Here is a 49,043-nt window from a genome sequence, read left to right on the forward strand (position 1 = left end):
ACGGGCGTTGGGGGCCTTGTGGAAGTAGAGGTAGCCGCCGAACAGCTCGTCGGAGCCCTCTCCCGACAGCACCATCTTGATGCCCATCGCCTTGATGTAGCGGGCCATCAGATACATGGGCGTGGAGGCGCGGATGGTGGTGACGTCATAGGTCTCGAGGTGATAGATGACGTCCCGCAGGGCATCCAGTCCTTCCTGCACGGTGAAGTGGATCTGGTGGTGGATGGTGCCCAGGTGATCGGCCACCTTGCGGGCGGCGGCGAGATCCGGTGACCCTTCCAGGCCGACGGCGAAGGAGTGCAGCTGGGGCCACCAGGCTTCGCTCTTGCCATCGTCTTCCACCCGGCGGGCGGCATAGAGCTTGGTGATGGCGGAGATGACGGACGAATCCAGACCACCGGAGAGCAGCACGCCATAGGGCACGTCGCACATCAGCTGGCGCTTGACCGCCGCTTCCAGGGCCGCTTTGAGCTCGGCCTTGTCGCTGACGTTGTGCTCGACCGGCGCGTATTCCATCCAGTCCCGTTTGTACCAAGTTTTAAGCTCGCCATCCTTGCTCCACAGGTAGTGTCCCGGCGGGAAGGTCTCGACGCTCTTGCACACGGGCACCAGGGCCTTCATCTCGGAGGCGACATAGAAGTTGCCGTGTTCGTCGCGGCCGGTATAGAGGGGGATGATCCCCATGTGGTCGCGACCAATCAGGTAGGCATCCTGCTCGGCGTCATAGAGGATGAAGGCGAAGATGCCGTTCAGATCGTCCAGAAACGCCGGGCCTTTCTCCTTGTAGAGGGCCAGCAGCACTTCACAGTCGGAGTGGGTCTGGAACTGGAAGTCGACCTTGAGGTTCTTCTCCAGCTCCTTGTGGTTGTAGATCTCGCCGTTGACGGCCAATACGTGCGTGCGCTCGGGGTTGTAGAGAGGCTGTGCGCCATTGCCCGGATCGACGATGGCCAGGCGCTCGTGCACCAGGATGGCCTTGTCGGAGCTGTAGACGCCGGACCAGTCAGGCCCGCGGTGACGCAGTCGCTTGGACATCTCCAGGGCCGATTTGCGCAGGGCAGTGGCGTCGGTCTTGATGTCCAGAATGCCGAAAATAGAACACATTGGCGGTAATCCTCTTGATTTTTATATGAGCCCCCCACGTTTGGGCTCGAAATTCCATTTACATTCCTCGCCAATCACAATGCCTAGCGGAAAACCCTTTTGCAAGCGGGAAAACCGCAGAAAATCATGCCGTAAGCGTCAAGTTGCGCCAGGGGATGGCGGCCGTCCGGCCGTCTGAAGAGAGAGGGTCAGGGTTGACGTGCGCGTCAAGTCGCGGCGGGTTCGAAGATCACATAGAGCTTGCGACAAGGGGTGAGGGTCTCCCACTGCCCGACAAAACCGGCGGGAATGACGAACTGATCCCCAGCTTTGAGGTGCAGCCGGTCGCCCTGCTCGTCGTGGATCACCGCTTCCCCTTCCAGCATCTGGCAGTATTCGTGTTCGGTATAGTGAACGGCCCAGCAGCCCGGCTCGCAAGCCCAGAAGCCCACGTGAAACTGCTGGCTCGGGTCGGAGTAGTGGTTCCATGCCGTCTGGCTCGGCGTTCCGGCCCTGATGCGCTCGGGGGGAGGCATCAGCGGGGTGGGGGAGACAGTGTGCTTGTCCAGCAGGATCCAGTCGTTCAGGCTCTTCATGGTGCGTCCTTGAGTGGCGAAGGAGCATCCTGCTCCCGTTTAGTTTGTTTAACGATGTTGCGCTTACGTTAAACGAAACGGGCCCCCTTTGCCAAGGGGGCCCGTGCAGGCTGAAGGCTACCGGAAGGGCGGCACCCGGGATCAGACGATGTCGATGTCCACCACGGAGTCGAAGATGTGGTTCGGTCGAAACGGCATGCGGTCGATGTCCGCCACCTTGCTCACCCCGGAGAGCACCAGCACCGTCTCGAGACCGGCCTGGAAGCCAGCCAGGATGTCGGTGCGCAGGTTGTCGCCGATGATGATGGTGTCGTCGGAGTGAGCCTCCATCCGGTTGAGGGCCGCGCGAATGATCCAGGCGCTCGGCTTGCCGACGTAGAAGGGCTTCTTGCCGGTCATCCGCTCGATGGGGGCACACAGGGCGCCGCAGGCCGGGTACATCAGGGGGCCGTGGGTATCGGGGTTGGTGGCGATGAAGCGGGCCCCCTGATCCACGAACTTGGCGCCCTGCTGCATCATGGTCCAGTTGTAGTTGCGGGTCTCCCCCACCACCACGAAGTCCGGGTCGATATCGGTGATGGTGAAGCCGGCCTTGTAGAGCTCGTGGGTCAGGGCCCCTTCGCCAATCACATAGGCCTTCTTGCCATCCTGGCGCTTGAGAAAGTCGGCGGTGCCCATGGCGGAGGTGTAGAAGCACTCCTCGGGCACCTCTATTCCGGCGGATCGGAAGCGGTTTTGCAGATCTTTCTGGGTCTGGGCCGGGTAGTTGGTGAGGAACAGGAGCTTGCTGCCCTGTTCCAGCAGGCGGTGGACGAAGCGGTCGGCGCCGGGAATGAGATCGTTGTTGTGCAGGATGACGCCGTCAATGTCACAGATGACGTTTTTCTTCATGAATTCTCCTTGTAGGGCGCAAGAGCGGGGACAGGGCCTCCCTCTGTTCGTCTCTTCAATCGGTTATGGTTTTTGTGCCGCCATTATAAGGCCCTTTGATGACAAGTCTCCTCCGGCGGGCCAGATGGGTGCACAATGAAGGCGAAGGGAGGGCGCCGCCCCGGTGGTGTCCGCACGAAGTCTGATTATGGAGCCGTCATCATGGAGCACTTTATTGCCGGCTTGCCCAAGCTGGAACTGCACCTGCATATCGAGGGGACCCTCGAACCCGAGCTGATGTTCGCCCTCGGCCAGCGCAACGGGGTGGCGCTGCCCTGGCCTGATGTCGACAGCCTGCGCGCCGCCTATGAGTTCGACGGCCTGCAATCCTTCCTCGATCTCTACTACCTCGGCGCCAGCGTGCTCATCCACGAACAGGATTTCTTCGACCTCACCTGGGCCTATCTCGAGCGCTGCGTTGCCGATCACGTGGTGCACGTGGAGATCTTCTTCGACCCCCAGACCCACACCGCCCGCGGCGTGTACTTTGCCACCGTGCTGGGGGGCATCGAGCGGGCGCTGCAGGCTGGCGAAGCAGCCTTTGGCATCAGCTGGCGTCTTATCATGAGCTTCCTGCGCCACCTGAGTGAAGAGGCGGCATTCGCCACCCTGGCAGAGGCCACGCCGCACCTGGCGCGCCTGCACGGGGTCGGCCTCGACTCGGGGGAGCGGGGCAACCCGCCCAGCAAGTTTGCCCGGGTCTTCGCTCGCTGCCGCGAGCTGGGGCTGCCGCTGGTGGCCCATGCCGGCGAGGAGGGGCCGGCTGACTACATCTGGCAGGCGATCCGGGAGCTCGGGGTGCAACGCATCGATCACGGGGTGCGCTGCGTCGAGGATCCCTCGCTGCTGAGCTATCTGGCGGATACCCGGCTGCCCCTCACCGTCTGCCCCCTCTCCAACGTGCGGCTCAGGGTGTTTGACCAGATGGCCCACCACAATGTGCTGAGGTTGCTGGAGCAGGGGCTCTGCGTCACCGTGAACTCCGACGATCCCGCCTATTTCGGGGGATACCTGGGGGCCAACTTTCAGGCCCTGGCCGACGGGCTTGGCGCCAGTCAGGAGCAGCTGTGCCGCCTCAGTCTCAATGCCGTGGAGGCGAGCTGGCTGAGCCTTGCGGACAAGGTGCGCCTGACCCGTGACATTCGCCTCCATGCCGCCCTGCACGGGGTGAGCCTGCATTGAGCAGGCCGTCTTGCACACCTTGAATGCAGGATGCCCGCCATGGCGGGCCACTTTGTGCCATCGTTGGGCGGGTATCAACCCACCCTCACCAGATATTTTTCCCCTTGGCCCTCCTGCTTGACGCGGGTGAGCAGGGCAGGCAGGGCGTCGAAGTTGCCCACCACCAGCGGCGGCGGGGTCAGCTCGCCGCTCGCCATCTGCGCCATCATGGCGACACCGGCCGCCACCAGACGGCTCCACTGTTTGTCCGAGCCAAAGGCGTGCTGGGCGCCGAGGGCAATCTCGTGCAACGAGTGGCAATGGCTAAAGGCGGGCAGCGGGTTGCGCGCGATGCGCCCGAGCACCGTCACCATGTGGCCGTAATAGCCAAGGGCAGGCAGCAAGGCTTCTGCCTGCTGGCTGGAGACCAGATCGATGATCCCCTCGAAGGGTTCACCGCCGTTGGCGGCCTGCAACTGGACCAGCCAGTCGGGATCCCGATAGTCCGCCACCCCCTGCACGCCTAGCTGTTTGAGCCACTGGTGGTGGCGCGGGCTGGCGCTGGCAAAGACGCGGGCACCCTTCTGGAGGGCAAGTTGCACCGCGAAGCGGCCGACACTGCTGCCAGCCCCCGAGATGAGCAGGGCCTCCCCGTGCAGGTGCGGCAGCTTGGCCAGCGCCTGCCAGGCGGTGAGGCCGGGGCAGGGGAGCGCGGCGGCCGCCTCGTCGCTCAGGGCATCGGGCACCGGCATCAGGGCGCGAGCCGGCACCAGGGTGTGGCGGGCAAAGCTGCCGCCATGGCGCAGGTCGGTGTGATAGGCGACCCGGGTGCCGGGGCGCAGGTGGGTGACGTTGGCCCCCAGCGCCACCAGGGTGCCCATGCCATCGACGCCAGGCACATGGCCTGGCTGCCAGTGGGGATGACCCTGTTCGATGAGTTTCCAGTCCACCGGATTGAAGGCGATGATCCGGTTGGCGACGAGAACCTCATCGGGGCCGGGGGTGGGGAGCGCTTGCCGGGTGAGGGTGAGCTGGTCAGGTTCGCCGGGGGCGTGCCAGCACCAGGCATGGGTGTGGGTCATAGTGACTCCTTGAAAGAGAGGTGGCGCAGATTGAGTTATATGGCGTAACAATGTCTTGAGTTGTTGTTGCACTGGCGAGACAACAAGGCGGACCCCACGCTGGTGGGGCCCGCCCGGTAAGGCGTTCGGCGCGAGCCGCCTTATGCCCGCTCTGCCCCATAGACGGGGTAATCGGTCAGCCCTTTCTCGCCGCCGCCAAACAGGGTGGCGGGATCATGGGGAGCGAACGGATGGCCGTGGCGCAGGCGGTTCGGCAAGTCGGGGTTTGCCACGAAGGGGCGACCGAAGCCAATCATGTCGGCCCAGCCTGCCTCAATGGCGGCGCGGGCGCGTTCCCCATCGTACTTGCCGGCGTAGATGAGGGTGTTGGGGAAGGCATCGCGCAGCCCCTGCTTGAAGCTCTCCGCCATCAGGGGGGCGTCGTCCCAGTCCGCTTCGGCGACGTGCAGATAGACCACGCCGAGCTGGCCCAGCAGGTGCGCGGCGGCCAGATAGGTCTCCTGGGGGTTGGCATCCACGGTGCCGTTGAGGGTGGTGAGCGGCGCAAGGCGTACCCCGACCCGGTCGGGACCGATCTCGTCACAGACCGCCTCGGTCACCTCTTTGAGGAAACGCAGCCGGTTTTCGAGCGAACCGCCATAGCCGTCGGTGCGGGTATTGGACTCGGAGTCGAGGAACTGGTTGATGAGGTAGCCGTTGGCGGCGTGCAACTCGATGCCGTCAAAGCCCGCCTCCATGGCGTTGCGGGCGGCCTGGCGAAACTGCCCCACCACGGCGTCGATGTCGGCCTGGGTCATGGCGCGCGGGGTGACGGTCTCCACAAACCCCGGGGCATCGCTGCCGTTGTCGACGAACACCTTCACTCCCTTGGCCTGGATGGCGGAGGAGGAGAGGGGCTGGGCGCCGCCGATGTTGTCAGGATGGGTGACCCGGCCCACGTGCCAGAGCTGGGCGAACATGATGCCCCCCTCGGCGTGGACCGCGTCTGTTACCTGCTTCCAGCCTGCCACTTGCTCGGCGCTGTGGATGCCCGGCGTCCAGGCGTAGCCCTTGCCCAGGGGGTCTATCTGGGTGCCTTCGCTGATGATGAGGCCGGCCCCGGCACGCTGGGCGTAGTAGGTCGCCATCATGGCGTTGGCCACGTCCCCGGGCTGGCTGGCGCGGGAGCGAGTCATGGGGGGCATGACGATGCGGTTGGCAAGGTGCAGCTGGCCGAGGCGAAGGGGGCAGAACAGGGGATCGTGGTGCATGATGGATTCCTCAATCTTTGGGAGTGAGGTGACTCTAAAGGGGATTGTTATTGTGAAAAAGAGGGGGTATTGCAGAAGAGAATTGCCGTTATCGCAGCAATGGCGCGGGAGGGGCCGGGCTCGCGCCAGAAAAAAGAGGGCCAAAGGCCCTCTTTTGCTGCATTGCCACCGATGATCAGGGGGAGAGTGGGGTAACCCGTACTCGCTCGATGCGCCGCTCGCTCACGGCCATGACCTCGAAGCAGAACTGGCCGAGGTGCAACTGCTGACCGACGTCGGGCAGACTGCCGAAGTGGGAGAGCAGCATGCCCGCCAGGGTCACGTACTCGTCGCTCTCGCTCACCAGACCGTCGCAGTTCAGGGCCTGCTCCACCTGATGGATGTTGGTGGTGCCGTGGATGAGCCAATGCTCGCCCTCGCGCACCACATCGGGGGTCTCGTCCTCGTCCGGCAGCTCGCCGACGATGGCCTCCAGCAGATCGTGGTTGGTGACCAGCCCCTGGATGACGCCAAACTCGTCCGCCACCAGAATGAGGCTGCCCCTGGCCTGACGCAGCTCCGCCAGCAGCCGGATCACGTTGATGGTCTGGGGCACGATGGCAGGCTCGTTCTGTCTGGCAAGTGCTGCCAGGGATTGCCCCTCGTTGAGGGCAAACAGCAGATCCCGAGCCTTGACCACCCCGATGATCTCGTCCAGCTCCCCGTCACAGACCGGGAACAGGCTGTGGGGGGCCCGTTGCAGCAGGGCGCGGATCTCGTCCTCGCTGTCGCTCACGTCGATCCACTCCATCTCGGAGCGCGGGGTCATGATGGTGCGAATGGAACGCTCGGCCAGCGACAGCACGCCGCTCACCATGTAACGCTCCTCTTCACCGAAACCGGGGGGCAGGGGCTGAGCCTGCACCTCTTCTTCGTCCTCCTGCGGGTGGGCTGAGCGTTTGTTCCCCCCCATCAGCTTGAAGATGGCGGCGGTGGTGCGCTCGCGCAGGGGCTGGCGCGCCTCATGGCGCAGGGCACTGCGCTGGGCGAGCTGGTTGAAGAACTCGATGAGCACCGAGAAGCCGATGGCCGCGTAGAGGTAGCCCTTCGGAATGTGGAAGCCGAAGCCCTCCGCCACCAGGCTGAAGCCGATCATCAAGAGGAAGCTCAGGCAGAGCACCACCACAGTGGGGTGGGCGTTGACGAAGCGGGTCAGGGGCTTGGAGGCGAGCACCATCACCACCATGGCGATGGTCACGGCCGCCATCATGACGCCGAGGTGATCCACCATGCCGACGGCGGTGATGATGGAGTCCAGGGAGAAGACCGCATCCAGCACCAGGATCTGGGCGATCACCACCCCGAACCCGGCATAGACGCCGGTGCCGCCTTGCTCCTCGGGCTTGGCCTCGAGTCGCTCATGCAGCTCGGAGGTGGCCTTGAACAGCAGGAAGAGGCCGCCCCCCATCAGGATGAGATCCCGACCGGAGAAGGGGTGATCCCAGATGTGCAGCAGAGGAGCCGTGAGGGTGACCAGCCATGACATGATGGTGAGCAGTCCCAGGCGCATCAGCAGGGCCAGGGAGAGACCGATGATGCGCGCCTTGTCCCGCTGGGCGGGGGGCAGTTTTTTCACCAGGATGGCGATGAAGACCAGGTTGTCTATCCCGAGAACGATTTCCAGGATGATCAGGGTAAGCAGACCGACCCAGATTGACGGGTCCAGCAAGAATTCCATGTGATTGACCTCAATGAAGACAGATGCAGTGAATCGTGGTCACGGCGTGGCCGTGGTGACGGAGACGATCGCTTCAGAGGCGTTGGTTGAGCAGGTACAGATAGGCTTTGATGGGAAAAGACGAAGGGCTACTTCGGGGATTGTCCATGATGGGCAATAAAACCTCGGGTCAAAAGTGAGCCCTGATGATAACGACTCGCCGCCATTTGGCAAGGCGCTGTCCCAATTACATGTTGAAAGGCTAACCTTGAAGTAGGTCATCACCCTGAGGGCCTCCATCATGGATACCCAAGCCTTTCAACATCTACTGTCTCTCTTTCCACAGCTCACCATGCGCCAGCGTCGCCTCGCGCAACATGAACTCACTACCCCTCACCCAATCACCTCGCTGGCCGCTCAACTCCCGCTTGTCGATGTTGCCCTCACTGTCATGCCGAGGCTACGCAGTTGGCTCCCTGGGGTTGGAGTCGAGGGCTGCGTCGTTATCGCTGCAAGCAGTGTCTGCGCACCAGTTCCGTTCTCACCAAGACGCCTCTGGCTCGACTTCGCAAGGCACAATGCTGGGAAGACTACGCCCAGGCCCTCATCGACGGTCTGACCGTCCGACAGGCTGCCGTCCGCTGCGGAGTCTGTAAAAACACCGCCTTCTTGTGGCGTCACCGCTTCCTGAAAGCCATGGCGAGTCACCAGGCGGCACGGGAAGGGGGTATCGTCGAGGTTGATGAGACCTTCTTCTTGGAGTCGTTTAAAGGGCAACGTGGTTTGCCCCGCCCGGCCCGCCACCGTGGGGGCAAAGGCCGTACCCGAGGCACAGGGCCGGATTACATCCCGGTGATGGTGGTTCAGGACCGGGCTGGTCACCATGCGGATTTTCAGTTGGAGAAAATGAATGCCGAGACGGTGATAGCTGTTTTGACACCCCTTGTCTCGTCAGATGCGGTGTTGTGTAGCGACGGCGCCGGGGTGTATGCCAGTTTCAGCAAAGCGCAGGGAGTGACCCATCAGGTCGTGCGCAATCGCCAAGGCGAGCGTGTGGTTGACGCGTACCATATCCAGCATGTAAACGGATATCACCGTCGGTTGAAAGAGTGGATGGAGCGGTTCCATGGGGTAGCGACCCACTATCTGAGAAATTATCTGGGTTGGCGAAGGATGTTGGAGCGCTACGGGCGGGAAGTGAATGTACCACGTTGCTTGCATGAGGCGCTGGGGCGCCCCATGCAACACGTAATTGGGACATAGCCTTTGGCAAGGGGGTCTGGACGCGCAGGGGGAGGCGCTCGCCCAACAGGGCAACAGGGACAGGCGGAGCTTGCCAGGCAAGCCCCGCCTTGCGGCTTACAACCAGCGTTTTTCCCGGGTGAAGCAGACCGAGAGCCAAGCGTCTCCCAGGGTGTCGCCGAGGCGGGACCAGAGCTCCTGGCGCAGGGCATCCTGGCGTTCGACGGGCCACTCCTGGCCGGGGGCCACCAGGATGTTGAGCTCGAGATCGAAGCGGCGGCCGCTTTTTGCCAGGTGGCTGTAGCACTCGACCCCATGGCGCAGGCGCAGGGCTTCGACTTCGCTGGCCACCAGCCGGGAGACATCCCCCTTGGGGGCAATCTTCAGCACTTCCCGCAGGTTTCGACCGAGCACCTTGATGGGGATGAGGGTGGCGCACAGAGCCAGCAGGGAGACCAGCATCGGGTCTATGTAGCGGTTGTAGTGGCCGTAACCCAGGGTATCGAGCCCGATGGCGACCAGAAAGCCGATGAGCAGGGTGGCGCTGAGCAGGGTATCCACCAGCCACTCCTTGGAGTCCACCCGCACCAGCTCGGAGTTGACCCGCTCGGCCACGTCGGCCTCGATGAGATAGAGGATGCTGCAGAAGAAGGTGGAGACGACGGCATAGATGAGGGCGTGGCCGAGATCGATCTCCCGTCCGCCCGCCAGCAGGGAGGTGATGCCGCCATAGAGGGCACCGAGGCAGAGCAGCAGAATGATGGCGCCGTTGATGACGTTGGCGATGGGTTCGAAGTGGGCGTAGCCGTATTGGAAACGGGCGTCGGAGGGGCGGGTAACCAGGTAGGCGGTGATGAGCCCAAGGCCCGTCATGCCCATGCTGAACAGGGTGAAGATGCCGTCCAGCATGATGGCGTTGGAACCGACGAACAGACCATAGCCGATCCCGAAAATGGCAAAGGTGATGCAACCAAACAGCGACAGGGTCAGCGCCTGTTTTTCGGTGCGAATAAGCGTACTGATAACATGGCTGTAGTGAGCCATAAAAGTCCTCCTTTCAAATGGTGAAGATTGCGCGCGCAAGCGGTTTTCTAGCTGATATACTGCCCGCTCACATGTGAGCGGACTGGTTCGGACACCCGCAAAGAGGCAGGTCCGAACGGTCGTTGTCGCCGGAATGCCGGCATCAAGCAAAGGATGGGAACAAGGATTCATGATCCCGAGACTCGATTACCAGGACAGTTTGTCACCTACAACCCTGCAGTTTCTTGAGTTGCTGGCGCGATCAGCATTTCGTGGTGATATCGAAAAGTCTTATGCAAGCCGGTTGGCGATGGCGACGGATAACAGCGTCTATCAGGTCGTACCTCAGGCGGTTCTCTATCCGCGCAGCGCGGATGACATAGCGGTGATGCTCAAGCTGGCCCAGGGGCCTGAGTACGCGACCTTGAGTTTCTTCCCTCGCGGCGGCGGTACCGGCACCAATGGCCAATCCTTGGGCGGCGGCATTATCGTCGATCTCTCGCGCCATATGAACCAGATCATGGAAATTAATCTGGAAGAGGGTTGGGTGCGGGCCCAGGCAGGAGTGGTCAAAGACCAGCTCAACGCCTTTTTGAAGCCCCACGGCTACTTCTTCTCGCCGGATCTCTCCACTTCCAACCGGGCCACCTTAGGGGGCATGGTCAACACCGATGCCTCGGGGCAGGGCTCCTTGGTGTACGGCAAGACCTCGGATCATGTGCTCGGCCTCAAGGCCGTGCTGGAAAACGGCGATCTCATGGCGACCGAGCCGGTGACCGGTCAGCGTCTGGCGGACAAGCTGGCCCTCGAGACCCGTGAAGGGGAGATCTATCGCACCCTCTATCGCATCGGCCGCGAGCGGCGCGCCGACATCGAAGCCACCTTCCCCAAGCTCAACCGCTTTCTGACCGGTTACGATCTCAAGCACCTCTATCAGCCCGAGAGCGACACCCTGGACGTCAGCCGGGTGCTGTGCGGTTCGGAAGGTTCCTTGGGTTTTATCACCGAAGCCAGGCTCAACATCACCCCCATCCCGCGCTATCGCACGCTCGTCAACGTCAAGTACGACAGCTTCCCCTCCGCGCTCAGAAACGCCCCCTTTATGGTACAGGCCCACGCCCTGTCGGTGGAAACGGTGGACTCCCGGGTGCTGGGACTGGCCCGCGCCGACATCATCTGGCACTCGGTAAAGGATCTCATCCAGGATGTGCCGGGCAAGGATCTGCAGGGGCTCAACATCGTCGAGTTTGCCGACACCGACGAGAATGAGCACAAGGCCAAGGTGGCGGAGCTGTGCCGGCGCATCGACGGTCTGCTGGCGCGTGGTGAGGCCGGGGTCATTGGCTATCAGGTGTGCGACCACCTGCCGAGCATCGAGACCATCTATGGCATGCGCAAGAAGTCGGTGGGGCTGCTCGGCAACGCCGAGGGGCGCAAGAAGCCGGTGGCCTTCACCGAAGACACCGCCGTGCCGCCGGAATCCCTGGCGGACTTCATCATGGAGTTTCGTACCCTGCTGGACGCTCACGGCCTTGATTACGGCATGTTCGGCCACGTCGATGCCGGGGTGCTGCACGTGCGCCCGGCGCTGGACTTGTGCGATCCCGAGCAGGAGGTGCTGCTGCGGCGCATCTCCGATCAGGTGGTGGCGCTCACCGCCAAATACGGCGGCCTGATGTGGGGGGAGCACGGCAAGGGCTTCCGCTCCGAATACAGCCCCGCCTTTTTCGGCGAGCTGTGGGAGGAGCTGCAACGGGTCAAAGGGGCGTTCGACCCGGCCAATCGCATCAACCCGGGCAAGATCTGCATGCCTTATGGCAGCGGCGCTTCGCTTGTCTCGGTGGACGGGCCCAAGCGCGGCAAGTTCGACCGCCAGATCCCGATTGCCGTGCGCGAGAGCTATACCCGGGCGCTGGATTGCAACGGCAACGGTCTGTGTTTCACCTTCGAGACCGACTCCCCCATGTGTCCCTCGGTCAAGATCAGCCGCGACCGCCGTCACTCTCCCAAGGGGCGGGCCGGCCTGATGCGCGAATGGCTGCGCCAGCTGGCACAGCAGGGCTTCGATCCGCTGAGTGAGGAGGTGGCGCTGCAAAGCGGTGGTCTGCGCTTCAAGCAGATTGTCGACAAGTTTCGCAACACGGTGGCCCGCGCCCGCGGCGAGTATGACTTCTCCCACGAGGTGATGGAGGCGATGGAGGGGTGCCTGGCGTGTAAAGCCTGCACTAGCCAGTGCCCCATCAAGGTGGATGTGCCCACCTTCCGCGCTCGCTTCATGCAGCTCTATCACAGCCGCTATCTGCGTGGACCCAAGGATTACTTCGTCGGCACGGTGGAAAGCTATGCCCCCTTGCTGGCCAAGGCGCCGAAACTGGTCAACTTCTTCCTCGAGAAGGAGTGGGCCCAGAAGGCGACCGAGAAGAGCATCGGCATGGTGGACGTGCCGCTATTGAGCGTGCCGACCCTGGCCGAGGAGCTGCGTGACCATCGCGCCCGCTATTTTGACCTGCCGGGGCTGGAGGCCATGAGCCCCGAGCAGCGTCAAAAAGTGGTGCTCATCGTGCAGGATCCCTTCACCAGCTATTACGATGCCCCCGTGGTGCGTGACCTAGTGAAGCTCGCCAGCAAGCTCGGCCTGCAGCCCTATCTGCTGCCGTTCAAGCCCAACGGCAAGCCCCAGCACGTGAAGGGTTTCCTGCGCGCCTTTGCCCGTACCGCGGCCAGCAGCGCCCAGTTCCTCAACAAGGTGGCGGCGCTCGGCATCCCCATGGTGGGGGTCGATCCCTCCCTGGTGCTCTGCTATCGGGACGAATACGTGAAGGCGCTCGGCCCCGCCCGTGGCGACTTCCAGGTGCTGCTGCCCCAGGAGTGGCTGCTCTCCTTGCCGGCCGAGGCGCTGCCTGTGCGAGAAGCGGACGCCGGCGCCGAGCCCTGGTATCTGTTCGCCCACTGCACCGAGAAGACCGCCAAGCCGTCGACCCACGGTGACTGGAGCACCCTGTTCCGCCGCTTCGGTGCCACCCTGCAACCGGTGTCGGTGGGCTGCTGCGGCATGGCGGGTACCTATGGTCACGACGCCAAACAGGTGGAGAACTCCAAGGGCATCTATGGCCTGAGCTGGGCCGAGCCCTTGGCTCGCCTGCCGCAAGCTCGCTGTCTGGCCACCGGTTACTCTTGCCGCAGCCAGGTGAAGCGGATGGAGGGGGAGAAACTCAAGCACCCGCTGCAGGCCCTGCTGGAACTGCTCTGATGCTGACCCTGCCCAAGCGGTTTCGGGTGCCGCAAGCCTATCGGCACCCGCACTTCCTGCTGCTGCCGGTCAATCCGACCCAGGCGGTGGTGGAGTTCGTCGCCATGCTGCGCGAGCGCGAGCAGCTTCATCAGCTGTTTCGCCCGGACGATGTGTGGCCCTCCGCCAATTTCAGCCTGAGCCAGCACGAGGCCGATCTGGAGTGGCAGCACTCCGAGTTTCTGGCCAAACGCTCCTTTGCCTATGGTCTGTGGAGCCCGGCGCGGGAGCCCGAGTTCTGGGGCGGGGTTTACCTCTATCCCTCGGTGTTGCCGGAGGTGGCGGTGGAGCTCTTCTTCTGGAAGGTGGCCGAGGCGCCGCTCACCGATGCCGAACTGGAGGCCGAACTGCGCGCCTGGCTCGGCAAGGTATGGCAGTGGCCCGCGCCGCGCCTGCCGGGGCGGGATCAGCCATGGGCCGAGTGGCCAGGGGTGACCTATCCCTGGTGAGAGTCAACCTCGATGCAAGATGCCCCGGCGTGGGCATCTTTTTTTTTGCTCCTTTTTCGCCGACACTGCTGGTTTGCCGCTACGGCGCAGCGATAACCCGTTGATCACGCAAGGAGTCCGCTCACCATGAGTCAAGAAAGCAGCCCCATCTGGCGCAAGCCCATGAGCCTCGAAGGGCTCAACGCCAGCTCTCGCAATACCCTGATGGCCCACCTCGACATCGTCTATACCGCCTTTGGTCTCGACTGGCTGGAGGCCACCATGCCGGTGGATCACCGCACCCATCAGCCGCTCGGCATGTTGCACGGCGGCGCCTCCGTGGTGCTGGCGGAGACGCTGGGTTCCTTGGCGGCCAACATGGCGGTCGGGTCTGACAGTTATTGTGTCGGGCTGGAGGTCAATGCCAACCACCTGAGAGCCAAGCGGGAAGGGGTGGTGACGGGGCGCTGCACGCCACTGCATCTGGGGGCGACGACTCAGGTGTGGCAGATAGAAATTCGCGATGAACGTGGTCGTTTATTGTGCACCAGCCGGTTGACCATGGCGGTGCTCAAACACAAGCGGGACAAGGACTCTGGCGAAGCGTGATCTGCAATAACGCACCATGAGTGAAAAATAAGCAAGCCATAGTCGCAAGATCCCTCTATAATTGCCAACGTCTTGAGAGGCTTATCACATTTTTCAAGACAGCAGAACAAAGTGGCGCTATAATCGCCGCCTTTTTGCTATTCCGCGGTGTTAGCCGCCTGCCTTAATCTGGAAGAATCTATGTCTGATACCGAACAACTGCCCCTTTTTAGTGAGCTTGGACTGGCCGCGCCTGTACTGAAAGCGCTGCAGGACGTGGGCTATGAGCGCCCGTCCCCCATCCAGGCCGCAGCAATTCCCCACCTGATGGCGGGCCACGATCTGCTGGGGCAGGCGCAAACCGGTACAGGGAAGACCGCTGCTTTTGCCTTGCCTCTGTTGTCTCGTCTGGAAGCTGGTAACCGCAACACCCAGATCCTGGTGCTGGCACCGACTCGTGAACTGGCCCTGCAGGTGGCTGAAGCGTGCCAACGCTATGCCCACCACATGCCTGATTTCCACGTGCTGCCCATCTACGGTGGCGCCTCCTACGAAACCCAGACCCGCGCCCTGCGCCGCGGTGCTCAGGTTGTCGTGGGTACCCCGGGCCGCGTGATGGACCTGATCCGTCGCAAGAACCTGGACCTCTCCGGCCTGAAAGCCCTGGTGCTGGACGAAGCGGACGAGATGCTGCGCATGGGCTTCATCGACGACGTGGACTGGATCATGGAACAGTGCCCGGCCGGTCGTCAGGTTGCCCTGTTCTCCGCCACCATGCCGGAGCAGATCCGCCGTGTGGCCCAGAAGCACCTGAAGCAGCCCAAAGAGATCAAGATCGCTTCCAAGACCGCGACCGCTACCACCATCCGCCAGCGTTACTGGCAGGTGACCGGTCTGCACAAGCTGGACGCCATGACCCGTCTGCTGGAAGTCGAGCCCTACGAAGCCCTGCTGGTGTTCGTTCGTACCAAGAACGCCGCCGAAGAGCTGGCCGGCAAGCTGGCTGCCCGTGGTCACGCCTGTGAAGCGCTGCACGGTGACATCCCGCAGAAGCTGCGTGAACGTACCGTCGACAAGCTGCGCCAAGGCCAGCTGGACATCCTGATCGCCACCGACGTGGTTGCCCGTGGTCTGGACGTTGAGCGCATCACCCACGTGGTGAACTACGACATCCCCTACGACACCGAATCCTACGTTCACCGTATCGGCCGTACCGGCCGTGCCGGTCGCAAGGGCGAAGCCATCCTGTTCGTGGCACCGCGCGAGCGTCGCATGCTGCGCGCCATCGAGCACGCAACCCGTCAGGCCATCGAGCCGATGAAGATGCCGAGCACCGAGGACATCAACCAGCACCGTCTGGCCAAGTTCAAGGAGCGCATCCGCGAAACCATGATGGGTGAAGAGCTCGAGATCTACGTGAACCTGGTGAACGAGCTGATCGAAGAAGACTCTGCCGATCCGCTGGAGCTGGCTGCCGCACTGGCCAAGCTGGTACAGGGCGACCAACCGCTGCTGCTGGATGACTCCATTCCGGATCCGGTGTTCAACGCCGGCAACGATCGCGGTGGTTTCGAGCGTCGTGACTTCAATGACCGTGGTGGCCGTGATTTCGCCGACCGTGGCGATCGCCCGGCTCGTCGCATGCCGTCCCTGGAGCCGCGTCCGCTCAAAGACAACCCGGACGTGGAGATGGAGCGCTACCGCGTCGACGTGGGTGCCCATCACGGCGTCAAGCCGGGCCAGATCGTGGGTGCCATCGCCAACGAAGCGAACATCGAGAGCCGCTTCATCGGCAACATCGACATCGCCGATGACTTCTCCACCGTCGATCTGCCCAAGGGCATGAGCGCCGAAGTGCTGGAAGTGATCAAGAAGGCCCGTGTCTGCCAGCGTCCGCTGCAGATCAGCCGCTACACCGAAGTGCCGGCCGGCAGCAACACTGCTCCCCGTCCGCCCCGCGGTGATCGCCCGTTCCGTGGCGACCGTCCTTTCAACAAGGATCGCCGTCCACAGGGTGACCGTCCCTTCAACAAGGATCGCCGTGAAGGCGGTTTCGACAAGGGTCGCAAATTCGGTGGCAAGCGCCGCGACAGCTAAACCCTGACTGCACTGATGAGAAGGCCGCTCCATGGAGCGGCCTTTTTTGTGTCTGTTTTTCAGATGCGTAGCAAAGATTGTCACCTTTTTCCGGCCGGGGCGGGCACCCGGTTTTATGAGGAGCCAGTGAAAAGAAAAATGGTGCAATCCATTTGCCTGGGGGTGGCGCCTGGTGTCATTCTTTGGGAAGCGATTGGGTACTTTTGGAAGGCGTAGAGATAGTTGCTGGTTGCAAACGACTGCGACTTTGGTCTGAAGGTGCATTCTGTTGTTTGCATATGAGTCAGCAGAGTGAGATGAATAAATAAACCGTATGACAGGGAGGTGCGTGATGGGCAAGTGGCTTGGCAAGGTGTTGCTGATATCTGGATGGCTCGTGTCGGGTATGGTGTTGGCGGAGGAGCCCTTCTTCAGAATTGCGGGGGCGGGGTGCTGCAATGGCAAGGGGGAGGTGGTGCTGACCCGTGCAGAGTTTGAGGCCTTGCCGCAGACGGAGGTTAAGACAGGGACGCCCTGGACCGAGGGGGAGCACCTCTATCGCGGGGTGTTGCTGCGGGACCTGGTCAGGATCTACGGTCTCAAGAGCCAGGAGGTCAAGGCCCTCGCGGTCAATGAATACTGGGCCGCACTGCCGCTGGAAGACGGGGAGAAGTACCCGGTGCTGGTGGCCGAGAAGCAGGATGGCAAGGCGCTGACTTTGCGCAACAAGGGGCCGCTCTGGGTCATTTATCCCCTCACCGACCATCCCGAACTCAACAAGGAGCTCTATCACAGCCGGATGGTGTGGCAGCTGGCGGCGCTGGAGAGCAAATAAGATGCTGTGCGGCAAGTTCTTGAGCCTGATCCTGATGGTGACCACCTTTTTGGGGGTGACCCTCTGGTCGGTCTGGAACTATGACCGCGCGTTCAATGCGGTGACGCGCTACACCCAGCTCTCCGCTTGGGCACTGGCCCAGCTCGAGCTGGAGATCCACGCCTTCGAGGAGGGCTTGCAGCTCTATCGTGCCGGTGCCGCCAGCCGGGAGGAGATGAACAAGCGCTTTGACATTGCCTGGAACCGGCTCGATGTCTTCCTGCACGGGGAGGAGGCAAAGTCGGTCAGGGCCCGATTCGGTGCGGACAAGGCGGTCGGCAAGATCCTCGCTCTCTTCGAACATTATGAGCAGGATGTGGTGCATGGGGAGCCGGATTCCCCCGCACTCAAGATGTTCACGGCCGCGCTCGATGACGAGATGCGCGGGGTGCGGGACGTGATGGTGAAAAACTTCACCGGGCCCTCTGCCATCGCCCAGCGCGAGCTGCTCAACGAGTCGAAAACCCAGAACTTCTTCATCCTGGGTTTTCTGATGTTGGCGACCATGGTGATGTTGATGGTGCTGTTTCGCGAAGTGCGTCGCCAGCATTTTCTGGCGTGGAACGACCCTCTCACCCGTCTCCCCAACCGGGCGGCGCTCATCAAGCACCTCCAGCAGTGGACCAGCCATCCCGGTCGGCGCAGCAGCATCACCGTCTGCCTCATGGATCTGGGGCATTTCAGGGAGGTCAATGACAGTCTGGGTTACGAAGTGGGGGACGCCTTGCTCAAACGGCTTGCGGCGCGGATCAAGGCCGCCTCTGGCCAGGGGATCTTCGTTGCCCGAACCGGCAGTGACGAGTTCACCCTCATCATCACCGGCACCATGCCCACCTATCTGCGCTTCCCGTTTCTGGAGCAACTGCGCAGCGAGCTGGCGGATCTGGTGTTTGCTGCCGATCCGGCGCACCGGGTCCGGGTCTTCATGGGCACCAGCCAGTACGTGAAACCGGATCATTCACCGGAAGAGATGCTGCTGTTTGCCGATATCGCCCTCGACAGCGCCAAGCGCAAACGGCTGAATCGCAATGTGCTCTTCTCCAGCAGCATGTATCAGCACTATCAGCGCAAACGCCGGCTGTCGACCGAGCTGCGGGAGCTTATCCACTGCCCGCAATGCCCGCAACTGGCCCTTTACTATCAGCCCATCGTGCGCGGCCAGATTGTGGTGAGGCTGGGGGCCGAGGCGCTGATCCGCTGGCATCATCCTGAATATGGCTTTATTGCCCCCCTCGACATCATCTCGCTGGCAGAAGAGAACGGGTTGGGCGAGGCGCTCGGGGGCTGGATCATCCGGCGCATGCAGCTCGATCTGTCCGGCTTCCCGAAGGAGGTGCTAGCACCGCTCGAGATCTCCATCAACCTCTCCAACTCCATGTTCAACATGGGGTTGGCCAGGGAGATTGAAGAGAAGATGGGTGATGGTCCGTTGGGATTGCACCAGTTAATAGTGGAGCTGACCGAAACCATCGCCCTCGATGACATCGCCCTGAGCAAGCAGATCATTCACTCCCTGCGCCAGATTGGGGTGCGGGTGGCCCTCGATGACTTCGGGACCGGCTGGTCCTCGCTCTCTTACCTGCGTGAACTCTATTTCGACAAGCTCAAGATAGACAGATCCTTTATCACCGCGATCGACAGTGACACCCGGCAGGCGCTCTTCGTCGAGACCATCACCACCCTCTCTCATCAGTTGGGGGTGCGTGTCGTGGCAGAAGGGGTGGAAAACAGCGATGAGCTCAAGGCGGTGCTCACCATAGGGGTGGATGAGATCCAGGGTTATTTCTACTCGCGTCCCTTGCCGCTGCCGGAGTTCATGCAGTTCTGTCACCGCTATTTCGCCCACAGCGCCGCCATTCAGGAAGTGGCACTGGGGTAGCCTTGGGGCAATCGAGCTCCTGTAGCCTTGTCTTCGAGTCCCTCTGTTCGATTGTTCCTGGTTGATATTTCATCCCGACACCTTTCTCCCATGGCAGGACCGCCCATTACGCGGTTTTCTTGTGCCTCCTGCCAGAACGAGGGTGCGAGAGGGCAGGCCCGGTGCTACCTTGTGCCACGAACAGTGCCACAGGGCAGAGGAGCCATAGATGGATCGCTTGGGAGTGATGGAGGTGTTCGTGCTGGCGGTGGAGACCGGCTCGTTTTCGGCGGTGGCCCGCCGACTGGGGATGGGGCAACCCACGGTTTCCAGATTGATTGCCCAGCTTGAGGCGCACCTTGGCAGCCGCCTGTTGCTGCGCTCGACCCGGGGGCTGGCGCCTACCGAGGCCGGAGAGGCCTACTATCTGCGGGCGAGAGAGATCCTGGCCCAGGTCAACGAGGCCGATGCCATGGTGCAGCAATGCCGGGCGGGCCTGAGCGGACGCCTGCGGGTGAGCGCTCCCGTCACCTTCGCCCGCCTGCATATCATTCCCCATCTTGCCGGTTTTCTGGCGGCTCACCCGGGACTGGATCTGGAGATCCTGCTGGATGACGGCAATGTGGATCTCATTTCGGCGGGCATCGAGGTGGCTCTGCGGATCGGCAAACAGGCCGACTCGTCGCTGGTCGCCCGCTGTCTCGCCCGAAGCGACATGCGGGTGTTGGCGACGCCGGCCTATCTGGCCGCCAAAGGAGAGCCTGAGACCCCTCAGGCTCTGCAACAGCATGATCTGGTGCTTTACAGTCCACGGCCCGGAGTGGGGCAACAGTGGCGATTTCGCCGCGGCGTCGAAGAGAAGGTGGTTTCCGGAGAAGGCAGGCTGACGGTCTCGGCGGCCGAAGGCATGCGCGCCGCCGTGCTGGCAGGACTGGGGCTCGGTATCGCCTCGGAGTGGATGTTTGCCCCCGAGCTTGCCCGCGGCGAGGTGGTGGCGGTGCTGCCGGAGTGGCAACTGCCCATGCAGGAGCTCTGGACCCTGCTCCCGGCAGGTCGCCAGCCTGGTGCCAAGGCGAGCGCCTTTCTGGCATTCGTGACCGGCCTGCCCGGCGTGGGGCATACGCCAGCGGAATAACTGTTATGGTCCCCACCGCTCTACTGGTGGCGACGCTCCCCGGGTAGGCTGTGCGCATGGGGCCCGTATCCTGGCGGGAGCCCTTCTACCACGAGGAGAAGATCATGAGTACATCGCCTTCTGCCGGAGGGGCCGCAACCCCCGGGCCCTCCCTGCTCTTCGCCATGGCCCTGTCATGCGGCCTGGCAGTTGCCAACATCTACTACAACCAGCCCATGCTGGCGGTGATGGCACAGGACTTTCCCGGGCACTCGGGCATGCCATTGATCGCCATGCTGACCCAGCTCGGCTATGCCATGGGTCTGCTTTTGCTGGTGCCGCTTGGCGATGTGGTCGAGCGCCGCTGGCTCATTCCGGGGCAGTTTGCACTGATCGCGCTGGCTTCCCTGCTGGCGGCCACGGCCACGAGTGCCACCACCTTGATGCTGGCATCCGTTCTGCTCGGCATCGGGGCCACGGCGGCCCAGCAGATAGTTCCGGTGGCGGCGACCCTGGCAGATCCCGCCCGCCGTGGTGCCGTGGTCGGCAGCGTGATGAGCGGCCTGCTGGCCGGGATACTGCTCAGCCGCACCGTCGCCGGCCTGGTCACCGCCTATGGCAGTTGGCGCGCCATGTTCTGGCTGGCCATTCCCCTGGCCCTGTCGGGAGCCCTGCTGATGGCCAGGATGATACCGTCCGGATTGCCGCGCTCTCCCCTCGGTTATGGCCGTCTGCTTCACTCTTTGGTCGGTCTGTGGCGCGAGGAGCCCGCCTTGCGCCGCGCGACCCTGACCCAGGCCTTGCTGTTTGCCTCCTTCAGCGCCTTCTGGACCGTGCTGGCGTTCTACCTGGCCGAACCTGCCTATGGGTTGGGGGCCGACATGGCGGGTCTGTTCGGCGTCATTGGGGTGGCTGGGGTGGTGGCGGCCCCTCTGGCAGGCCGGATGGCGGATCGGTTGGGGGCCAGACCAGTGGTATTGGCCGGTGCCGTGCTGGTGGTGCTTGCCTGGATCTGCTTCGAGCTGTGGCTCTCTCTGGCCGGGCTGGCGTGCGGGGTCATCTTGCTGGATCTCGGAGTGCAGAGCGCACTCATCGCCCATCAGCAGCGCATCTATGGTCTGAGACCTGAGGCCAGGGGGCGCATCAATACCCTCTTCATGACCGGCATGTTCCTGGGGGGAACCCTCGGCTCCAGCCTGGGGATGCTGGTCTGGCAACAGGGACACTGGATCGGGGTGGGAGCAGCCGGCATGGGGTTGGCCCTGGTGGCCTGTCTCTGCGCCCTGGCCAGCAGGCGGGGGCTGCAACCGGCCATCTGAGGCATGTGCAAGACAAGAAAGGCGACCTCGGGGTCGCCTTTTGTCTGTCTGCTCGGGATGGTCTCAGAGCACCATGGCGGCAATCCAGCCGAAGATCACCAGGGGGATGTTGTAGTGGATGAAGGTTGGCACCACGCTGTCCCAGATGTGGTCGTGCTGACCGTCGGCATTGAGGCCCGATGTGGGGCCGAGCGTCGAGTCGGAGGCGGGGGAGCCCGCGTCACCCAGTGCGCCCGCGGTGCCCACCAGGGCGATGGTCGCCATGGGCGAGAAGCCGAGGTGGATGCACAGGGGCACATAGATGGTGGCGATGATGGGCACGGTGGAGAAGGAGGAGCCGATCCCCATGGTGATGAGCAGGCCCACCAGCAGCATCAGGAAGGCCGCCAGTCCTTTGTGACCTGCCATCATGCTGGAGACGGACTGCACCAGACTCTCCACCCCGTGGGTCTCCTTCATGACGGCGGCGAAGCCTGCGGCCGAGATCATGATAAAGCCGATGAGGGACATCATGCGCACACCCTGGGTGAAGGCATCCTGGCTCTCGCGGAATTTGATGACGCCGCCGCAGGTGAAGATGATGAAGCCTGCGAGCGCCCCCAGCACGATGCTGTTGGTCATCAGTTGCAGACCGAGTGCCACGGCGATGGCCAGCAGGGCGACCCAGATGTGGTTGAGATTGAGCTCGACCGTCTCGGGTTCGGCGGCCAGGATCTTCTCCAGATCATACTGACGCGGCTTGCGGTAGCTGAAGAAGACGGCGATGAGCAGGCCGAGGAACATGCCGAATACCGGGATGGCCATCGCCAGGGGCAACTGGCTGAATTCCACCGGTACGCCGTTGTCGACGAGATTCTTGGCCAGGATGTTGTTCAGGAAGATGCCGCCAAAGCCCACCGGCAGCAGCATGTAGGTAGCGGTCAGGCCGAAGGTGATGACGCAGGCCACCTGACGGCGGTCGATCTGCATCTGGGCCATGACATGCAGCAGCGGCGGGATCAGGATGGGAATGAAGGCGATGTGCACCGGGATCAGGTTCTGGGAGGAGATGGAGACCGCGAGCACCGAGGTGAGCAGCAGGCTCTTGACCCAGAGAATGCGGGTGCTGCTGGCATCCTTGCCGAGCTGGTTGATGACCTTGCGGGCCAGCAGATCGGTGATGCCGGAGCGGGAGATGGCTACCGCGAAAGCCCCCAGCATGGCGTAGGAGAGGGCGATTTCTGCACCGCCGCCCAGGCCGCCGGTGAAGGTGCTGAGGGTCTGCTCGAGGGAGAGTCCGCCGAGCAGGCCACCCACGATGGCACCGATGGCGAGGGAGACCACCACATTGATCCGCAGCAGGCTGAGCACCAGCATCAGCGCCACCGCGATAACAACAGGATTCATTTGATTTCCTTATGGATTGTGTTGCTGTCAGTCGTGTGAAAGCCAGCTAGTTTGCGAAAAACAGGCTAAATGTCGAGAAAAAAATCGGCAGATCCCGGCCAAGGGACGCATCTTCTGCTGGCGGTGAACGGGAACCGGGAAAATGGCCCTTATTCCTTGCCCAGACAGGTCCCCTCATGCAGACAGGCTGCCATGGGCAGCCTGTCTGGGCAGGGGCTGGGAGTGTTCAGCCCTCGTCTTCGGTGTCCGTCGTTTCATCCGGGTTGGCCAGAGGCCAGCCTCCCAGGCTCTTCCAGCGATTGACGATGTGGCAGAAGAGCTCTGTGGTGCGCTCGGTGTCGTAGAGGGCCGAGTGGGCCTCTTTGTTGTCAAAGGGGATATTGGCGCTCTGACAGGCCTTGGCCAGCACCGTCTGCCCCAGGGCAAGACCCGAGAGGGCGGCGGTGTCGAAGGTGGCGAAGGGGTGGAACGGATTGCGCTTGAGGCCGGCCCGCTCGGCGGCGGCCATCACGAAGCCGTGGTCGAAGGTGGCGTTGTGAGCCACTATGATGGCGCGACCACAATCCTGCTCCTTCATGCCCTTGCGCACCCCCTTGAAGATCTCGGTGAGTGCTTCCTTCTCGTCCACCGCGCCCCGCAGCGGGTTGAAGGGGTCGATGCCGGTGAACTCCAGCGCCGCTTTCTCCAGATTGGCGCCCTCAAAGGGCTGGACATGAAAATGGAAGATCTGGTCAGGGACGAGCCAGCCCTGCTCATCCATCTTGAGGGTGTGGGCGGCTATTTCCAGCAGGGCATCGGTCTTGGCATTGAATCCGGCGGTTTCAACATCGATGACGACGGGGTAAAAGCCGCGAAAACGGCCCTTGAGGGTGTGAACGGCGTCGGTCATGGTATCTCGGTCGGCGTGAAAGGAGGCGGTATTATGGCAAAAAAGCGTGCCCTTGTCCCTTATCTGCCGCCATGGGACGGCAAGAGGGCCATTTTGAAACACCTGTGCTTATAATGGGCGACGTCAACCATGGAGGGAGAGGACGATGAAGAAGCTGGGATTGGCACACAAGATGATGTTGGTGGTCTGTCTGCCGCTGTTGGCCCTGCTGTTTTTCTCAGGCCGGTACATCTATGAACGTTATCGGGTCGAACAGGAGATGAGCGGCGCCCTGGTCGCGCTGGCGGTGGTGAAGGAGGCGGCGCAGCTGGCCCATGAGCTGCAACGGGAGCGCGGCATGTCGGCCGGCTTCCTCGGCTCTGGCGGCAGCAAGTTTCGCGATGCGCTGCCTGCCCAGCGCAAGGTGGTGGACCGCCTGTTGCAGCGTTTTCATCAGGATCCTGCCTTGCTGGCGCTGACCGAGGTGCAGCAGGGAGTGGCGGGACTCACCGCCATGCGTGAGCGGGTCAGCGCCCTGGGGGTCGAGGTGGCGGAACAGGTCGGCTTCTATACCCGCCTCGTGACCGCCTTGCTGGCGGTAGTGGACAAGATAAGCGTCGACAGCATGGATGCCACCATCGCCCTGCAGACCAATGCTTACGCCGCCTTCCTGCAGAGCAAGGAGCGTGCGGGCCTGGAGCGGGCGACGCTCAGCAACGTCTTTGGCCGTGACAGCTTCACGCCTGCGCTGTTGCAGCAGTTCATCTCCCTGCTGGCGGCCCAGAACACCTATCTCGAACGTTTCCAGGCGGTGGCGAGTCCAGCCCAGCGTCAGTTGCTGAACGACAGCCTCGCCTCACCCGTGGTGGCCAAGGTGGCCGCCATGGAGAAACTGGCCCTGGACAAGGCGGCAAGCGGCGGTTTTGGTGTCGATGCGGAGGCCTGGTTTGCCTTGAGTACCGACAAGATAGGCCTGCTCAAGGAGATAGAAGACAGCCTCTATCAACAGCTCTTCGAGCGGGTTGAACAGATGCGGGTCGGGAGTGCCGGTGACTTCTGGTGGGGGGCGGCTGGCGTGTTGCTGTGCATCGTCCTGACCAGCTTCGTCTGCTGGCGGGTGGTGCGGGATCTGCATCTGGGCTTCATGGCCCTGCACCAGACCTTCAAGCGCCTGGTGCAGGAGAACGACCTGACTGTGCGGGTCGACTGGCGATCCGGGGATGAGCTGGGTGCCCTGGCGCGGGATCTGAACCATTTCCTCGGGCATCTGGAAAGTTTGCTGCTGGCTGTGCGCCACTCCTGTGACGTGCTGATACGCAGCGCCGCCAGCTCGGCCGAGGTCATTGCCGAGGTGAATGCTGGCGTAGTCAGGGGATGCGGGCAGGTGGATCTGGTGGCGACTGCCGCCACCGAGATGGCATCGACTGTCGCGGAGATTGCCCGCAACGCCACCCAGACCTCCCAGGCGACTCAGCAGGCCATCGGCCGGGCGAAGCAGGGTGACAAGGAGGTGGATCAGACCATCCACACCATCCAGCAGGTGGCGGGCACGCTGGTGGATACCCGGCACCTGGTGGACAGCCTGCATCGGGATACCGAGTCGGTGGGGGAGGCCTTGAGCCTCATCAAGCAGATCTCGGACAGAACCAACCTGCTGGCCCTCAATGCCGCCATCGAGGCGGCCCGTGCCGGTGAATCCGGGCGCGGCTTTGCGGTGGTGGCCGACGAGGTGAGAGCGCTTGCCTCCCGTACCCAGCAGGCGGCGGATGACATAGAGCGGATGCTGGGCCGCTTGCGCCAGGGGGCCAACGAGGCGGTGGCTGCCATGCACACGGGGACCGAACAGGCCGGCCTTAGCGTGACGGAGGCCAAACGGGCGGGGAGCGAGCTGACCGACATCGTCAACGAGGTGCGCAAGGTGAGCGACATGACGGCCCAGGTGGCCACCGCCACCGAGGAGCAGCGTTACGTGACCGACGACATCCAGCAAAACGTGATGACCATCCGTGACGTGTATGAGGCCCATCGCCAGCACTCCCATACCCTGCAACAACACAGTGCCGAACTGGATGCCCTGGCCCGGGATCTGGCGGGACGCATCGCCAGCTTCAAGCTGATGGCCCCTTCTTCCCCCCACTGAGCGTTTTGACCTAAAGCTTGTCCTGCCGCTGCCGATAGATAATTCGAGATAGTGTGGAGGACAAGCCGTTGAATGCTTGGGTGTTGGGGTTGATCAGCATATCAGTGAGTATGCAGTTGCAGGCGGGCGTGACCGAATTTGGCGCCGGTCTGGATCAATCCGTCTGGCGTCTGACCTCTGATACCCAGGTGGAGTGCAGGTTGGAGCATCCTATTCCCCGCTGGGGAACCGGGGCCTTTGTCAGCCGGGCCGGGCGCAAGATCAATCTGGATTTCGAGCTCAAGGGGCAGCGACCCCAGGCGCGTACCCAGACAGTGAGCCTCGGGATCATGCCCCCCAGCTGGCGTCCCGGGGTGGCCGGGCGACAGATCAGCCAGTTGCAGTTCTATCAGCAGTTTGACGGCCTGGTGGCGGGGCAGACCGCCTGGACCATGCTGGACGAGCTGGAAGGAGGGCGTATGCCGACTTTCCAGTATCGCGACTGGTATCGTCAGGACAGGCCGGTGCGGATATCGCTCTCGTCGGTCAATTTCAGGGTGAAGTACCAGGCGTTCATGGACTGCCTGAGTGGCTTGCTGCCCTACAGCTTCAACGACATCGCCTTCAGCGTACTCTCCTATGACAAGAACAGCGATCAGTTGTCACCGGCCTCCAAGCGACGGCTGGCGATGATCGGTGACTATGTGAAGGCAGACAAGAGCATCGATGTGGTGGTGATCGACGCCTACAGCGACAGCTATGGCGGCCGCTGGCCAAACCAGAAGCTCTCCGAGAAGCGGGCGGATGCCATCAAGCAGGTGTTTGTGGATCTCGGCATCGAGGAGGGCAAGATCTCGGTGGAAGGGCACGGTGAGAAACAGCACGTGGCCTCCAACGAAACGGAAGCTGGCCGAGCCAAGAACCGCCGGGTGGTGATCAACATGGGACGCAACGGCACTATCTGATCCCGTTGAGTCATCGAGAGGGGCGGCATTTTCGCTGTAGTCAGGAATAAAAAATGCCAGTCGGCGAACCGACTGGCATTTTTTTCGCGGGTATCCGGGATTACTTGGCCAGGGATTCCGGCAGGTTTTCGCGGATCTTGCCGAGCATCTCTTTCAGCACGCGGGGGTTGGCCACCACGATGTTGCCGGAGTTTTCGTAGTTGTGACCACCGACGAAGTCGGTGACGATGGCGCCGGCTTCTTTGGCCAGCAGCTCACCGGCGGCGGTGTCCCAGGGTTTCAGGCCGATTTCCCAGAAACCGTCGACGCGGCCAGCGGCCACATAGGCGAGATCCAGCGAGGCGGAGCCAGCACGACGGATATCGGCACACTCGATGAACATGCTCTGGAACATCTTCAGGTAGGGTTCGATGTGGTGCTTCTGCTTGAACGGGAACCCGGTGGCCAGGATGGTGCCGGAGAGCTCTTTGGCCTTGCCGACACGGATGCGGTAGCCGTTCAGCTGGGCGCCGCTGCCGCGGGTGGCAGTGAACAGCTCGTCACGGATGGGATCGTAGACAACGGCTTGTTCGGTCTTGCCCTTGACGCGCAGAGCGATGGAAACGGCAAAGTGCGGAATGCCCTTGACCAGATTGGTCGTGCCATCCAGTGGGTCGATGATCCATTGGTAGTCCGGATTGGTACCGGCAATCTCGCCAGACTCTTCAGCAACGATGCTGTGTTCCGGGTAAGATTTTTTGATGGTGTGAATGATGGCCGCTTCGGCGTCACGGTCAACGTTGGTCACGAAGTCATTGCTGCCTTTCTGGATAACCTCGATGTTCTCGGGTTGAGAAAAGGCTTTTACTACTACTTGACCGGCGTTGCGCGCAGCGCGCACGGCGATATTCAGCATCGGATGCATAGGTTCACCACTGGATGTTAAAGAACGGGGGATAAAAGGACGCGACATCTTACCAAGATATTCGGGAATAGCAACTGCTATGCCCTCATTCGGTCAGGGTGGTGACTGACAGATCTGACGGCTCCAATAAAGACCTGTAATCAACTAGTCTTATCGCGACAGCCGGATAACAGGCTGTGGTGAGCATAGGGATATGAGCCATGAATCTGTCATTAGTCAGTCAGAAACCGTCGTCGCCGACGACTCTGGGTGTGTTGGCCGCACTGCGTGCCGCCAGCGAAGAGAGCGATTATGTCACCGAGGTCCGGGTGGCGCAGCCCCAGCAGTGGCAACCGTCGAAGGACGAAGCGGCGATCCTGCTGCTGGAAGAAGAGGGGGCTGCCTGGCCTGTTCCGCTCTGGCCAGCAGGAGGCAGTGCACTGGGATTGCCGGTGCTTCCCCTGTTGGTGCATCGACAGTATGAACATACTCCACAGGGGCCGGATGTCCGGGATCCGCATTTTTATTTCGTTTCCAACGGTATTCTGCTGGATGAGGCCGAACTGGCGGATCCTGCCTGCAGCCTGGCGCTGCAAAGCAAGTTTGAATCCTATTTCCCGCTGCTTTCCCGTCTTATCTTGCTGCGCCAGCGCCAACCAGGGGTACTGAGCAGCTAATCATCTCCCCCTCGATGCGGGCTGTTCAAGCGGCACAATATTTGTCATAACTGACCGACATTGTGCCGCTTTGCTATGGCCTGTGCAGCGGCTCACCGTGTGTTCGTCGACGGAGGTGACATGAAGGTTTATGAGTTGAGACGAGCCCCCAATGCCCGTCGGGTCAGAATGTTTCTGGCGGAGAAGGGGATCGAGATGGAATATCAACAGGTCGATCTGGGGGCGGGGGAAAACCTGGCGCCCGCCTTTTTGACCAAGAACCCGGCCGGGCGCATTCCTGTGCTGGAACTCGATGACGGAACCTGTCTGAGTGAAACCCTGGCCATCTGCCGCTATTTTGAAGAGCTCCACCCCGAGCCGAACCTGTTTGGCAGCACCGCGCTGGAGCGCGCCACCATAGAGATGTGGAGTCGCTTCATCGAGTTCAACCTCTGGTTGCCGACCGGTATGGCGTTTCGTCATATCACCGGTTTTTACAAAGACCGGGAGAGGGTCTTCCCCGAATGGGGGGAGGAGTGCAAGCAACAGGCTCAGATCTGGTTTGACAAGCTCGATGCCCGTCTTGCCGAGGTGCCCTATATTGCGGGGGAACGCTTCACCATCGCCGACATTCTTGCCTTCTGTACCATTGATTTTGGCAAGGTGGTTGGCCTGCGTATCACCCCCGAACAGCCCCATTTGCAGGACTGGCATGACCGGGTAAGTGCCCGGTCCAGCGCCCAGGCCTGATCCTTTCCCCTGAACGTTCAAGGAGTCCAAGATGATAGAGTTGTACACTGCCGCCACGCCCAACGGGTTCAAGGTGTCGATCGCCCTCGAAGAGCTGGGGCTGCCCTACAAGGTCATTCCCCTTGATTTCGCGACCATGGAGCAGAAGAAGCCCGAGTTCCTGGCCATCAACCCCAATGGCCGCATCCCGGCCATCGTCGATCGGGACAATGGTGACTTCGCGGTGTTCGAGTCCGGCGCCATCCTTCTCTATCTGGCGGAAAAAACCGGCAAGTTGCTGCCGCAGGATCCCAAGCGTCGCTCCCAGGCCATCCAGTGGCTGATGTTCCAGATGGGGGGCGTCGGTCCCATGATGGGGCAGGCCAACGTCTTCTATCGCTATTTCCCCGAGAAGATCCCGGCCGCCATCGAGCGTTACCAGAAGGAGGGGCGACGCCTGTTCGAGGTGCTCGACGGTCATCTGGCACACCATGAGTATCTTGCGGACGAGTACAGCATCGCCGACATCGCTACCTGGCCCTGGGTGCGCATCCACGACTGGAGTGGTATCTCCATCGAGGGGTTGGTGCATTTGCAGGCATGGATGGCACGCATGGAAGCCAGGCCCGCCTGCCAGAAGGGCATCACCATTCCACCGCGCAATGAGAGCCCCGAGGATCAGGTCAAGCGGGCGCAGCAGATGGTGACTCGCTGACGCCATCATGATGGCCCTGACGGGCCATCTTTTTTATTCCCCTTTGACTCCCCGTTGTTTGACGATCTGCATCGCAGTCGCTTTTTGTCTTTCAAATAAGCCATTTATCAAAAATCAAAAGTCATTCTCCCTGATTGATTGTTATGTTATAACGCCACATCTTTGGTTGATGAACATGAAGCTTGGATGGAAAGGATGACAAAAAAATGCACCGCAGCCGGGTGGTTCGCCCTGGCTCTGATGGCAGGAACGACTGCAGCCGATGGCAAACCGCTTGCCATGGTGGGGCCTTGGGAGATCCACAGTGTCGACCCCGCCAGCAACGGGGTCTTCTTTACTCGCATGCAGGTGGCGGAGACCCTGGTGGATGTCGATGGGAAAGGCAATCTGCAACCCGGGCTTGCCAGTGAGTGGTCGCGTAGCGATGACGGTCTGCAGTGGCGATTCACGTTGCGCCCCGGGGCCCGTTTTCACGATGGCAGCGAGGTGAGCGCCGAGCAGGCCGCTTTTGCCCTGCAACAGGCCTGGCGCAAGCCCGGCGTGATGACCAGCACTCCCATTGCGTCCATCGGATCTGGAGATGGCGTCTTGAAGGTCACCCTGAGCGAACCCTTCGCCTCCCTGCCCGCCGTGCTGGCCCACCCCAGCACTCAGATCCTGGCGAAGGCCGCCTACGATGCCAAGGGGGAGGTAACCCAGGTGATAGGCTCTGGCCCCTACCGCATCACCCGCCTGCAACAACCCCAGCGGATAGAGACTGTGCGTTTCGACGGCTGGCAGGGGGCCAGGCCCGCAATCGAGGAGGTCAGCTACCTGACGGTGGGGCGTGCAGAGAGCCGCACCCTGATGGCCGAGAGCGGTCAGGCCGACATCGCCTGGGGGCTGGATCCGGTCAGCATCCGCCGCTTGCAGCAGGCGTCACGGGTCTCCATCGCCTCGGTCACCCTGCCACGGACCATCCAGCTCAAGCTCAATGGCGCCGATCCCCGTCTGAGCGATCCGGTGGTGCGCCGTGCCTTGAGTCTCGCCATCGATCGTCGTGGTATGGCAGCCGCCCTGCTGCGGGATCCGGAGATGGCGGCAACCCAGCTCTTTCCCCCCACTCTGGGGGAGTGGCACCAGCTCGGGTTGACGCCGCTTGCCTATGACGTCAAGGCGGCCCGGGCGGCCTTCGCGGCGGCAGGCTGGCAGCCGGGGGAGGACGGTGTGCTGCGCAAGGGGGAAGAGCGCTTCGCCCTGACCTTGCGTACCTTCCCTGACCGTCCGGAGCTGCCGCTCCTCGCCACGGCACTGCAGGCGCAGTGGAAGGCGGTGGGGGTGGATCTCAAGGTGGCGGTGGGCAACTCGAGCGAGATCCCGGCGGGCCATCAGGACGGCTCGCTCCAGCTTGGTCTCTACGCCCGCAATTATGCCCTGGTACCGGATCCCTTGGTCACTTTGCTGGGGGATTTGGCCCCTGCCGGTGCGGACTGGGGGGTGATGAACTGGCATTCCCCGGCCATGACGCAAACGCTGACCCGCCTTGCCACGCAAGCCTTGTCGCCCACAGACGCCGCTGCGGCTCGCCGGGAGATAGCCACGACACTGCAACAGGAGTTGCCGCTCCTGCCCATCGCCTGGTACCGCCAGAGCGCGGCGGTCAGTCGGGGGCTGGAGGGGTTTGAACTCGATCCCCAGGAGCGCAGCTATGGCCTGGACAGGTTGACATGGAGCGCACGATGACAGCGACACCCTTGTCTCGCGTCATGGGGATACTGGGTCAGCGTCTGGTGCAGGCGCTGGTGGTTGCCCTGCTGGTGGCCGGACTCTGTTTTCTGATGGTGCAGTCTCTGCCCGGAGACATCGCCTTTCGTATCGCGGCGGGTCGTTATGGCTATGACTATGTCATCGCCGAGACGGCCAACGCGGTGCGCAGCGAGCTGGGGCTGGCCGGCTCGGCCCTTGCCCGTTTTGGCGACTGGCTGTGGGCCTTGCTGCAAGGGGATCTCGGCAGCTCCCTGGTGACGGGCGCACCGGTCGCCACCGACGTGGGTCATCACCTGGGCGCCACCCTGACGCTCGCGAGCGCCTCCGTGGTGCTGGCGCTGGTGGTGGCGCTGCCGCTTGGCAGCCTGAGTGCGCTGCGTCCGGGGGGATGGTGTGATCGCCTGACCCTGGGCTGGAGCGTGCTGATGCGTGCGTTGCCCCCCTTCTTGCTCGGCCTGGTGCTCATGGTGATGCTCTCGGTGGAGCTGGGCTGGGTCAGTGCGGCAGGGCACGGGGAGGGGAGCAACCTGCTGCTGCCCGCCCTGACCCTGGGATTGGGGCTCTCCGGCGTGCTCTCCCGGGTGGTGCGTGAAAGCGTGCTCACCGTGGTGCAGTCCGGTTATTACCGATTTGCCCTCACCAAGGGGCTTTCGCCGGCCCGGGTTTTCTGGCGCCACGGTCTGCGCAACACCGGGGTCAGCATCATCGCCTACACCAGCGTGCAGCTGGTGCTGCTCATCGAGGGGGTCGTGGTGGTCGAGAGCCTGTTTGCCTGGCCCGGGATCGGCCATGCGCTGGTGCACGCCATCTTCTGGCGCGACATCCCCATGGTTCAGGGGACCGTGCTGGTGCTGGCGGTGCTCTTCGTGCTGCTCAATACCCTCACCGACCTGCTTTGTCTTGCCATTGACCCCCGTGGTCCCAAGGAGTCCTGATCATGTCGTTGTCTGTCAAAACGGGGCTGGGCCTGCTCCTGCTGGTGGTGCTGTTTGCCCTGCTGGGCCCCGTGCTCTGGCCCGATCCGGCGGCTCAGGATCTGGCACAGTTTCTGGCTGATCCCTCCTGGCAGGAGCCCCTCGGGCGGGATCAGATGGGGCGCAGCCTGATGGCGCGCCTCGCGGCGGCGACCCGGCTCTCCCTGCTGCTGGGACTGCTGTGCGTCATCACGGCGGCGCTGTTGGGGTCATTGCTGGGCTGGCTCTCGGCCTGGCGCGGCGGCTGGGTCGACGGTCTGCTGCGCAGCCTGGCCGACGGCGTGCTGGCCCTGCCAGGCCTGTTGCTGGTGCTGCTCTTCTCCGCCATGGCCCAGGGTGGCTTTGCCATCCTCTATCTCGGGTTGGCCATGGCCCAGTGGGTGGAGTATTACCGGGTGGTGCGTGCCCGCAGCCGGGGGCTGCTCGCCTCGCCCCAGGTGGAGGCGTCCCGTCTGCTGGGATTCGGCCATGCCCATGTGGTGCGGCGCCATCTCTGGCCCGAGCTCGCCCCCCAGTTGCTCACCATGATGGTCTTCGGCCTAGCGGGTGCCATTCTAACCCTCTCTACCCTGGGCTTTGTCGGAGTGGGCATTCAGCCGCCAACGCCCGAGCTGGGGCTGATGATGACGGAGGCGCTGCCCCACTATCAGGAGGCTCCCCGTCTGTTACTGGCCCCCATTCTTGTCATGGGGCTGATGTTGCTGGCCCTGGTGCTGCTTCATCAGACGCGCGGCCTTGACATGCCATCTTCACAAGGAGCCACCTCATGACGGCCATTCATATCAAGGGGTTGCAGGTCGATGATGGCCAGAAAACCCTGTTGCAGGCGCTGGATTTCACCATTCATCCCGGCACCGCCCTGACCCTGATCGGGGAGAGCGGTTCGGGCAAATCCCTGTTGGCTCATGCCCTGATGGGGACCTTGCCAGCCCCCCTGATAGGCCGGGGCGAGATGGTGTCGGGTGGCCGCCATCACAACCTGGCCGACACGCCTCGTCTGCGCACTCTCTGGGGGCGGGAGCTGGCGATGCTGCCCCAGGAGCCGGTGCTGGCGCTGGATCCCACCATGGGGTTGCTTGCCCAGGTGGAGGAGGGGTGGCTGCCAGGGGGCAAGGAGGCCCGATCGCGGGCCCGCGCCGCCCTCGAGCGGCTTGGACTGGCCGGGCGGGAGGGCGCCTTTGTACACCAGCTCTCGGGAGGCATGGCCCAGCGTGCGGCCTTTGCCGCCGCCACCCTGGGGGAGGCCCGTCTGCTGGTGGCCGACGAGCCCACCAAGGGGCTCGACAGCCGGGCCGCAGCCAGGCTGGGTGCCTTGTTGCTGGGCTACCTGGCCCGTGGACGCCATCTGCTGACCATCACCCATGATCTCTCCCTGGCTCGCGCATTGGGGGGCTGGGTGCTGGTGGTCAAGGGAGGAGAGATCGTGGAGCAGGGGCCCGCCGAGCGTGTGCTGCACACGCCATCCCATGCCTATACCCGGGCCCTGCTGGCGGCGGAGCCCTCCGCCTGGCCCGAGGCGGCTGTCCCTCCCACCGGTGACTGGCTCATCCGCGGGAAGGGGCTTGCCATGGGATATGGGGATCAACCCCTGTTCACGGGGCTCGACCTTGCCCTGGCGCAAGGGGAGCGAATGGCCATCATGGCGCCGAGCGGCGCGGGCAAGAGCACCCTCGGCAACGTGCTGCTGGGTCTGCAACGCCCCCTGCAAGGGGAGGTGCTGCGCCGGGAAGGGATAGCCCCCTGCCGCTGGCAGAAGCTCTATCAGGATCCGGTGCAGGCCTTTGCAAGCCGAGTGCGCCTCGCCACCCAGTTCGATGATGTGCTGCGTCTGCACAGGCTGCCTCGCCATCGGCTTGTCGACTATCTGGCCCGGTTGGGGCTGGATGAACGGCTGCTGACACGCCTGCCAAACCAGGTCTCGGGAGGGGAGCTGCAGCGGCTGTCGCTTATCCGGGCCCTGTTGCTGCGCCCCGTGCTGCTGTTCGCCGATGAGCCCACGTCCCGGCTCGATCCCCTGAGCCAGCAACAGACCATCGCCTGTCTGCTGGAGGAACTGGGAGAGATAGGCTGCGCCCTGCTGCTGGTGACCCATGACGAGGGGCTGGCCGACAAGGTTGCTCCTCGTTGTCTGAGACTGGGGGAGGCGGGTACCCCCATGTTCGAAGGCGCGTCGGCCGAGGTGAGAAGAGTGGGGTAAAGAGGGGACAGGATGAATCCTTCCCCCATGATGAGATGACAGTGACGGGGCCTTGGGCCCCGTCGCATTAGAAAAACTTGGGAAAGCAGATTATAAAGTTTCGTTCGTTTTTTGTGATATGAATCACTAAGATTATCCCAAGCCAGAGAGCGTCCTGCTGCTGGCGGGTGCGGGTCCTCCGCCTTGTTCCTCTTCAACGACCTTTGTCAGACACCTCCTGCAGATCCCTGCCCGGAGGGTGGCGGCTTTTTGATCTTTTTCGGACGACAGTATGTATCGGCACAGCTTCTATCCCCTGTTTTTCCTGACCATTCTGATGGTCGCCGTGGGTCAGATGACCCAGACCCTCTATGTGCCCTCCATTCCCATGATGGCGGGGGACTTCCATGTGGCCTCCGGCCAGCTGCAGGCGGTGATGGCCTGCTACCTCATTCCCTACGGCCTCTCCCAGTTCGTTTATGGCCCCTTGTCGGATCGCATCGGTCGTCGCCCTGTGCTCATCATCGGCATGATGATCTTCCTGGTCGGCACCCTCACCATCCAGCTGATCCCGAGCTTCACCGCCTTGCTGGCGGGCAGCCTGATCCAGGGGCTGGGCACCGGGGCAGGGGGCGCCATGAGCCGGACCGTGATGCGCGACCGTTACAGTGGTGCCGAGCTCAACCGTGCCAACAGCCTGGTAAGCATGGGGGTCATCTTCTCCCCTCTGCTGGCACCTGTGCTGGGCGGCTGGCTCACCGAGCTGTTCAACTGGCGTGCCGGCTACTGGTTCCTGTTCGGTTTTGGTGCCCTGACCACCCTTGCGCTGCTGGCCTGGTTTGGCGAGACGCTGCCAGCATCCGCCCGCCAGCATTCGCTGCGGGTGGGCGCCGCCTATCGTCATGTGCTCGGCAACCCGCGCTTTCAGGGCAACCTGCTCTGTCTGATGGCCACCTTTGCCGGCCTCGCGGTGTTCGAGGCGGCGGCAGGGGTGTTGCTGGGGGACGTGCTCAAGCTGAGTGCCCGCACCGTCAGCGTGCTGTTCGTGCTGCCGCTGCCCGGTTATCTGTTCGGCGCCTGGCTCTCCGCCAGACTGAGTTTTCGCCTGAGCCAGGGCAAGCTGATGCGCCTTGGCATCGCCTTCCTGGCCCTGGGGTCGCTCATCATCCTGGTACCCGGGCTGCTCGGCATGGTGAGCGCTGCCTCCCTGGTGGGCGGGGCTGCGGTCTACTTCATTGGCAGCGGCATTCTCTATCCGACCGCCACCTCCTGTGCCATCGAGCCCTTCCCGGGCCAGGCCGGCACTGCGGGAGCCGTGCTCGGGGGCATGCAGAATCTGGGGGCTGGCGTGGTAACCCTGCTGGCCGCCAGCTTCCCGATGACGGGGCAGGTGACCCTGGGGGCCATCATGACGGTGATGGTGCTGATCGTGGCCTTGAGCTTTGTGTGGCTGCGCCACCACGGCGCGCCCCACGAGCAGATGGCCGTCTGACACGGCCAAGAGCCCGCCCCGTTGGCGGGCTTTTTACTGCCTCCTGCCGGGTGGCGAGACGCCGCAGGGGAGTGGAAGGGGGTTGCCGCGCAGGCAAAGAAAAAGCCCGTCGTGATGACGGGCTTTTTTGGATAGGTACCCCGGAGATGCCGTTGCCGGTTTGGGCCCTTGAACCGTCGGTTCAAGGCGGAGATCTAATCTGGCCGCAGGCTTCTCGGTCGGGCCGAGCATGCTCAATAGCCAGAAGGCAGACCCCCTGTTTGGTATGAATATCGGCTCGGGGACTTGAACCGGCTGACAAACACTCCAGGGAATTTCAAAACTCGGTGCGATTAGGGCTGTTGCGCCTCTTCGCTGGATTCACCGTATTGTCCGTGCTCGATCAAGGCGGCTTCGATGGTGCGTTGCAGCATCTTGATCCGCTTGTCCATGGTCTCAGAGTATTGGTGGTTTTTCTCTTTTTCAAGGCAGAGCTCATGACAGAAATTGAGCGCTGCCATGACGGCCAGCTGTTCGTTGCTGGAGACCTTGGAACGTTGACGAAGCTCGATGAGCTTGTCGGTCAGCTGGTCGGCGGCCTGGCGCAGGGCATCTTGTTGTCCCAGGGGACAGGACACCTTGTAGGGACGTCCCAGAATGACGATTTCTACGGCCTCTATGCTCATGCCTTCCTCAATACGGCGGGGCTGATTTCCGCCTATATCCACGTGGACAACTGGGCGGGACTATATAGCGCAGATGCAGAAGTTTCAAGGCCTTGCTGGCTCTGGCAGGGGGAGAATGCTAGGATCTCGGCCATAAATTCTGCATATTTGCCTGAACTTTGAGCGGATCCTAGATGAGCAAAACAAACCCCCTGAAATACGCCGCCGTGGCGGACCTGATGGCACAGCACGACCTCATGGCGACGGCCGTCGAGGCCCATGGCGTGATCTGCGGCCTGGTGTGCGGTGGCGTGGCCCTGGACGACAAAAGCTGGCAGCCCCATTTCAATGATCTGATCAACGACGGTTTCGGTCTGCCGGCACCGGTGCGCCAGGTGATGACCGACCTCTATCACGAGGTGATCGAGAGCCTGATGGCACAAAAGGGCGTCGAGCTGCTGCTGCCAAGCGACGAGGCGCCGCTCGATGAGCGCATCGACTCGCTGGTGGACTGGTCCCAGGCCTTCCTGGCCGGCTTTGGCGTGGTCCAACAGGAGCTCTCCAAGGCATCCGAAGAGCTGCAGGAGATGATTCAGGACATCGCCAGCATCACCCAGGTCTCTGCCGAGTTCGATCAGGAAGATGAAGAGAACGAAGCCTCCTTCCTGGTGCTCTACGAACACGTGCGCCTCGGGGTCATGATGGCGTTCGAGGAGTTTGGCAAGCGCCCGGCCGCGCCGAGTACGCCGCCGACCCTGCACTGATCTGCCCGCCCAGCGGGTCAATGAAAGAGCGCATCACGGCGCTCTTTCTGTTTTACAAGGGGTGAGAGCAGGGGAGGCACTCTGCTAACCCATGGTGCCAAAGCGGTTTTTTGCCCGTGGCTTCGCATCCCGTCCGCCACCTTTGTGGTAGGATTGGCCCACGTTTTTTCGCCTATGCCCTCTTCTCATGTCTCAATCTGATCTGGTTCACGTCGACGTGGCTATCGTCGGCGGTGGTATGAGCGGTGCCGTGCTGGCCCTCTCCCTTGCCGCCCTGAAAGGACAGGATGGCGCCCCCCTGCAGATCCTGCTGCTGGAGGCGAGTGCGCCCGAGCTCAATGCTCATCCCGGTTTCGATGCCCGTGCCATCGCGCTTTCCGCCGGTACCTGCGAGGCGCTGGCCCGTCACGGCCTCTGGCCGCACCTGGTACCCCACTGCTCCCCCATCAACCATATCCATGTGTCGGATCGGGGCCACTGTGGCCAGACCCGGCTGTCGGCGGCGGAGTATGGCTTGCCCGCCCTCGGTCAGGTGATCGAGCTGTCGGCGGCGGGCATCGTGCTGCAAGAGGCGATCGCCGCCTGCCCGCAGATCCGTATGTTGTGCCCGGCCAGGCTTGAGGCCATCGACCCCGACGAGGGGGGAGTGACGCTCGCCCTGGAGGGGGGCGCGCGCTACCGCACCCGGCTGCTGGTGGCGGCCGACGGGGGCCACTCCTTCGTGCGCCAGCATTTCAAGATGCCGGTCAGTCGCCACGATTATGGCCAGAGCGCCATCATCGCCACCGTCAAGACCGCCGAGGATCCCGCCGGGCGGGCCTTCGAGCGCTTCACCGACGGAGGGCCGTTGGCCCTGCTGCCCATGCAGGACGGCCTCTCCTCTCTGGTGTGGAGCGTCCCGCGGGACGAGGCACAGGCCCTGATGGCGCTGGATGATGCCGCCTTTCTCGCCCGTCTGCAGCAGGCCTTTGGCTGGCGACTCGGGCGCTTCGTGCGCACAGGGGCGCGCAACCTCTACCCCCTGGTGCTGACGGTGGCCGACTATCCCCTGGCCCAGCGTACCGTGCTGGTGGGCAACGCCGCTCACCTGCTGCATCCCATCGCCGGTCAGGGGTTCAACCTCGGCATGCGGGATCTGGACGTGCTGACCCGGACCCTGGCCCGTGCGCTCGCGGCGGGGGAAGACATCGGCGGCTTTGAGGTGCTAAGCGGCTACTGGCAGCAGCGGCGTGACGATCAGGCCCAGACCGTCTGGCTCACGTCCTCCCTGGCCCAGCTCTTCTCAAACCATCACGCTCCCCTGGTGGTGGGCCGCAATCTGGCGCTCTCCCTGATGGGCAGAGTGCCCTGGATCAAGGCACCGCTCGCCTCCCGCACCCTGGGATTCGTGGGCGAGGTGTGCGGCCAATAAGCGCTGTCGCACCGGCGGCAAAGACGATTTCGAGCAAGAGGCACGCCTGTGGGCGTCGCCTCGCAGATCCTGGCGACTCGCCCGGAAAGGACACAAGAGAATGCAGATGCAAGATGTGGATGTGGTGATCGTGGGGGGGGGCATGGTGGGCCTGGGGCTCGCTGCCGCCCTCAAGAACCGGGCGATCAAGGTGGCCATCGTGGAAGGCCGGCTGCCCGATGCAACGCTCGGTGAGACGCCGGACAACAGGGTCAGTGCCCTGAGCCTCGCGAGTCAGCACATCCTGCAAGGGGTCGGCGCCTGGGACGGCATAGTGGCGCGCCGCCTGCAGCCCTACGAGAAGATGCAGGTGTGGGAGCAGGACAGTTTCGGCCACATCGATTTCGATGCCGCCAGCCTGCGTCAGGGGGCCCTTGGCCACATCGTCGAGAACCGGGTGATCCAGCTTGCGCTGCTGGACGCCATCGCGGGGGCCAGCAATATCCAGATGCTGACCCCGGCCCGGGCCACCAGCCTGCAGTGCGGGCCAGCGGGCGCCCTGCTGCTGCTGGAAGATGGCCGGGCCCTCTCGGCCAAGCTGCTGGTGGCCGCCGACGGCGCCCACTCCTGGGTGCGCCGTCAGGCAGACATTCCCCTCACCAGCTGGGATTACGGTCATCACGCCCTGGTGGCGACGGTGCGTTGTGCCGAGCCCCATGAGGCGGTGGCGCGCCAGATCTTCACCCCCCAGGGGCCGCTCGCCTTCCTGCCCCTGTGGCAGCCCGACCTCTGCTCCATCGTGTGGTCTGTGCCCGCGGCCCGCGCCGAGGCGCTCTGCGCCCTGGATGACGACGGCTTCAACCGCCAGCTCACCGCCGCCTTTGATGGGCGCCTCGGGCTGTGCAAGGTGGAGGGGGCTCGCAGCGCCATTCCGCTCACCGCCCGCTACGCCCGCGACTTTGCCCGCGAGCGCCTGGTGCTGGTGGGGGATGCGGCCCACACCATCCACCCGCTGGCGGGGCAGGGCGTGAATCTGGGCTTGCTGGATGCCGCCGCCCTGGCGGAGCAGATCCTCATTCATCACGGCAAGGGCGCGGACATCGGCCTGCTCGCCAACCTGCGGGGCTACGAGCGCTGGCGCAAGAGCGAGGCGGCGCGCATGCTGGCGGCCATGGAGGGGCTCAAGCGACTGTTTGCGGGCAGCAACCCCCTCAAGAAGCTGGTGCGCGGGGTGGGGCTTCGCGCCGTCGACGGTCTTGGTCCCCTCAAGCAGGGCATGATCCGGGCCGCCATGGGGCTGGATGGGGAGCTGCCCACCCTGGCCAAAGGTGAAAAAATCTAATATTACCCCGGGGTTTTAACAAAAAAACTAATCTGACAGGGCGAGATGCCCCTTCGGGGTGTCAGCCTTTAATGTTGGCGAGAAGCGAAACGTTTTTCTGTAAATTGTGACGGGACGGTAAAAATCAACATTAAATCCCGTAATGGCGCGGTTTTGGCTGTTTTTATCACTGTTTTTGCCTTAGTGTCTGGTGTCAGTGAGTTGGGTGAGGATTAGTTTTTTTTGAGCGGTGCCCTGGCACGCTTGTCATATAATCCGCTCCGTTCAAGGAATCACTCCTGCCCGCCCGGGCGGGAACGAGCACAGAGCTTGTGGTCCGTAGTTCCCGACGAGCCGGGGCGGATTGCGAGTGTTGTCGCGAACGCTTAAGGAAACACAGCGATGATCCAGACTACTGTATTGCATCCGAAACACCTGGAAGCGGGTGCCAAGATGGTGGACTTCCACGGTTGGGAGATGCCCATCAACTACGGTTCCCAGTTGGAAGAGCACCATGTGGTGCGCACCGATGCAGGCATGTTCGATGTCTCCCACATGACCATCGTCGATTTGACCGGCGAGCGGGTCAAAGCCTTCCTGCAACACCTGCTGGCCAACGACGTGGCCAAACTCACCGTCCCCGGCAAGGCCCTCTACAGTGGCATGCTCAATCCGGAAGGCGGCGTCATCGATGACCTCATCACCTATTTCCTGACCGATACCTTCTACCGCCTGGTGGTGAACTCCGCCACCCGCGAGAAGGATCTGGCCTGGATCCGCCATCACGCCATCGACTTTGCCGTGAGCGTGACCGAGCGCCCCGAGCTTGCCATGATCGCGGTGCAGGGCCCCCACGCCAAGGCCAAGGCGGCCAAGGTGTTCACCCCCGAGCAGAATGCGGCGGTCGAAGGGATGAAGCCCTTCTTCGGTGTGCAGGCCGGGGATCTCTTCATCGCCACCACCGGCTACACCGGCGAAGATGGCTACGAGATCGTGGTCCCCCAAGAGAAGGCGTGCGATCTGTGGCAGGCCCTGCTGGACAACGGCGTGGCCCCTTGTGGCCTGGGTGCCCGTGATACCCTGCGCCTGGAAGCGGGCATGAACCTCTACGGTCAGGACATGGACGAGTCAATCTCTCCGCTCGCCGCCAACATGGCCTGGACCCTGGCCTGGGAGCCTGCCTCCCGCCAATTCATCGGCCGCGCCGCCCTGGAAGCCCAGAAGGCCGCCGGCAACCAGCCCAAGCTGGTGGGTCTGGTGATGGAAGAAAAGGGCGTGCTGCGTGCCGGCATGCCGGTCACCTTCACCAGCGAGAGCGGCGAGACACGGGAAGGGGTGATCACCTCCGGCTCCTTCTCGCCCACCCTGGGTTACAGCATTGCCCTGGCGCGGGTGCCCCGTGATATCGGTGAACAGGCCCAGGTGGAGATCCGCAAGAAGCAGGTCACCGTGAAAGTCACCAAGCCGGCCTTCGTGCGCAACGGCCAGCCGCTGGTGTAATCATTGATTGCGGCGAGGGTTGACCTTCGCCGCCCCATTTTTGTTGAAGCGATCCAAGAGCATAAAGGAAGCACAAATGAGCCATATCCCGAGCGAACTGAAATATGCCACCTCCCACGAGTGGGTCCGTGTTGAAGCCAACGGCGAAGCCGTGGTCGGCATCACCGAGCACGCCCAGGATCTGCTGGGGGACATGGTGTTCGTCGATCTGCCGGAAGTGGGCAAGCAGGTGAGCGCCGGTGAAGATTGCGCCGTGGCGGAGTCCGTCAAGGCCGCCTCCGACATCTACAGCCCGGTGAGCGGCGAGATCCTGGCCGTCAACGAGGAGCTGGAAGGCAGCCCCGAGCTGGTCAACTCCGACCCCTACGGCGCCGGCTGGCTGTTCCGCATCAAGCTGGACGACGCGGGCGAGCTCGCCAACCTGCTGGATGCCGAAGGCTACCAGAACGTGGTGGACGAAGAGTAATGCCCCCGGGCCCTGCCAACACAGCAGGGCCCTCTTGTATGACTGCCATCCTGCGGCCATGGCGGTTGCAGAATGGGCGCAGCCTTTGCGCCTTCGGGATGCCCTTGCCGCATTCCCCGTCTGCCCGCGGCGGACACAGAACATGAGTGGAGCCGGTTTCGACCGGCTACAGGAACATCAGGTCTTGGTTGTCAGGATGTCATGCCAGGACCTATTACCAGGAAATAGGGAAATGACCCAGTCACTGTTTGAACTCGAGCAAAAAACCGATTTCATCCGCCGTCATATCGGCCCGGGTGAGGAAGAACTGCGGGCCCTGCTCGCCACCGTGGGGGCCGAGAGCCTGGACGATCTGATTGAGCAGACGGTCCCCGCCGCCATCCGTCGTCCGGGGCCGCTTGGTATCGGCGCCCCCATGACCGAAGTGGAGGCCCTGGCCAAGCTCAAGGGCTATGCGGCCAAGAACCAGATCGCCAAGAGCTACATCGGCATGGGCTACCACGACACCCACGTGCCCCACGTCATCCTGCGCAACGTGCTGGAAAACCCGGGCTGGTACACCGCCTACACCCCCTATCAGCCCGAGCTGGCCCAGGGCCGTCTCGAAGCCCTGCTCAACTTCCAGCAGCTGACCCTGGACTTGACCGGCATGGATCTGGCGAGCGCCTCCCTGCTCGATGAAGCCACCGCCGCCGCTGAAGCCATGGCGCTGGCCAAGCGCATGGCCAAATCCAAATCCAACCTCTTCTTCGTGGCCGACGACGTTCACCCCCAGGTGATCGACGTGGTCAAGGAGCGCGCGGTCCACTTCGGTTTCGATGTGGTGGTCGGCCCTGCGGGCGAGGCCGTGAGCGAAGAGGTATTCGGTGCCATGTTCCAGTACCCGGGCACCACCGGCAATGTGGCCGATCTGCGTTCCCTCATTGCCGCCGTCCAGGCCCAGAAGGGGCTGGCCTGCGTCGGGACCGACATGCTCTCCCTGCTGCTGCTCAAATCCCCAGGTGAACTGGGTGCCGACGTGGTGTTCGGCAGTGCCCAGCGCTTCGGTGTGCCCATGGGTTACGGTGGCCCCCACGCCGCCTTCTTCGCCACCCGCGACGCCTACAAGCGCTCCATGCCGGGCCGGATCATCGGCGTCTCCAAGGATGCCCGTGGCAAGAGCGCCCTGCGCATGGCCATGCAGACCCGCGAGCAGCACATCCGCCGCGAGAAGGCCAACTCCAACATCTGTACCGCCCAGGTGCTGCTGGCCAACATGGCGAGCTTCTACGCCGTCTACCACGGCCCGGTGGGGCTCAAGACCATCGCCTCCCGCGTGCACCGTCTGACCACCATCCTGGCGCTCGGCCTCACCGCCAAGGGCGTGGCCCTCAAGCACGGAAGCTGGTTCGATACCCTCACAGTCCTGACGTCGGACAAGGCTGCACTCATTGCCAAGGCCGAAGGGCTCGGTATCAACCTGCGTGCGGATCTGGACGGTGCGCTCGGTGTGTCCCTCTCTGAAACCACCACCCGAGGCGATGTGGCCGAGCTGTTCGACCTGTTCCTTGGGGCGGGTCACGGCCTCGATGTGGAGGCCCTCGACCAGGCCGCCCAGACTCATCACGCCATTCCGCAAGACCTGCTGCGCACCGACGCCGTGCTGACCCACGAGGTATTCAACAAGTACCACTCCGAGACCGAGATGCTGCGCTACATCCACCGTCTCGAAGCGAAAGATCTGGCCCTGAACTACGCCATGATCTCCTTGGGCTCCTGCACCATGAAGCTCAACGCCACCGCCGAGATGATCCCGGTGACCTGGCCCGAATTCGGCAAGCTGCACCCCTTCGCGCCGCTCAAGCAGACCCAGGGCTACCAGCTGCTGCTGGCAGATCTGGAAGACTGGCTGGTGAAGGTGACCGGCTACGATGCGGTCTGCATGCAGCCCAACTCCGGCGCTCAGGGCGAATACGCGGGCCTGCTCGCCATCAAGAAGTACCACGAGTCCCGCGGCGAGGGGCATCGCGATGTGTGCCTCATCCCGGCCTCTGCCCACGGCACCAACCCGGCCTCCGCCCAGATGGCGGGCCTCAAGGTCATCGTCACCGCCTGTGACAAGGCAGGCAACGTGGATCTGGACGACCTGCGCGCCAAGGCCGCCGAGGTCGGAGACCAGCTCTCCTGCCTGATGGTGACCTACCCCTCCACCCACGGGGTGTACGAGGAGACCATCAAGGAGGTGTGCGACATCGTTCACCAGTATGGTGGTCAGGTGTACCTCGACGGCGCCAACATGAACGCGCAGGTCGGGCTGACGGCACCAGGCTTTATCGGCGCGGACGTCTCTCACCTCAACCTGCACAAGACCTTCGCCATTCCTCATGGCGGTGGCGGTCCGGGCATGGGCCCCATCGGTGTGAAGAAACACCTGGCACCGTTTGTAGCCGGTCACGCCGTGGTCAAGACCGACAAGGAGAGCCGTGACAACGGCGCCGTGTCTGCCGCTCCGTTCGGTTCGGCCAGCATTTTGCCCATCAGCTGGATGTACATCGCCATGCTGGGGGACGAGGGGCTCAAGAAATCCACCCAGGTCGCCATCCTCAACGCCAACTACCTGGCCAAGAAGCTCGGCGAGTCCTTCCCCGTGCTCTATACAGGTCGCAACGGCCGGGTGGCCCACGAGTGCATCCTGGACATCCGCCCGCTCAAAGAAGCCAGTGGCATCAGCGAGATGGACGTGGCCAAGCGCCTGATGGACTACGGCTTCCACGCGCCGACCATGAGCTTCCCGGTAGCGGGCACCCTGATGGTCGAGCCGACCGAATCCGAATCCAAGCGCGAGCTGGATCGCTTCGTGGAAGCCATGACCGCCATCCGCGCCGAGATCGCCCGGGTGCAGGACGGTCACTGGAGCCTCGCCGACAACCCCCTGGTCCATGCGCCGCACACCCAGGACGACGTGATGGATGCAGAGTGGAACCGTGGCTACAGCCGCGCCGAGGCGGTCTTCCCATCCGACGCGGTGCGCGCCAGCAAGCTGTGGCCGTCGGTCAACCGTATCGACGACGTCTATGGCGATCGCAATCTGTTCTGCTCCTGCGTACCCACCGAGGATTACGCCAAGTAATCGCGGCGCCGTGAAGAGCTGACAGCCAATATGCACAAGGCCACCCCCAGGGGTGGCCTTGTTGTGTGCGGCGCCCGTGCGAACGGGCTACTCGCCCCGGCGCGCCGCCTCGATGGTGGCAATGTCAATCTTGTCCATCTGCATCATGGCCTCGAAGGCGCGTCTCGCTGCCTCGGGGTCGGGATCGCTTATCGCCTCGATGAGGACCTGAGGAGTGATCTGCCAGGAGATGCCCCACTTGTCCTGACACCAGCCGCACTCGCTCGCCTGACCGCCGCTGTCGATGATGGTGTGCCAGTAACGATCCGTCTCGGCTTGGTCCTGGGTGGCCACCTGAAATGAGAACGCCCAGTTGTGGCGGACCCCGGGCCCGCCGTTGAGGCCGAGGCAGGGGATCCCCATCACCCTGAACTCGACCGTCAGCACATCCCCTTCCTTGCCGGCGGGATAGTCGGCCGGGGCCCGGTGTACGGCACCGACGGCGGAGTCGGGGAAGAGGCTGGCGTAAAACCGTGCCGCCTCCTCGGCATCCCCGTCATACCAGAGGCAAATCCTGTTCTTGACTGGTCTCATTGTGTCGCAGCTCCATCCTGGTGTTTGTCCTTCGACGCCCGTGAGCGGGCGCCCCGATGGGTATCCTGCCGCCCGCAGCGCCTGCTGCTTCGCTGGGTGGCAAGCCAGCCTGTACGCCGTTTGCCACCCGCTTGGGGCTTGCATGATGGGGTCAAGTGTAGTGGCATGGGGATCCTGGTCACCAGGCCGGGAGCTGGCATGAAGGCCGCATCAAGAGAGGAGTCTGCCATGGACAGTACCCAGCGATTCTCGACCCGGGTCGAAGCCTATGTGAAATATCGACCCGGTTATCCCGCCGCCATGCTGGATTTTCTGGCAAGGGAGCTGGCCATGGGGCCCGAGGCCCAGGTGGCGGACATCGGTGCGGGCACCGGCATCCTGACCGCCCTGCTGGCCCCCCGGGTCGCGCGGGTCTGGGCGGTGGAGCCCAACGACGATATGCGGGCAGCCGCCAAACGGCTGCTCGCCCAGGTGGGGAACATCGGCTGGCTGCACGGCAGTGCGGAAGCCACGGGCCTGCCCACGGGGGCGATGGATCTGGTGACGGTCGCCCAGGCGTTTCACTGGTTCGATCGCGCGGCTTTTCGGCAGGAGTGCCAGCGGCTGCTCAAGCCCGGTGGCCAGGTCGCCCTCATCTGGAATGACAGGCTGACGAATACCCCGTTTCTCAAGGCCTATGAAGAGGGGCTGCACGCCTACTCGGGGGATTACGAGGAGGTCAATCATCGCAACCTCGGCGAGGCGGATTTTCGCGCCTTCTTCACCGGGGAGTACCGGCTCGATCGCTTCGAGAACAGCCAGCTGTTCGATCTTGACGGGGTGCTTGGACGGCTCAACTCCTCCTCCTATGCGCCTGTGGCGGGCACGCCGGCCCACGATCAGATGACGGCGCTCGTTCGCCGCGAGTTTGCTCGCCATGCCGTTGACGGCAAGATAGCCTTCAACTATTGCACCCTGGTCTACAGTGGCCGGGTGTAGCACCGTTCAGCGCTGACATCCGCAGTGAAAAGGCCCCCGCCAGTGATGGCGAGGGCCTTGTTTCATTTTGGCGGTCTGTATCCGGGTGATGCGAAAGAGACCGTCGCGCGGCGAAGGGGCGGTATCAGCCCTGATCGATGCCGAGAATGGCCATGGCCTTGGCCAGGGTATCGACCGATTCCTGATGCTTGCCCGCGTTGTGCAGGGTCTCTCCGTCCGCTCTCAACTGTTTTACCTCGGCCAGTTGCTCGGCACTGAGGGCGGGGCCTGTGGCCAGGGCGTCGTCTATCTTCTTCATGTCCATGGGGCAGTGGAAGGCGAGGGCACTGCCGCCAAAGAGCAGGGCTGCCAACAACAGCATGAGTCTCATCTTTCGGATCTCCATGTGGGGTTCCCGTCAAGCATAGCCCCGCAGGGGGAGGGCATTCGGGTTGAAGGGGGCGGGAGGCAGGGGCTACCATGACCCTTTTGTTGCGAGGAGGCTCCATGGCACTGACAAGGTTGCTGTCCCCCCTGACCAGTCTGGTGATCTTCATTCTGGGTCACGGTCTGTTCAATACCCTGTTGACGGTGCGTCTCTCCGCCGAGCAGGTGTCCGCCCAGGCCATCGGTCTGGTGTCGGCTGCCTATTTCGGCGGCCTGGTGCTGGGGACCTTCATCAATGCCCGCCTCATCATCCGGGTGGGTCATATCCGGGCCTATGCGGCTTACGCCTCCCTGCTCTGTTTTCTGTTTCTGCTGCACGGCATGGTGGTGGAGCCTGTCACCTGGGCGGCGCTGCGGCTGATCGGGGGGTTTGCCACCGGCGGCCTGTTCGTGGTGCTGGAGTCCTGGATGCTGGTCTCAAGCACCCCGGCGAACCGGGGGCGGTTGATGTCCCTCTACATGATCCTGCTGTACGGCTCACTCGCCCTGGGCCAGCTGCTGCTCAAGCAGGTGGACCCCATGGTGTTGACGCCGTTCGCCCTGTGCGCCATGGCGGCGACCCTCTCCGTGGTGCCTTTGGCTCTCTCCCGGGTGGCGACGCCGGCCATGGTGGCTCCCCAGCCGGTGGGAGTACTGGAGCTGGTGCGCCTCACTCCGGCGGGAATGGGCAGCAGCTTTACCTCGGGCCTCATCCTCGGGGCCATCTATGGGCTGTTGCCGCTCTATTTCACCGACAGCGGCGCCTCCCTCTCCCAGGTGGCGGACATGATGGCGCTGGTGATCCTGGGGGGGATGTGTCTGCAATATCCTATCGGACGTGCATCTGATCGTTACGACAGACGGTTGGTGATCCTGCTGCTCTGCGCCCTGCTGACCCTGATCGCGTTGTTGATGGTGCTGCTGCCGGAGCCCTGGCGTGAGCCAGTCGAGGGGACTCTTGTCTTCCTGCTGGGGGGCATGGCGTTCTCCATCTATCCCTTGAGCCTCAGCCATGCCTGCGATGAACTGCGCCCGGATCAGGTGCTGGGGGCAAACCAGGGGTTGCTGCTTGCCTACAGCCTGGGGGCCATGACGGGTCCGCTGCTGGCCCCCTTTACCATGGCAACGTTCGGACCACAGGGGCTGTTCGTCTACTTTGCCCTGTGCGGTCTGCTGCTGTCGGCCTATCTCGGCTGGCGCAGGCGTAAGCGAGCCCCCATTCCGCTGACGGAGCATCAGGTTTTCATACCTGTGCCCCCCAACACCCCCATGACGGCGGAGCTGGAGCCAAGAACGGATCTGGAAGGGGAGGCAGTGCCGGCGAGCTATGCTGCGCCTGATGCAGAAGAGAGAGCGGTGAGTGAAGAGGGGCAGGAGAGGGACGCGCCGCAGGGGCGCTGAAGGCTGGCGACCCAACGACAGGGATAAAAAAACCGACTCCAGGGAGTTAATGCCAGTCAGTTAAGCCTGACTGGCATTGTTTTTACTAGGTTTTCTCGTCGCATACTTCTGTGGTTTGGCTTTGATGCACCTTGGGTAACTTCGTTCTCGGCGGGCGGGTAACTTGAACTGCTC

Annotated in this window: 40 protein-coding genes, 1 other RNA gene and 1 pseudogene (1 of these 42 only partly in view); 28 read left to right on the forward strand and 14 right to left on the reverse strand. The window is 63.0% G+C overall.

What is annotated here, in order from left to right; translation table 11 throughout:
- The 3 genes from asnB to HKD46_RS08215 form a co-directional block, all read right to left on the reverse strand.
- On the reverse strand, positions 1–1,104 hold the 5' portion of the coding sequence (gene asnB / locus HKD46_RS08205; RefSeq protein WP_041213050.1) for an asparagine synthase B. Its footprint begins 561 nt before the window's first position; the window shows 1,104 of its 1,665 coding nt (coding positions 1–1,104); its start codon is at positions 1,102–1,104; its stop codon lies beyond the left edge, outside the window.
- Between the two features lie 206 nt (positions 1,105–1,310).
- A complete protein-coding gene (locus tag HKD46_RS08210; RefSeq protein ID WP_161469638.1) occupies positions 1,311–1,679 on the reverse strand; it encodes a cupin domain-containing protein in 369 nt (122 codons plus the stop codon).
- 141 nt (positions 1,680–1,820) lie between these two features.
- On the reverse strand, positions 1,821–2,570 hold the full coding sequence (locus HKD46_RS08215) for an HAD-IIA family hydrolase (protein ID WP_010675115.1): 750 nt from the start codon (positions 2,568–2,570) through the stop codon (positions 1,821–1,823).
- 201 nt (positions 2,571–2,771) lie between these two features.
- On the opposite strand from HKD46_RS08215, the gene HKD46_RS08220 reads away from it, so the two are divergent.
- Positions 2,772–3,791 (forward strand): adenosine deaminase, encoded by a 1,020-nt coding sequence (locus HKD46_RS08220; RefSeq protein WP_171865212.1) that lies wholly within the window; start codon positions 2,772–2,774, stop codon positions 3,789–3,791.
- A gap of 74 nt (positions 3,792–3,865) precedes the next feature.
- Here the strand turns inward: HKD46_RS08220 and HKD46_RS08225 are convergent, their stop codons facing one another.
- The 3 genes from HKD46_RS08225 to HKD46_RS08235 all read right to left on the reverse strand — a co-directional run bounded on the left by HKD46_RS08225 (position 3,866) and on the right by HKD46_RS08235 (position 7,819).
- Positions 3,866–4,852: a zinc-binding dehydrogenase gene (locus HKD46_RS08225; RefSeq protein ID WP_171865214.1), complete on the reverse strand. Its 987-nt coding sequence runs from the start codon at positions 4,850–4,852 to the stop codon at positions 3,866–3,868.
- A 140-nt stretch (positions 4,853–4,992) separates the two neighbouring features.
- Positions 4,993–6,102, reverse strand: a complete 1,110-nt coding sequence (locus HKD46_RS08230; protein WP_171865216.1) for an alkene reductase — start codon at positions 6,100–6,102, stop codon at positions 4,993–4,995.
- A 175-nt stretch (positions 6,103–6,277) separates the two neighbouring features.
- Complete coding sequence (locus tag HKD46_RS08235) at positions 6,278–7,819, reverse strand: TerC family protein (protein ID WP_171865218.1); 1,542 nt, start codon at positions 7,817–7,819, stop codon at positions 6,278–6,280.
- A gap of 280 nt (positions 7,820–8,099) precedes the next feature.
- On the opposite strand from HKD46_RS08235, the pseudogene HKD46_RS08240 reads away from it, so the two are divergent.
- Positions 8,100–9,061, forward strand: a pseudogene (locus tag HKD46_RS08240) (IS1595 family transposase).
- Positions 9,062–9,157: 96 nt separating this feature from the next.
- On the opposite strand, the gene HKD46_RS08245 reads toward HKD46_RS08240, so the two are convergent.
- On the reverse strand, positions 9,158–10,084 hold the full coding sequence (locus HKD46_RS08245; RefSeq protein WP_171865220.1) for a cation diffusion facilitator family transporter: 927 nt from the start codon (positions 10,082–10,084) through the stop codon (positions 9,158–9,160).
- Between the two features lie 169 nt (positions 10,085–10,253).
- Between HKD46_RS08245 and HKD46_RS08250 the strand changes: the two genes are divergently transcribed.
- From HKD46_RS08250 to HKD46_RS08285, 8 genes are all read left to right on the forward strand, one after another.
- Positions 10,254–13,313: an FAD-binding and (Fe-S)-binding domain-containing protein gene (locus HKD46_RS08250; RefSeq protein WP_171865222.1), complete on the forward strand. Its 3,060-nt coding sequence runs from the start codon at positions 10,254–10,256 to the stop codon at positions 13,311–13,313.
- The gene (locus tag HKD46_RS08255; protein WP_017408064.1) at positions 13,313–13,801 is read left to right on the forward strand and encodes a hypothetical protein; all 489 of its coding nucleotides are present in this window, start codon (positions 13,313–13,315) and stop codon (positions 13,799–13,801) included. The genes HKD46_RS08250 and HKD46_RS08255 overlap by 1 nt, the downstream gene beginning before the upstream one ends.
- A 126-nt stretch (positions 13,802–13,927) precedes the next feature.
- Positions 13,928–14,389, forward strand: coding sequence for a hotdog fold thioesterase (locus HKD46_RS08260; protein ID WP_104453054.1), 462 nt, complete (start codon positions 13,928–13,930; stop codon positions 14,387–14,389).
- A 180-nt stretch (positions 14,390–14,569) separates the two neighbouring features.
- Entirely contained in the window at positions 14,570–16,465 is a 1,896-nt protein-coding gene (locus tag HKD46_RS08265) for a DEAD/DEAH box helicase (protein WP_016351112.1), read from the forward strand.
- Between the two features lie 331 nt (positions 16,466–16,796).
- Complete coding sequence (locus HKD46_RS08270; protein WP_104453053.1) at positions 16,797–17,279, forward strand: molybdopterin-binding oxidoreductase; 483 nt, start codon at positions 16,797–16,799, stop codon at positions 17,277–17,279.
- Position 17,280: 1 nt separating this feature from the next.
- A complete protein-coding gene (locus tag HKD46_RS08275; protein ID WP_171865224.1) occupies positions 17,281–19,197 on the forward strand; it encodes a bifunctional diguanylate cyclase/phosphodiesterase in 1,917 nt (638 codons plus the stop codon).
- Between the two features lie 208 nt (positions 19,198–19,405).
- Positions 19,406–20,311 (forward strand): LysR family transcriptional regulator, encoded by a 906-nt coding sequence (locus tag HKD46_RS08280; RefSeq protein WP_042882841.1) that lies wholly within the window; start codon positions 19,406–19,408, stop codon positions 20,309–20,311.
- 104 nt (positions 20,312–20,415) lie between these two features.
- The gene (locus HKD46_RS08285; RefSeq protein WP_171865226.1) at positions 20,416–21,609 is read left to right on the forward strand and encodes an MFS transporter; all 1,194 of its coding nucleotides are present in this window, start codon (positions 20,416–20,418) and stop codon (positions 21,607–21,609) included.
- A 63-nt stretch (positions 21,610–21,672) separates the two neighbouring features.
- On the opposite strand, the gene HKD46_RS08290 is transcribed toward HKD46_RS08285, so the two are convergent.
- Entirely contained in the window at positions 21,673–22,995 is a 1,323-nt protein-coding gene (locus tag HKD46_RS08290; RefSeq protein ID WP_039038758.1) for a Na+/H+ antiporter family protein, read from the reverse strand.
- 226 nt (positions 22,996–23,221) lie between these two features.
- The gene (rnt, locus tag HKD46_RS08295) at positions 23,222–23,884 is read right to left on the reverse strand and encodes a ribonuclease T (protein ID WP_010675098.1); all 663 of its coding nucleotides are present in this window, start codon (positions 23,882–23,884) and stop codon (positions 23,222–23,224) included.
- Between the two features lie 145 nt (positions 23,885–24,029).
- On the opposite strand from rnt, the gene HKD46_RS08300 reads away from it, so the two are divergent.
- Positions 24,030–26,003, forward strand: a complete 1,974-nt coding sequence (locus HKD46_RS08300) for a methyl-accepting chemotaxis protein (RefSeq protein WP_171865228.1) — start codon at positions 24,030–24,032, stop codon at positions 26,001–26,003.
- Between the two features lie 68 nt (positions 26,004–26,071).
- The gene (locus HKD46_RS08305) at positions 26,072–26,947 is read left to right on the forward strand and encodes an OmpA family protein (RefSeq protein WP_171865230.1); all 876 of its coding nucleotides are present in this window, start codon (positions 26,072–26,074) and stop codon (positions 26,945–26,947) included.
- Positions 26,948–27,047: 100 nt separating this feature from the next.
- Here the strand turns inward: HKD46_RS08305 and suhB are convergent, their stop codons facing one another.
- The gene (gene suhB, locus HKD46_RS08310) at positions 27,048–27,851 is read right to left on the reverse strand and encodes an inositol-1-monophosphatase (RefSeq protein ID WP_010675095.1); all 804 of its coding nucleotides are present in this window, start codon (positions 27,849–27,851) and stop codon (positions 27,048–27,050) included.
- A 200-nt stretch (positions 27,852–28,051) separates the two neighbouring features.
- Here suhB and HKD46_RS08315 point away from each other — a divergent pair, with 200 nt between their 5' ends.
- The 8 genes from HKD46_RS08315 (at position 28,052) to emrD (ending at position 36,318) form a co-directional block, all read left to right on the forward strand.
- Positions 28,052–28,507: a hypothetical protein gene (locus tag HKD46_RS08315; RefSeq protein ID WP_171865232.1), complete on the forward strand. Its 456-nt coding sequence runs from the start codon at positions 28,052–28,054 to the stop codon at positions 28,505–28,507.
- 120 nt (positions 28,508–28,627) lie between these two features.
- Complete coding sequence (locus HKD46_RS08320) at positions 28,628–29,236, forward strand: glutathione S-transferase family protein (protein WP_113977566.1); 609 nt, start codon at positions 28,628–28,630, stop codon at positions 29,234–29,236.
- Between the two features lie 31 nt (positions 29,237–29,267).
- The gene (locus HKD46_RS08325; protein ID WP_041215003.1) at positions 29,268–29,930 is read left to right on the forward strand and encodes a glutathione S-transferase family protein; all 663 of its coding nucleotides are present in this window, start codon (positions 29,268–29,270) and stop codon (positions 29,928–29,930) included.
- Between the two features lie 195 nt (positions 29,931–30,125).
- Entirely contained in the window at positions 30,126–31,652 is a 1,527-nt protein-coding gene (locus HKD46_RS08330; RefSeq protein WP_171865234.1) for an ABC transporter substrate-binding protein, read from the forward strand.
- Positions 31,649–32,611: an ABC transporter permease gene (locus HKD46_RS08335; protein ID WP_171865236.1), complete on the forward strand. Its 963-nt coding sequence runs from the start codon at positions 31,649–31,651 to the stop codon at positions 32,609–32,611. The genes HKD46_RS08330 and HKD46_RS08335 overlap by 4 nt, the downstream gene beginning before the upstream one ends.
- Before the next feature lie 2 nt (positions 32,612–32,613).
- Positions 32,614–33,420: an ABC transporter permease gene (locus HKD46_RS08340; protein ID WP_171865238.1), complete on the forward strand. Its 807-nt coding sequence runs from the start codon at positions 32,614–32,616 to the stop codon at positions 33,418–33,420.
- Positions 33,417–34,847 carry an ABC transporter ATP-binding protein gene (locus HKD46_RS08345; RefSeq protein WP_041213033.1) on the forward strand — a complete coding sequence of 477 codons (1,431 nt, stop codon included), beginning with the start codon at positions 33,417–33,419 and terminating at the stop codon, positions 34,845–34,847. The genes HKD46_RS08340 and HKD46_RS08345 overlap by 4 nt, the downstream gene beginning before the upstream one ends.
- Positions 34,848–35,118: 271 nt before the next feature.
- Positions 35,119–36,318, forward strand: coding sequence for a multidrug efflux MFS transporter EmrD (gene emrD, locus HKD46_RS08350; protein WP_039038746.1), 1,200 nt, complete (start codon positions 35,119–35,121; stop codon positions 36,316–36,318).
- Positions 36,319–36,451: 133 nt separating this feature from the next.
- Here the strand turns inward: emrD and ssrS are convergent.
- Both ssrS and zapA read right to left on the reverse strand, forming a co-directional pair.
- Positions 36,452–36,634, reverse strand: a non-coding RNA gene (gene ssrS, locus HKD46_RS08355) — 6S RNA.
- A gap of 16 nt (positions 36,635–36,650) precedes the next feature.
- Positions 36,651–36,983 (reverse strand): cell division protein ZapA, encoded by a 333-nt coding sequence (gene zapA / locus HKD46_RS08360; RefSeq protein ID WP_010675086.1) that lies wholly within the window; start codon positions 36,981–36,983, stop codon positions 36,651–36,653.
- A 173-nt stretch (positions 36,984–37,156) separates the two neighbouring features.
- On the opposite strand from zapA, the gene HKD46_RS08365 reads away from it, so the two are divergent.
- The 6 genes from HKD46_RS08365 to gcvP all read left to right on the forward strand — a co-directional run bounded on the left by HKD46_RS08365 (position 37,157) and on the right by gcvP (position 45,512).
- Positions 37,157–37,726, forward strand: a complete 570-nt coding sequence (locus HKD46_RS08365; protein ID WP_042864005.1) for a UPF0149 family protein — start codon at positions 37,157–37,159, stop codon at positions 37,724–37,726.
- Between the two features lie 187 nt (positions 37,727–37,913).
- Positions 37,914–39,137, forward strand: a complete 1,224-nt coding sequence (gene ubiH / locus HKD46_RS08370) for a 2-octaprenyl-6-methoxyphenyl hydroxylase (RefSeq protein ID WP_171865240.1) — start codon at positions 37,914–37,916, stop codon at positions 39,135–39,137.
- Between the two features lie 100 nt (positions 39,138–39,237).
- Positions 39,238–40,458: an FAD-dependent 2-octaprenylphenol hydroxylase gene (locus tag HKD46_RS08375; protein ID WP_171865242.1), complete on the forward strand. Its 1,221-nt coding sequence runs from the start codon at positions 39,238–39,240 to the stop codon at positions 40,456–40,458.
- 381 nt (positions 40,459–40,839) lie between these two features.
- A complete protein-coding gene (gene gcvT / locus HKD46_RS08380; protein ID WP_010675082.1) occupies positions 40,840–41,937 on the forward strand; it encodes a glycine cleavage system aminomethyltransferase GcvT in 1,098 nt (365 codons plus the stop codon).
- Between the two features lie 76 nt (positions 41,938–42,013).
- On the forward strand, positions 42,014–42,403 hold the full coding sequence (gene gcvH, locus HKD46_RS08385) for a glycine cleavage system protein GcvH (RefSeq protein WP_010675081.1): 390 nt from the start codon (positions 42,014–42,016) through the stop codon (positions 42,401–42,403).
- Positions 42,404–42,635: 232 nt separating this feature from the next.
- The gene (gene gcvP / locus HKD46_RS08390) at positions 42,636–45,512 is read left to right on the forward strand and encodes an aminomethyl-transferring glycine dehydrogenase (protein WP_171865244.1); all 2,877 of its coding nucleotides are present in this window, start codon (positions 42,636–42,638) and stop codon (positions 45,510–45,512) included.
- A gap of 87 nt (positions 45,513–45,599) precedes the next feature.
- On the opposite strand, the gene HKD46_RS08395 is transcribed toward gcvP, so the two are convergent.
- Positions 45,600–46,085: a VOC family protein gene (locus HKD46_RS08395; RefSeq protein WP_171865246.1), complete on the reverse strand. Its 486-nt coding sequence runs from the start codon at positions 46,083–46,085 to the stop codon at positions 45,600–45,602.
- A 228-nt stretch (positions 46,086–46,313) separates the two neighbouring features.
- Between HKD46_RS08395 and HKD46_RS08400 the strand changes: the two genes are divergently transcribed.
- Positions 46,314–47,063, forward strand: coding sequence for a class I SAM-dependent methyltransferase (locus tag HKD46_RS08400; protein ID WP_010675078.1), 750 nt, complete (start codon positions 46,314–46,316; stop codon positions 47,061–47,063).
- Between the two features lie 124 nt (positions 47,064–47,187).
- On the opposite strand, the gene HKD46_RS08405 is transcribed toward HKD46_RS08400, so the two are convergent.
- On the reverse strand, positions 47,188–47,433 hold the full coding sequence (locus HKD46_RS08405; protein ID WP_171865248.1) for a hypothetical protein: 246 nt from the start codon (positions 47,431–47,433) through the stop codon (positions 47,188–47,190).
- A 116-nt stretch (positions 47,434–47,549) separates the two neighbouring features.
- On the opposite strand from HKD46_RS08405, the gene HKD46_RS08410 reads away from it, so the two are divergent.
- Entirely contained in the window at positions 47,550–48,869 is a 1,320-nt protein-coding gene (locus HKD46_RS08410; protein WP_171865250.1) for an MFS transporter, read from the forward strand.
- Positions 48,870–49,043: the final 174 nt, after the last annotated feature.

This window comes from Aeromonas sp. TW 6, from assembly GCF_013168745.1.
In the GTDB taxonomy this organism is placed as follows: domain Bacteria; phylum Pseudomonadota; class Gammaproteobacteria; order Enterobacterales; family Aeromonadaceae; genus Aeromonas; species Aeromonas caviae.

Coding starts and splice junctions, on each gene's coding strand:
- gcvP (WP_171865244.1), top strand. CDS start 42,636: ATGACCCAGTCACTGTTTGAACTCGAGCAAAAAACCGATTTCATCCGC.
- HKD46_RS08230 (WP_171865216.1), bottom strand. CDS start 6,102: ATGCACCACGATCCCCTGTTCTGCCCCCTTCGCCTCGGCCAGCTGCAC.
- HKD46_RS08410 (WP_171865250.1), top strand. CDS start 47,550: ATGGCACTGACAAGGTTGCTGTCCCCCCTGACCAGTCTGGTGATCTTC.
- HKD46_RS08365 (WP_042864005.1), top strand. CDS start 37,157: ATGAGCAAAACAAACCCCCTGAAATACGCCGCCGTGGCGGACCTGATG.
- HKD46_RS08315 (WP_171865232.1), top strand. CDS start 28,052: ATGAATCTGTCATTAGTCAGTCAGAAACCGTCGTCGCCGACGACTCTG.
- HKD46_RS08335 (WP_171865236.1), top strand. CDS start 31,649: ATGACAGCGACACCCTTGTCTCGCGTCATGGGGATACTGGGTCAGCGT.
- HKD46_RS08325 (WP_041215003.1), top strand. CDS start 29,268: ATGATAGAGTTGTACACTGCCGCCACGCCCAACGGGTTCAAGGTGTCG.
- HKD46_RS08220 (WP_171865212.1), top strand. CDS start 2,772: ATGGAGCACTTTATTGCCGGCTTGCCCAAGCTGGAACTGCACCTGCAT.
- HKD46_RS08235 (WP_171865218.1), bottom strand. CDS start 7,819: ATGGAATTCTTGCTGGACCCGTCAATCTGGGTCGGTCTGCTTACCCTG.
- suhB (WP_010675095.1), bottom strand. CDS start 27,851: ATGCATCCGATGCTGAATATCGCCGTGCGCGCTGCGCGCAACGCCGGT.
- HKD46_RS08215 (WP_010675115.1), bottom strand. CDS start 2,570: ATGAAGAAAAACGTCATCTGTGACATTGACGGCGTCATCCTGCACAAC.
- HKD46_RS08265 (WP_016351112.1), top strand. CDS start 14,570: ATGTCTGATACCGAACAACTGCCCCTTTTTAGTGAGCTTGGACTGGCC.
- HKD46_RS08395 (WP_171865246.1), bottom strand. CDS start 46,085: ATGAGACCAGTCAAGAACAGGATTTGCCTCTGGTATGACGGGGATGCC.
- emrD (WP_039038746.1), top strand. CDS start 35,119: ATGTATCGGCACAGCTTCTATCCCCTGTTTTTCCTGACCATTCTGATG.
- HKD46_RS08330 (WP_171865234.1), top strand. CDS start 30,126: ATGACAAAAAAATGCACCGCAGCCGGGTGGTTCGCCCTGGCTCTGATG.
- rnt (WP_010675098.1), bottom strand. CDS start 23,884: ATGACCGACGCCGTTCACACCCTCAAGGGCCGTTTTCGCGGCTTTTAC.
- gcvH (WP_010675081.1), top strand. CDS start 42,014: ATGAGCCATATCCCGAGCGAACTGAAATATGCCACCTCCCACGAGTGG.
- ubiH (WP_171865240.1), top strand. CDS start 37,914: ATGTCTCAATCTGATCTGGTTCACGTCGACGTGGCTATCGTCGGCGGT.
- HKD46_RS08245 (WP_171865220.1), bottom strand. CDS start 10,084: ATGGCTCACTACAGCCATGTTATCAGTACGCTTATTCGCACCGAAAAA.
- HKD46_RS08405 (WP_171865248.1), bottom strand. CDS start 47,433: ATGAGACTCATGCTGTTGTTGGCAGCCCTGCTCTTTGGCGGCAGTGCC.
- HKD46_RS08280 (WP_042882841.1), top strand. CDS start 19,406: ATGGATCGCTTGGGAGTGATGGAGGTGTTCGTGCTGGCGGTGGAGACC.
- HKD46_RS08375 (WP_171865242.1), top strand. CDS start 39,238: ATGCAGATGCAAGATGTGGATGTGGTGATCGTGGGGGGGGGCATGGTG.
- HKD46_RS08275 (WP_171865224.1), top strand. CDS start 17,281: ATGCTGTGCGGCAAGTTCTTGAGCCTGATCCTGATGGTGACCACCTTT.
- HKD46_RS08255 (WP_017408064.1), top strand. CDS start 13,313: ATGCTGACCCTGCCCAAGCGGTTTCGGGTGCCGCAAGCCTATCGGCAC.
- gcvT (WP_010675082.1), top strand. CDS start 40,840: ATGATCCAGACTACTGTATTGCATCCGAAACACCTGGAAGCGGGTGCC.
- HKD46_RS08260 (WP_104453054.1), top strand. CDS start 13,928: ATGAGTCAAGAAAGCAGCCCCATCTGGCGCAAGCCCATGAGCCTCGAA.
- HKD46_RS08285 (WP_171865226.1), top strand. CDS start 20,416: ATGAGTACATCGCCTTCTGCCGGAGGGGCCGCAACCCCCGGGCCCTCC.
- HKD46_RS08270 (WP_104453053.1), top strand. CDS start 16,797: ATGGGCAAGTGGCTTGGCAAGGTGTTGCTGATATCTGGATGGCTCGTG.
- HKD46_RS08345 (WP_041213033.1), top strand. CDS start 33,417: ATGACGGCCATTCATATCAAGGGGTTGCAGGTCGATGATGGCCAGAAA.
- HKD46_RS08340 (WP_171865238.1), top strand. CDS start 32,614: ATGTCGTTGTCTGTCAAAACGGGGCTGGGCCTGCTCCTGCTGGTGGTG.
- HKD46_RS08400 (WP_010675078.1), top strand. CDS start 46,314: ATGGACAGTACCCAGCGATTCTCGACCCGGGTCGAAGCCTATGTGAAA.
- HKD46_RS08320 (WP_113977566.1), top strand. CDS start 28,628: ATGAAGGTTTATGAGTTGAGACGAGCCCCCAATGCCCGTCGGGTCAGA.
- HKD46_RS08210 (WP_161469638.1), bottom strand. CDS start 1,679: ATGAAGAGCCTGAACGACTGGATCCTGCTGGACAAGCACACTGTCTCC.
- HKD46_RS08250 (WP_171865222.1), top strand. CDS start 10,254: ATGATCCCGAGACTCGATTACCAGGACAGTTTGTCACCTACAACCCTG.
- HKD46_RS08290 (WP_039038758.1), bottom strand. CDS start 22,995: ATGAATCCTGTTGTTATCGCGGTGGCGCTGATGCTGGTGCTCAGCCTG.
- HKD46_RS08300 (WP_171865228.1), top strand. CDS start 24,030: ATGAAGAAGCTGGGATTGGCACACAAGATGATGTTGGTGGTCTGTCTG.
- HKD46_RS08225 (WP_171865214.1), bottom strand. CDS start 4,852: ATGACCCACACCCATGCCTGGTGCTGGCACGCCCCCGGCGAACCTGAC.
- zapA (WP_010675086.1), bottom strand. CDS start 36,983: ATGAGCATAGAGGCCGTAGAAATCGTCATTCTGGGACGTCCCTACAAG.